52 protein-coding genes (2 of these 52 running past the window's edge) are annotated in these 55,789 nt (G+C 73.2%); 16 read left to right on the top strand and 36 right to left on the bottom strand.

Going from position 1 to position 55,789, the window contains the following annotated elements:
* Nucleotides 1-380, top strand: the 3' portion of a protein-coding gene (locus tag ABTZ54_RS22655) for an inorganic diphosphatase (protein WP_351666002.1). The gene continues 112 nt to the left of window position 1, outside the view; the window shows 380 of its 492 coding nt (coding positions 113-492); the start codon falls outside the window, past its left edge; its stop codon occupies nt 378-380.
* A gap of 158 nt (nt 381-538) precedes the next feature.
* Nucleotides 539-2,197 (top strand): threonine/serine exporter family protein, encoded by a 1,659-nt coding sequence (locus ABTZ54_RS22650; protein ID WP_351666170.1) that lies wholly within the window; start codon nt 539-541, stop codon nt 2,195-2,197.
* 45 nt (nt 2,198-2,242) lie between these two features.
* On the opposite strand, the gene ABTZ54_RS22645 is transcribed toward ABTZ54_RS22650, so the two are convergent.
* Nucleotides 2,243-2,950 (bottom strand): DedA family protein, encoded by a 708-nt coding sequence (locus ABTZ54_RS22645; RefSeq protein ID WP_351666000.1) that lies wholly within the window; start codon nt 2,948-2,950, stop codon nt 2,243-2,245.
* 223 nt (nt 2,951-3,173) lie between these two features.
* On the opposite strand from ABTZ54_RS22645, the gene ABTZ54_RS22640 reads away from it, so the two are divergent.
* Nucleotides 3,174-3,542 carry a YbjQ family protein gene (locus tag ABTZ54_RS22640; RefSeq protein ID WP_351665998.1) on the top strand — a complete coding sequence of 123 codons (369 nt, stop codon included), beginning with the start codon at nt 3,174-3,176 and terminating at the stop codon, nt 3,540-3,542.
* 47 nt (nt 3,543-3,589) lie between these two features.
* Here ABTZ54_RS22640 and ABTZ54_RS22635 read toward each other — a convergent pair whose 3' ends face one another.
* Nucleotides 3,590-4,351 carry a MerR family transcriptional regulator gene (locus ABTZ54_RS22635; protein ID WP_351665996.1) on the bottom strand — a complete coding sequence of 254 codons (762 nt, stop codon included), beginning with the start codon at nt 4,349-4,351 and terminating at the stop codon, nt 3,590-3,592.
* 137 nt (nt 4,352-4,488) lie between these two features.
* Here ABTZ54_RS22635 and ABTZ54_RS22630 point away from each other — a divergent pair, with 137 nt between their 5' ends.
* Nucleotides 4,489-5,757, top strand: a complete 1,269-nt coding sequence (locus ABTZ54_RS22630; protein WP_351665994.1) for an ion channel protein — start codon at nt 4,489-4,491, stop codon at nt 5,755-5,757.
* A gap of 40 nt (nt 5,758-5,797) precedes the next feature.
* The gene (gene gad, locus ABTZ54_RS22625) at nt 5,798-7,216 is read left to right on the top strand and encodes a glutamate decarboxylase (RefSeq protein WP_351665992.1); all 1,419 of its coding nucleotides are present in this window, start codon (nt 5,798-5,800) and stop codon (nt 7,214-7,216) included.
* Between the two features lie 25 nt (nt 7,217-7,241).
* Here the strand turns inward: gad and ABTZ54_RS22620 are convergent, their stop codons facing one another.
* From ABTZ54_RS22620 to ABTZ54_RS22595, 6 genes are all read right to left on the bottom strand, one after another.
* The gene (locus tag ABTZ54_RS22620) at nt 7,242-8,006 is read right to left on the bottom strand and encodes an ABC transporter permease (RefSeq protein WP_351665991.1); all 765 of its coding nucleotides are present in this window, start codon (nt 8,004-8,006) and stop codon (nt 7,242-7,244) included.
* Nucleotides 8,003-8,962, bottom strand: coding sequence for an ATP-binding cassette domain-containing protein (locus ABTZ54_RS22615; RefSeq protein ID WP_351665989.1), 960 nt, complete (start codon nt 8,960-8,962; stop codon nt 8,003-8,005). The genes ABTZ54_RS22620 and ABTZ54_RS22615 overlap by 4 nt, the downstream gene beginning before the upstream one ends.
* Nucleotides 8,963-9,103: 141 nt before the next feature.
* Nucleotides 9,104-9,715 (bottom strand): PadR family transcriptional regulator, encoded by a 612-nt coding sequence (locus tag ABTZ54_RS22610; protein ID WP_351665987.1) that lies wholly within the window; start codon nt 9,713-9,715, stop codon nt 9,104-9,106.
* A 10-nt stretch (nt 9,716-9,725) separates the two neighbouring features.
* On the bottom strand, nt 9,726-10,268 hold the full coding sequence (locus ABTZ54_RS22605; protein WP_351665985.1) for a DinB family protein: 543 nt from the start codon (nt 10,266-10,268) through the stop codon (nt 9,726-9,728).
* An 80-nt stretch (nt 10,269-10,348) separates the two neighbouring features.
* Nucleotides 10,349-11,827 (bottom strand): aldehyde dehydrogenase family protein, encoded by a 1,479-nt coding sequence (locus ABTZ54_RS22600; RefSeq protein WP_351665983.1) that lies wholly within the window; start codon nt 11,825-11,827, stop codon nt 10,349-10,351.
* A gap of 50 nt (nt 11,828-11,877) precedes the next feature.
* Nucleotides 11,878-12,750, bottom strand: a complete 873-nt coding sequence (locus ABTZ54_RS22595) for a Sco1979 family transcriptional regulator (protein WP_351665981.1) — start codon at nt 12,748-12,750, stop codon at nt 11,878-11,880.
* Between the two features lie 349 nt (nt 12,751-13,099).
* Here ABTZ54_RS22595 and ABTZ54_RS22590 point away from each other — a divergent pair, with 349 nt between their 5' ends.
* Nucleotides 13,100-13,603 carry an ATP-binding protein gene (locus ABTZ54_RS22590; RefSeq protein ID WP_351665979.1) on the top strand — a complete coding sequence of 168 codons (504 nt, stop codon included), beginning with the start codon at nt 13,100-13,102 and terminating at the stop codon, nt 13,601-13,603.
* Nucleotides 13,604-13,679: 76 nt separating this feature from the next.
* Here the strand turns inward: ABTZ54_RS22590 and ABTZ54_RS22585 are convergent, their stop codons facing one another.
* The 4 genes from ABTZ54_RS22585 to rpmG all read right to left on the bottom strand — a co-directional run bounded on the left by ABTZ54_RS22585 (nt 13,680) and on the right by rpmG (nt 15,669).
* Nucleotides 13,680-13,892 (bottom strand): DUF397 domain-containing protein, encoded by a 213-nt coding sequence (locus tag ABTZ54_RS22585; protein ID WP_041129870.1) that lies wholly within the window; start codon nt 13,890-13,892, stop codon nt 13,680-13,682.
* A 173-nt stretch (nt 13,893-14,065) separates the two neighbouring features.
* Entirely contained in the window at nt 14,066-15,226 is a 1,161-nt protein-coding gene (locus ABTZ54_RS22580) for a GTP-binding protein (protein WP_351665977.1), read from the bottom strand.
* Nucleotides 15,226-15,498 (bottom strand): type B 50S ribosomal protein L31, encoded by a 273-nt coding sequence (locus ABTZ54_RS22575; RefSeq protein WP_351665975.1) that lies wholly within the window; start codon nt 15,496-15,498, stop codon nt 15,226-15,228. The genes ABTZ54_RS22580 and ABTZ54_RS22575 overlap by 1 nt, the downstream gene beginning before the upstream one ends.
* A 6-nt stretch (nt 15,499-15,504) precedes the next feature.
* The gene (rpmG, locus tag ABTZ54_RS22570; protein ID WP_351665973.1) at nt 15,505-15,669 is read right to left on the bottom strand and encodes a 50S ribosomal protein L33; all 165 of its coding nucleotides are present in this window, start codon (nt 15,667-15,669) and stop codon (nt 15,505-15,507) included.
* Nucleotides 15,670-15,718: 49 nt separating this feature from the next.
* Between rpmG and rpmB the strand changes: the two genes are divergently transcribed.
* Together rpmB and rpsN are read left to right on the top strand one after the other, a co-directional pair.
* Nucleotides 15,719-15,940, top strand: a complete 222-nt coding sequence (rpmB, locus tag ABTZ54_RS22565; protein WP_351665971.1) for a 50S ribosomal protein L28 — start codon at nt 15,719-15,721, stop codon at nt 15,938-15,940.
* Complete coding sequence (rpsN, locus tag ABTZ54_RS22560) at nt 15,940-16,245, top strand: 30S ribosomal protein S14 (protein WP_351665969.1); 306 nt, start codon at nt 15,940-15,942, stop codon at nt 16,243-16,245. Before rpmB ends, rpsN begins: the two co-directional genes overlap by 1 nt.
* 27 nt (nt 16,246-16,272) lie before the next feature.
* On the opposite strand, the gene ABTZ54_RS22555 is transcribed toward rpsN, so the two are convergent.
* The 3 genes from ABTZ54_RS22555 to ABTZ54_RS22545 all read right to left on the bottom strand — a co-directional run bounded on the left by ABTZ54_RS22555 (nt 16,273) and on the right by ABTZ54_RS22545 (nt 20,833).
* Nucleotides 16,273-18,330: an FUSC family protein gene (locus tag ABTZ54_RS22555; RefSeq protein ID WP_351665967.1), complete on the bottom strand. Its 2,058-nt coding sequence runs from the start codon at nt 18,328-18,330 to the stop codon at nt 16,273-16,275.
* A 96-nt stretch (nt 18,331-18,426) separates the two neighbouring features.
* Nucleotides 18,427-19,530 (bottom strand): SGNH/GDSL hydrolase family protein, encoded by a 1,104-nt coding sequence (locus ABTZ54_RS22550; RefSeq protein ID WP_351665965.1) that lies wholly within the window; start codon nt 19,528-19,530, stop codon nt 18,427-18,429.
* 109 nt (nt 19,531-19,639) lie between these two features.
* Entirely contained in the window at nt 19,640-20,833 is a 1,194-nt protein-coding gene (locus ABTZ54_RS22545) for a DUF2786 domain-containing protein (RefSeq protein WP_351665963.1), read from the bottom strand.
* Nucleotides 20,834-20,996: 163 nt separating this feature from the next.
* On the opposite strand from ABTZ54_RS22545, the gene ABTZ54_RS22540 reads away from it, so the two are divergent.
* From ABTZ54_RS22540 to ABTZ54_RS22530, 3 genes are all read left to right on the top strand, one after another.
* Entirely contained in the window at nt 20,997-21,755 is a 759-nt protein-coding gene (locus ABTZ54_RS22540) for an ABC transporter ATP-binding protein (protein WP_351665961.1), read from the top strand.
* The gene (locus ABTZ54_RS22535) at nt 21,749-23,836 is read left to right on the top strand and encodes an ABC transporter permease (protein ID WP_351665960.1); all 2,088 of its coding nucleotides are present in this window, start codon (nt 21,749-21,751) and stop codon (nt 23,834-23,836) included. The genes ABTZ54_RS22540 and ABTZ54_RS22535 overlap by 7 nt, the downstream gene beginning before the upstream one ends.
* Before the next feature lie 241 nt (nt 23,837-24,077).
* Nucleotides 24,078-24,560 carry a DUF1877 family protein gene (locus tag ABTZ54_RS22530; protein ID WP_351665958.1) on the top strand — a complete coding sequence of 161 codons (483 nt, stop codon included), beginning with the start codon at nt 24,078-24,080 and terminating at the stop codon, nt 24,558-24,560.
* A gap of 12 nt (nt 24,561-24,572) precedes the next feature.
* Here ABTZ54_RS22530 and ABTZ54_RS22525 read toward each other — a convergent pair whose 3' ends face one another.
* The gene (locus tag ABTZ54_RS22525) at nt 24,573-25,490 is read right to left on the bottom strand and encodes an NADP-dependent oxidoreductase (protein ID WP_351665956.1); all 918 of its coding nucleotides are present in this window, start codon (nt 25,488-25,490) and stop codon (nt 24,573-24,575) included.
* A gap of 161 nt (nt 25,491-25,651) precedes the next feature.
* On the opposite strand from ABTZ54_RS22525, the gene ABTZ54_RS22520 reads away from it, so the two are divergent.
* The gene (locus ABTZ54_RS22520; protein ID WP_351665954.1) at nt 25,652-26,908 is read left to right on the top strand and encodes a helix-turn-helix transcriptional regulator; all 1,257 of its coding nucleotides are present in this window, start codon (nt 25,652-25,654) and stop codon (nt 26,906-26,908) included.
* Nucleotides 26,909-26,955: 47 nt separating this feature from the next.
* Nucleotides 26,956-28,647, top strand: coding sequence for a bifunctional 3'-5' exonuclease/DNA polymerase (locus tag ABTZ54_RS22515; protein ID WP_351665952.1), 1,692 nt, complete (start codon nt 26,956-26,958; stop codon nt 28,645-28,647).
* Nucleotides 28,648-28,705: 58 nt separating this feature from the next.
* On the opposite strand, the gene ABTZ54_RS22510 is transcribed toward ABTZ54_RS22515, so the two are convergent.
* Nucleotides 28,706-30,010, bottom strand: coding sequence for a hypothetical protein (locus ABTZ54_RS22510; RefSeq protein WP_351665950.1), 1,305 nt, complete (start codon nt 30,008-30,010; stop codon nt 28,706-28,708).
* A gap of 52 nt (nt 30,011-30,062) precedes the next feature.
* Nucleotides 30,063-30,572 carry a SigE family RNA polymerase sigma factor gene (locus tag ABTZ54_RS22505; protein WP_351665948.1) on the bottom strand — a complete coding sequence of 170 codons (510 nt, stop codon included), beginning with the start codon at nt 30,570-30,572 and terminating at the stop codon, nt 30,063-30,065.
* Nucleotides 30,573-30,708: 136 nt separating this feature from the next.
* Between ABTZ54_RS22505 and ABTZ54_RS22500 the strand changes: the two genes are divergently transcribed.
* Together ABTZ54_RS22500 and ABTZ54_RS22495 are read left to right on the top strand one after the other, a co-directional pair.
* Entirely contained in the window at nt 30,709-31,098 is a 390-nt protein-coding gene (locus ABTZ54_RS22500) for a DUF6479 family protein (RefSeq protein WP_351665946.1), read from the top strand.
* A 2-nt stretch (nt 31,099-31,100) separates the two neighbouring features.
* The gene (locus tag ABTZ54_RS22495) at nt 31,101-31,523 is read left to right on the top strand and encodes a sigma factor-like helix-turn-helix DNA-binding protein (RefSeq protein WP_351665944.1); all 423 of its coding nucleotides are present in this window, start codon (nt 31,101-31,103) and stop codon (nt 31,521-31,523) included.
* 45 nt (nt 31,524-31,568) lie between these two features.
* On the opposite strand, the gene ABTZ54_RS22490 is transcribed toward ABTZ54_RS22495, so the two are convergent.
* From ABTZ54_RS22490 to ABTZ54_RS22405, 18 genes are all read right to left on the bottom strand, one after another.
* A complete protein-coding gene (locus ABTZ54_RS22490; RefSeq protein ID WP_351665942.1) occupies nt 31,569-31,769 on the bottom strand; it encodes a hypothetical protein in 201 nt (66 codons plus the stop codon).
* Nucleotides 31,769-33,064 (bottom strand): cation:proton antiporter, encoded by a 1,296-nt coding sequence (locus ABTZ54_RS22485; protein WP_351665940.1) that lies wholly within the window; start codon nt 33,062-33,064, stop codon nt 31,769-31,771. The genes ABTZ54_RS22490 and ABTZ54_RS22485 overlap by 1 nt, the downstream gene beginning before the upstream one ends.
* Nucleotides 33,065-33,094: 30 nt before the next feature.
* Nucleotides 33,095-34,117 carry a guanitoxin biosynthesis L-enduracididine beta-hydroxylase GntD gene (gene gntD / locus ABTZ54_RS22480; RefSeq protein ID WP_351665938.1) on the bottom strand — a complete coding sequence of 341 codons (1,023 nt, stop codon included), beginning with the start codon at nt 34,115-34,117 and terminating at the stop codon, nt 33,095-33,097.
* A gap of 51 nt (nt 34,118-34,168) precedes the next feature.
* On the bottom strand, nt 34,169-34,318 hold the full coding sequence (locus tag ABTZ54_RS22475) for a hypothetical protein (protein ID WP_165591009.1): 150 nt from the start codon (nt 34,316-34,318) through the stop codon (nt 34,169-34,171).
* Nucleotides 34,319-34,518: 200 nt separating this feature from the next.
* The gene (gene rsgA, locus ABTZ54_RS22470; protein WP_351665935.1) at nt 34,519-35,652 is read right to left on the bottom strand and encodes a ribosome small subunit-dependent GTPase A; all 1,134 of its coding nucleotides are present in this window, start codon (nt 35,650-35,652) and stop codon (nt 34,519-34,521) included.
* Nucleotides 35,649-36,356 (bottom strand): 4'-phosphopantetheinyl transferase family protein, encoded by a 708-nt coding sequence (locus tag ABTZ54_RS22465; protein WP_351665933.1) that lies wholly within the window; start codon nt 36,354-36,356, stop codon nt 35,649-35,651. Before ABTZ54_RS22465 ends, rsgA begins: the two co-directional genes overlap by 4 nt.
* A gap of 5 nt (nt 36,357-36,361) precedes the next feature.
* Complete coding sequence (locus ABTZ54_RS22460) at nt 36,362-37,048, bottom strand: hypothetical protein (protein WP_351665931.1); 687 nt, start codon at nt 37,046-37,048, stop codon at nt 36,362-36,364.
* Nucleotides 37,045-38,292, bottom strand: a complete 1,248-nt coding sequence (locus tag ABTZ54_RS22455; protein WP_351665929.1) for an MFS transporter — start codon at nt 38,290-38,292, stop codon at nt 37,045-37,047. Before ABTZ54_RS22455 ends, ABTZ54_RS22460 begins: the two co-directional genes overlap by 4 nt.
* Nucleotides 38,289-46,559: a non-ribosomal peptide synthetase gene (locus ABTZ54_RS22450; RefSeq protein WP_351665927.1), complete on the bottom strand. Its 8,271-nt coding sequence runs from the start codon at nt 46,557-46,559 to the stop codon at nt 38,289-38,291. The genes ABTZ54_RS22455 and ABTZ54_RS22450 overlap by 4 nt, the downstream gene beginning before the upstream one ends.
* Entirely contained in the window at nt 46,556-46,795 is a 240-nt protein-coding gene (locus ABTZ54_RS22445; RefSeq protein WP_351665925.1) for an MbtH family protein, read from the bottom strand. Before ABTZ54_RS22445 ends, ABTZ54_RS22450 begins: the two co-directional genes overlap by 4 nt.
* 4 nt (nt 46,796-46,799) lie before the next feature.
* Nucleotides 46,800-47,882, bottom strand: coding sequence for a thioesterase domain-containing protein (locus tag ABTZ54_RS22440; RefSeq protein WP_351665923.1), 1,083 nt, complete (start codon nt 47,880-47,882; stop codon nt 46,800-46,802).
* 53 nt (nt 47,883-47,935) lie between these two features.
* Nucleotides 47,936-48,718: an SDR family oxidoreductase gene (locus ABTZ54_RS22435; protein WP_351665921.1), complete on the bottom strand. Its 783-nt coding sequence runs from the start codon at nt 48,716-48,718 to the stop codon at nt 47,936-47,938.
* Nucleotides 48,715-49,893, bottom strand: a complete 1,179-nt coding sequence (locus tag ABTZ54_RS22430; RefSeq protein ID WP_351665919.1) for an alpha/beta fold hydrolase — start codon at nt 49,891-49,893, stop codon at nt 48,715-48,717. Before ABTZ54_RS22430 ends, ABTZ54_RS22435 begins: the two co-directional genes overlap by 4 nt.
* A gap of 1 nt (nt 49,894) precedes the next feature.
* Nucleotides 49,895-50,827, bottom strand: coding sequence for a chlorinating enzyme (locus ABTZ54_RS22425; RefSeq protein WP_351665917.1), 933 nt, complete (start codon nt 50,825-50,827; stop codon nt 49,895-49,897).
* Nucleotides 50,828-50,838: 11 nt separating this feature from the next.
* Nucleotides 50,839-52,662 (bottom strand): amino acid adenylation domain-containing protein, encoded by a 1,824-nt coding sequence (locus tag ABTZ54_RS22420; RefSeq protein ID WP_351665915.1) that lies wholly within the window; start codon nt 52,660-52,662, stop codon nt 50,839-50,841.
* Nucleotides 52,663-52,923: 261 nt separating this feature from the next.
* The gene (locus tag ABTZ54_RS22415) at nt 52,924-53,247 is read right to left on the bottom strand and encodes a hypothetical protein (RefSeq protein WP_351665913.1); all 324 of its coding nucleotides are present in this window, start codon (nt 53,245-53,247) and stop codon (nt 52,924-52,926) included.
* A gap of 157 nt (nt 53,248-53,404) precedes the next feature.
* A complete protein-coding gene (locus tag ABTZ54_RS22410; protein ID WP_351665911.1) occupies nt 53,405-54,442 on the bottom strand; it encodes a helix-turn-helix transcriptional regulator in 1,038 nt (345 codons plus the stop codon).
* A 242-nt stretch (nt 54,443-54,684) separates the two neighbouring features.
* Entirely contained in the window at nt 54,685-55,395 is a 711-nt protein-coding gene (locus tag ABTZ54_RS22405; protein WP_351665909.1) for a pyridoxamine 5'-phosphate oxidase family protein, read from the bottom strand.
* A gap of 96 nt (nt 55,396-55,491) precedes the next feature.
* Between ABTZ54_RS22405 and ABTZ54_RS22400 the strand changes: the two genes are divergently transcribed.
* A protein-coding gene (locus ABTZ54_RS22400; protein ID WP_351666168.1) for an SHOCT domain-containing protein crosses the window boundary here: on the top strand, nt 55,492-55,789 show its 5' portion. Its footprint extends 104 nt past the window's final position; only the first 298 of its 402 coding nucleotides appear in the window; it begins with the start codon at nt 55,492-55,494; its stop codon lies beyond the right edge, outside the window.

The following is a 55,789-nucleotide window of genomic DNA, read 5'->3' as shown; positions in this document are numbered from 1 at the left end:
ACCCGACGGACTACGGCTACGTCGAGAACACCCTCGGCGAGGACGGCGACCCGCTGGACGCGCTCGTCATCCTGGACGAGCCGACGTTCCCGGGCTGCCTCATCAAGTGCCGCGCCATCGGCATGTTCCGCATGACGGACGAGGCCGGCGGCGACGACAAGCTGCTGTGCGTCCCGGCGACGGACCCGCGCATGGAGCACCTGCGCGACATCCACCACGTGGCCGAGTTCGACCGCCTGGAGATCCAGCACTTCTTCGAGGTCTACAAGGACCTGGAGCCCGGCAAGTCCGTCGAGGGCGCCGACTGGGTCGGCCGCGCCGAGGCCGAGGCCGAGATCGAGAAGTCGTTCCAGCGTCTGAAGGACCAGGGCGGCCACTGAGCCCCTGTCCGGCTGATGTCCGGCTGAGCCTGTGAAGGGCGGCGCACCTGCTGAGGTGCGCCGCCCTTCGCACATTCATACTGGGCTCGACAGTGGCGTGATCAGTCGCCCCGTGGCGTGATCGCGCGGGTGCCCGGCCGGGAGTGAGGGCGGAGACAGTGGTGGCGAAGCCGGACGGCCCGGAGGGGGCCCCGGAGGACCGGAAGCCGCCCTCGGACGAGGCGCGCAGCGCGTTCGCCCCGCCGCCCGGGGTCGAGCAGCCCGCGCCGCCGGAGGAGGAGCACCCGACCTCCGAGTTCGCCCTGCCGGAGGGGTTCGCGCCGGAGCCGCCGGTGGAGCAGGAAGGTTCCGCCTTCGCCCCGCCCTCGACGTACTCCGCGAAGGACTCCCCGCCCGCGTTCACGCCCGCGTACGGGATACCGCTGGTCCGGATGGCGCAGGACGCGCCCTGGCAGGACCGGATGCGGACGATGCTGCGGCTGCCGGTCGGTGACCGGCCGGTGCCGGAGTCGCCGCGCAAGGAGGACGAGACCGGTCCGCCGGTGGCGCGCGTGCTCGACCTGACCCTGCGCATCGGCGAGCTGCTGCTCGCGGGCGGCGAGGGGGCGGAGGACGTCGAGGCGGCGATGTTCGCGATCTGCCGCGCCTACGGGCTCGACCGGTGCGAGCCGACGGTCACCTTCACGCTGCTGTCGATCACGTACCAGCCCTCGCTCGTGGAGGACCCGGTCACCGCGAACCGCACGGTGCGGCGCCGGGGCACCGACTACACCCGGCTCGCGGCCGTCTACCAGCTCCTCGCGGACATCGACTCGGGGACGCACGAGGTGTCGCCGGAGGAGGCGTACCGGCGGCTCGCGGAGATCCGGCGCAACCGGCACCCGTACCCCGGCTGGGTGCTCACGGCGGCGGCCGGGATGCTGGCCGGGGCGGCGTCGGTGCTGCTCGGCGGCGGGCCGACGGTGTTCTTCGTGGCGGCGCTCGGCGCGGTGCTCGGCGACCGGCTCGCGTGGCTGTGCGCGGGGCGCGGGCTGCCGGAGTTCTACCAGTTCCTGGTGGCGGCGATGCCGCCGGCCGCGATGGGGGTGGCGCTGACGCTGCTGCACGCGGATCTGCGGCCCTCGGCGGTCATCACGGGTGGCCTGTTCGCGCTGATCCCCGGGCGGGCCCTCGTGGCGGCCGTGCAGGACGGTCTGACCGGCTTCTACATCACGGCCTCGGCCCGGCTCCTGGAGGTCGGCTACTTCTTCGTGGCGATCGTGGTGGGCGTGCTCTCGGTGCTGTACCTGGCGGTGCAGTTCGGGGCGCAGCTGAACCCGGAGGGGGCGCTGCGGCCGGTGGAGCGGCCGGTGACGCAGATCGTGGCGTCGATGGTGCTGTGCGCGACCTTCGCGATCCTGTTGCAGCAGTCGCGGGCGACGGTGCTGTTCGCGACCCTGAACGGCGGGGTGGCCTGGGTGATCTACGCGTCGATCGCGGTGACCGCGGGCGGCTCGACGGTGATGGCGACGGCGGTCGCGGCCGGTCTGGTGGGTCTGTTCGGGCAGCTGATCGCCCGCTACCACCACACCTCGTCGCTGCCGTACGTGACGGCGGCGATCGGTCCGCTGCTGCCCGGCTCGGCGACGTACTTCGGTGTCCTCGCCATCGCCCAGAACAACCTGGACGGGGGCTTCGCCTCGCTGGCGAAGGCGGCGGCCCTGGCGCTGGCCATCGCGATCGGGGTGAACCTGGGCGGCGAGCTGGCCCGCCTCTTCATGCAGGCCCCGGCCGCGGCGGCGGCCCGCCGGGCGGCGAAACGCACCAGGGGCTTCTAAGGCGTACGGCCCTGGAAACCCCTGGTCAGTTTGGGTAGGTCCCGGTCAGCGCTTGGCGTGCCGGCCGCGCTCGGCCGGGGGGTTCGGGGTGCCGGGGGCGTCGTGGCCGGTGCCCTCGGCCTGCTTCTTCTTCTTCGACTGGGAGCGGGCCCGCAGGTACTCGATCACGATCGGGACGACCGAGATCAGCACGATGCCGACGAGGATCATCTCGATGTGCTTGTGCACGAAGTCGATCTTGCCGAGGGAGGCGCCGAGCAGGGTCACACCGGCGCCCCAGAGCACGCCGCCGATGATGTTGAAGGTGATGAAGGAGCGGTAGTTCATCCGGCTCACACCGGCGATGATCGGCGTGAACGTCCGCACGATCGGCACGAAGCGGGCCAGGATCAGCGACTTCGGGCCGTGCTTCTCGAAGAACTCGTGCGCCTTCTCCACGTTCTCCTGCTTGAACAGCTTGGAGTCCGGGCGGGTGAAGAGCGCCGGGCCGACCTTGCGGCCGAAGAGATAGCCCACCTGGTCGCCGATGATCGCGGCGGCGACGATCAGCGTGCACACCAGCCACAGCGGCGAGTCCAGCTTGCCCGTGGTGACGAGCAGGCCGGTGGTGAAGAGGAGCGAGTCGCCCGGCAGGAAGAAGCCGATGAGGAGTCCGGACTCGGCGAAGACGATGACGAGGACACCGATCAGGCCGAAGGTCTGGATCAGATAATCCGGGTCCAGCCAGCTCGGTCCGAGGGCAAGCGTGTTCACGGGTTCCGGGCTCCTGCGGTCTGTGGGGGCGAGAAGGACGACGGGGACGGGGCGGGAAGGACGCGTGGCGCGTCGAGGAGATTGTCGTACGGAACTGCCGCCCCAAGCTACCAACGCGGAGCGGACCCCTCGGGTTCCACCCGGGCCCCGCGACCGTACGACGCCCCTCCGGATGCGCCCCCGCGCCGCCGCCCCCAGGCTGAGGGCCAGGAGGTGGATGCGGATGAGCATCGACGAGTACGGCGGCGGCCAGGGTCCTCAGTCGGATGTGCTGGTGGTCACGACGAACGACGTGCCCGGGTACGAGGTGCGCCAGGTGATCGGCGAGGTCTTCGGCCTGACCGTGCGCTCCCGGCATCTGGGCAGCCAGATCGGCGCGGGTCTGAAGTCGATGATCGGCGGGGAGCTGAAGGGCCTGACGAAGACCCTGGTGCAGACCCGCAACCAGGCGATGGAGCGCCTGGTGGAGCAGGCGAAGGCGCGCGGCGCGAACGCGGTCCTGATGTTCCGCTTCGACGTCACGGAGGCGGCGGATGTCGGTACCGAGGTCTGCGCGTACGGCACCGCCGTGGTCATCGCGCCGCGCGCCTGAGGCTCCGGGAGGGGCGCGCGCCGGTCGCCGCGCGCCCCCGCCCCGTCTCAGCCGGCCAGGCGGCGCGCGTTCGCGTGGATCGCGCCCCGCAGGTGCTCGGCCAGGCCCTCGTGCAGGGAGTCGTAGAAGGCCCGGAAGTTCTCGTCGGAGACGTACATCTCGGCCAGACCCTGGTGGATCTTCGGGTGGCAGTCGAAGAACCAGGTGGTGATGTGGGCGCGGTGCGCCTCGGCGAGCTCCATGGCGGCCGGGGAGCCGGGGGCCTCACCGGCGTCCATGAGGGCGCCGTAGGCGGTGCCCCAGGCGTCGATCTCCTCCTTCATGCGCCGCCAGTCGTCCTTGGTGTACGTGGCGACCCGGGCCTGCGTCTCCTCGTGGGTGTGGGTGCCGCCCCAGCGGCGGGCGGACTCCTCCGCGTACCGCTCGGGGTCCTTGTGTCCGAAGACCTCGAACTTCTCCTCGGGCGTGAGGTTGATGCCCATGCGTCTCGCCTCCATGGCGCGCTCGACGGCCGCCGCCATCCTCCGCAGTTCCCCGATGCGCCCGGTCAGCAGCTCGTGCTGCCGCCGCAGGTGCTCCCGCGGGTCGGCGCCGGGGTCGTCGAGGAGGACGGCGACCTCTTCGAGGGGGAAGCCGAGCTCCCGGTAGAACAGGATCTGCTGGAGCCGGTCGAGGTCCGCGTCGGCGTAGCGGCGGTGGCCCGCCGGGCTGCGTCCGCCGGGCCTGAGCAGCCCGATCGCGTCGTAGTGGTGCAGGGTGCGCACCGTGACACCGGCGAAGCCGGCGACCTGTCCTACGGAGTAGCTCATCGGCTCCCCGCCCCTTCTCTGTGTCGGTTCGCGTGTCAGCCTCGGGCCTGACGTGGCGTGAGGTGCAAGCCCCGCTCCGCCCGACTCCGTGATCCGCTCGGGATGTTGTGCGGCATTTGTCCACTTATGGTGAGTCGGTGGCCACCGATACCTCCGCCCCCGAGGCGCCCCACCGGATCCTGTTGCCCCAGATCCTGCCCGCCCTCGTGGTCGGCGTGGGATCGGCCCTGCTCTTCCTCGGGATCAGCGCGATCGCCGAGCAGCTCCAGCACGTGCTGTGGAACACCCTCCCGGACGCACTCGGCATCGGGAACTACTCCTCGCTCTGGATGATCAGCACCCTGACCGCGACCGGCATCGCGGTCGGTCTCGTCGTGTGGAAGGTGTACGGGCACGCCGGCTCCGACCCGGCCGAGGGCGGGCTCGGCGGCCCGCCGATCGCCCCCTCGGTCGTGCCCGGCCTGCTCGTCGCCGCCACCTTCTCGCTGGCCGGCGGCGTCAGCCTCGGCCCGGAGAACCCGACGATCGTCGCGGCCATCGCCCTGACCTTCTGGCTGGGCGGCAAGGTCCTGCCCCGCGTGCCGGGCGTCCTGTGGGTGTCGCTGGCCACCGCCGCCACCTTCGGCGCCCTGTTCGGCACCCCCGTGGCCGCCGCCCTCGTCCTGTCCGAGGCGCTGACCACCCAGCCGGGCAAGGGCTCGCTCTGGGACCGGCTCTTCGCCCCGCTGGTCGCCGCCGGGGCCGGGGCCATGACCACCCAGCTCCTCTCGAACCCCAGCTTCGACATCGGGCTGCCGCCGCTGAACGACCCCGGCTTCGCCGACCTCGTCGCCGCGCTGGTCGTCGCCGCCCTCGCCGCCGTCTTCGGCCTGCTCTCCTGCTACGCCTTCCCGTACGTCCACACGGCCTTCCAGCGGCTGCGGCACCCCATGCTGATGCTTCCGGCCGGCGGACTCGTGCTGGGCCTGCTCGGCGCGCTGGGCGGGCATCTGACGCTCTTCAAGGGCCTGGCGGAGACCAGGGAGCTCGCCGAGAACGTCGGCGTCTTCGGCTCCGGCGAGCTGGCCAAGCTGGCCGTGGTCAAGACGGTCGCCCTGCTCGTCGCCGCGGCCTGCGGCTTCCGCGGCGGCCGGGTCTTCCCCGCCGTCTTCATCGGTGCCGCCTTCGGGCTGTGCGCCCAGGCCCTGGTCCCCGAGATCCACCCGGCGGTGGCCGTCTCCGCGGGTGTCCTCGGCGTCCTGCTCGCCACCACCCGGCAGGGCTGGGTGAGCCTCTTCGTCGCCGCCGTGCTCGCCTCCTCCCCGTCGATGGTCGCCGTGCTCTGCATCGCGATCCTGCCCGCCTGGCTGGTCGTCACCGGCCGCCCGATCCTGGAGCTCGACGAGCACGGCAAGTCCCTGCATTGAGCCCCCACCACCCCCTCAGAACGCCCCCGAAGGAGCCACCGTGGCACTGCACAAGGGACCCGCCGACCAGGAGAGCGACCTCCACCGCCGACTCGCCTTCAACCCCTTCTACGGGGAGGCCAACCCCGTCAGCGGCATGACCGAGGCCCCGCCCCGCCACCGGCTGCCCGACGGGCCGCTGCCGCCCATGAGCGCCTATCAGCTCGTCCACGACGAGCTGATGCTCGACGGCAACTCCCGCCTCAACCTCGCCACCTTCGTCACCACCTGGATGGAACCGCAGGCCGGGGTGCTGATGGCCGAGTGCCGCGACAAGAACATGATCGACAAGGACGAGTACCCGCGCACCGCCGAACTGGAGCGCCGCTGCGTCTCGATGCTCGCCCACCTGTGGAACGCGCCCGACCCCTCGACCGCCGTCGGGTGCTCCACCACCGGCTCCAGCGAGGCCTGCATGCTCGCCGGGATGGCCCTCAAGCGCCGCTGGACCCACCGCAACTCCGACCGCTACCGCGGCGGCGCCCGCCCCAACCTGGTGATGGGCGTCAACGTCCAGGTCTGCTGGGAGAAGTTCTGCAACTTCTGGGAGGTCGAGGCCCGGCTCGTACCGATGGAGGGCGGGCGCTTCCACCTCGACGCCGAGACCGCCGCCGCGCTCTGCGACGAGAACACCATCGGCGTCGTCGCCGTCCTCGGCTCCACCTTCGACGGCTCCTACGAGCCCGTCGCCGAGATCTGCGCCGCCCTCGACGCCCTCCAGGAGCGGACCGGGCTCGACATCCCCGTCCACGTGGACGGGGCCTCCGGCGCGATGGTCGCCCCCTTCGTCGACGAGGACCTGGTCTGGGACTTCCGGCTCCCCCGGGTCTCCTCGATCAACACCTCCGGCCACAAGTACGGGCTCGTCTACCCGGGCGTCGGCTGGGCGCTGTGGCGCTCCCCCGCCGAGCTCCCCGAGGAGCTGGTCTTCCGGGTCAACTACCTGGGCGGCGACATGCCCACCTTCGCCCTCAACTTCTCCCGGCCGGGCGCCCAGGTCGTCGCGCAGTACTACACGTTCCTGCGGCTGGGCCGGGAGGGCTTCCGGGCGGTCCAGCAGACCAGCCGGGACGTCGCCAGGGGCCTGTCCGAACGGATCGAGGCCATGGGCGACTTCCAGCTCCTGACCCGGGGCGACGAGCTGCCCGTCTTCGCCTTCACCACCGCGCCCGACGTCACCAACTTCGACGTCTTCGACGTCTCCCGGCGGCTGCGCGAGAGCGGCTGGCTGGTCCCCGCGTACACCTTCCCCGCCAACCGGGAGGACCTGTCCGTGCTGCGGATCGTCTGCCGCAACGGCTTCTCCGCCGACCTGGCCGGCCTCCTCGTCGAGGAGCTGGACCGGCTCCTGCCCGAACTGCGCCGCCAGCCGCACCCGTTCACCCAGGACCGGCAGGCGGCGACGTCCTTCCACCACTGAGGGGCCCGGCCCGGCCGGCCCGGCGCTATCTGCCGAGCCGGCCGAACCGGCGGACCGCCAGCGGGAAGAAGACGGCGAGCAGGGCCAGCGGCCACAGCACCGCGAGGCCGGTCCAGCCCGGTTCGCCGCCGGGGCCGCCGAGCAGCTCCCGTACCGCGGTCGCCGTCGCCGACATCGGGTTCCACTCCACGGCCGTGCCGAGCCAGCCCGGCATGGACTCCGGCGCGGCGAAGGCGTTGGAGAGGAAGCCGAACGGCCAGACCAGGATCTGCACCGCCTGCACCAGCTCCGCGCGGCCCGCGAGCAGGGCCAGGTGGATGCCGATCCACAGCATCGCGAAGCGCAGCAGGAGCAGCAGCCCCATCGCCCCGAGGAAGCCGCCGACGCCGCCGTGCGTCCGCCAGCCGATCGCGTAGCCGACGCCCGCCATCAGCAGCAGCCCCACCACGGACTGGAGCATGTCGGCGGCGGCCCGCCCCACGAGCACCGCGCCGTCGGCCATCGGCATCGAGCGGAAGCGGTCGATCACGCCCTTGTCCAGGTCGCGGGTGACCGCCGTCATCGTGCCTTCGAGGCCGAAGACCATGGTCAGGGTGAGCATCCCCGGGACGAGGAAGTCGACGTAGTCGCCCTCGACGGCCCGGCCGCCGCCGACCAGGTAGCCGAACATCAGCAGCATCATGACCGGGAAGACCAGGCCGACGATGACCTGGACCGGCTGCCGCGCCCAGTGCGCCAGCTCGCGCCGGGTCATGGTCCAGCAGTCGCTCACCGCGTACGCCGCGCTCATGCGGCCACCTCCGCCTCTTCCGTACGGTCTCCGGTCAGGTGCAGGAACACCTCGTCCAGCGTCGGGCGGCGCAGGGCGACGTCCTCCGCCTCGATCCCGGCCGCCTCCAGGGCCCGTACGGTCTCGGCGAGCGAGGCCATCCGGTCCCGTACGGGGGCGCTGATCCGCCGCCGGTCCCGGTCCACGTCCGCGTCCCGAGGACCGAACGGGAGCACCCGCAGGGCCTCGTCGAGCCGTGCCCCGTCCCGTACGACCACGTCGATCCTGTCCCGGCCCGCGCGGGACTTCAGCTCGTCCGGGGTGCCGTCGGCGACCACCCGGCCTCGGTCGACCACCGAGATCCGGTCGGCGAGACGGTCCGCCTCCTCCAGGTACTGGGTGGTCAGGAGCACCGTCGTGCCGCCGCCGACCAGGGAGCGCACCGAGTCCCAGACCTCGGCCCGGCCGCGCGGGTCGAGACCGGTGGTCGGCTCGTCCAGGAACAGCACCTCCGGCTCGGTGATCAGCGAGGCGGCCAGGTCGAGCCGCCGCCGCATGCCGCCGCTGTACTTCCGTACGGCCTTGGGGCCGGTGTCCGCGAGGCCGAAGCGCTCCAGGAGCTCGTCCGCCCGCTGCCCGGCGCGCCGGGCGCCCAGGTGGTGCAGGCGCGCGAACATCTCCAGGTTCTGCCGCCCGGACAGCTCCTCGTCGAGCGCCGCGTGCTGGCCGAGCAGCCCGATCCTGCGGCGCACCTCGCCGGCCTGCCGCCGCACGTCGAAGCCGGCCACCCGGACCTGGCCCTCGTCGTGGCGGAGCAGGGTGGCCAGGACCCGCACGGTGGTGGTCTTGCCCGCGCCGTTGGGGCCCAGCAGGCCGTGCACCGTGCCGCGCGGGACGGCCAGGTCGAGGCCGTCCAGGGCGGCCTTGTCGCCGTACCGCTTCCGTGCGCCCTCCACGAGGATCGCGTCGGTGTTCATCGACATCCCTTCCAGGTAGTCAAACTTGACCAGTCGCTCGCGGTGGAGGGTATGCCCTGCCGGGCGGCTAGTCAAACTTGATTAGCATGAGTGAGAAAGCGGGCCCGGCTCTCGCCCGCGGCCCGCCGCCTCACCGCCTCACTACGCGAACGGGTTCTCCTCGCCGTCCGCCAGCACGCCCACGAAGGGGTCGCCCTCCCCCGCGAACACGTACGCCCCGCCCTCGATCCGTTCGATCAGGCCGAGCGTCCACACCCGGCCCGCCTCGGCCGAGTGGATCCAGAGGTGCATGATCTCCCCGATGTGGCCGAGCTGCTCGGGCCCGCCCTCGGGGGTGTAGTACTCGGTGACCGCCGCCCGCCACGCGTCCAGGGCCCGCAGCCGGGCCCGCAGCAGCTCCACGGCCTCGGCGCGCGGCAGGTCCACGATGAAGCCGATGCCCGCCGACAGGATGTCCATGTCCTGGTCGTACGTGGAGATCGCGGCGCGCAGCAGCCGCAGGTACTCCTCGCGGCCGGCGTCCGTGATCTCGTACTCGACCCTCGGCGGGCCGCCCGCCGTGCTGGGCGCGACCTCGTCGGCGTGCAGCAGTCCCTGCTTCGCCATCTGCTTGAGCGCGTGGTAGATCGAGCCCGGCTTGGCGTTGGACCACTCGTGCGCGCCCCAGTACTCCAGGTCGTTGCGCACCTGGTAGCCGTGGGCGCGGCCGTGCTGCTTGACCGCGCCCAGGACGAGAAGGCGGATTGCTGACATGCCCCCGAGTCTAGGAACTCCGCTTCTCCAGGTCGATCAGCTCGAAGGAGCCCTTGCCGTCCAGGGACTCCCGGATGATGTCCGCGTGCCCGGCGTGCCGGCCCGTCTCCTGGACCAGGTGCAGCAGCATCCAGCGGACCGAGACCCGCCCGTCCTTCGGGAACCAGGGCGCGGGCGGCAGCGGGAAGGTGTCGTCGAGGCTCGGCACGGACCGGACGAACTCCTCGGTCTCCTCGGCCACGCCCTGCCAGAAGGCCACCACCTCCGGGATGGTCTCGCCGTCGACGAGCCGGAAGCCCTCGCCCCAGTTCTCCTCCGCGCGCTGGCGCTCGTTCGGGCGCTCCTGCGCCAGCCGCAGCCAGTTCAGCTCGGCCTCGGCGACGTGCTTGATCAGGCCCGAGAGGCTCAGTTCGCTGACGCTCGGGCGGCTCGCCGCCTGCTCCTCGGTGAGGCCGAAGGAGGCCCGGATCACCGCCTCGCGCTGCGCCCGGATGAAGTTCAGGAACGTGTCGCGCTCGCCGATGTGCTGCCCCGTGGGAACAAGAGCCACCATGGTGTCCACCTTCCGTAGGTCGGTCGGCCCGCCTTCTCCGACACCGACCAACCTACGGGTTGTCTAGGACGGATACCGTCCTAGAACGGGAAGCGGCTGCGCCCGTACTGGATCGAGATCCACTTCTGCGTGGTGAAGGCCTCGATCATCGCCTCGCCGTTGAGCCGGCCGATGCCCGAGTGCTTCTCGCCGCCGAAGGGGACGATCGGCTCGTCGTGCACGGTGCCGTCGTTGATGTGGATCATGCCGGTGTGGATGCGCTTGGCGACCCGTACACCCCGCTCGATGTCGCCGGTGTGGACGGCGCCGCTGAGCCCGTACGGGGTGTCGTTGGCGATCCGTACGGCCTCGTCCTCGCCGTCGAAGGCGACGATCAGGGCCACCGGGCCGAAGATCTCCTGGCCGAGGACCGGCGCGTCGGCGGGGATCCCGGCGAGGACGGACGGCGCGACGACATTGCCCTCGACCGGGCCGCGCAGCAGGGCGGTCGCGCCGGCCTCGACCGCCTGGTCGACGAGCGCGGAGACGGCCTCCGCCTGCTGGGAGTTGATGAGCGGGCCGATGTGGGTGCCGGGGTCGGCCGGGTCGCCGACCCGCAGGGTCCGCACCTTCGCCACGAACTTCTCGGTGAACTCCGCCTCCACCCGGCGGTCCACCAGGATCCGGTTGGCGGCCATGCAGACCTGGCCCTGGTGCACGAAGCGGCTGAAGACGGCCGCGTCCACCGCGTAGTCGAGGTCGGCGTCGTCGAGGACGATCAGGGCGCTGTTGCCGCCGAGTTCGAGCACGGCGTGCTTGAAGTGCTGGGCGCAGACGGTGGCGACGTGCTGACCCACCCGGTCGGAGCCGGTGAAGGAGATGACCTTCGGGACCGGGTGGGTCAGCAGGGCGTCGCCGATCTCGGCGATGTCGGTGACGACGACGTTGAGCAGGCCGGCCGGCAGGCCCGCCTCCTCCAGGACCCTGGCGACGAGGGTGCCGCCGCAGATCGGGGTGTTCTGGTGCGGCTTGAGGACGACGGCGTTGCCGAGCGCGAGGGCCGGGGCGACCGACTTGATCGACAGCAGGAAGGGGAAGTTGAACGGCGAGATGACGCCGACGACACCGACCGGCAGCCGGTAGACCCTGTTCTCCTTGCCGTCCACCGGCGAGGGCAGGATCCGGCCCTCGGGGCGCAGCGCCAGGTGGACCGCCTCGCGCAGGAACTCCTTGGCCAGGTGCAGCTCGAAGGCGGCCTTGAGCCGGGTGCCGCCGAGCTCGGCGACGATCGCCGCGGCGATGTCGTCCTCGCGGTCCTCGACGATCCGCAGCGCGCGCTCGAAGACGAGCCGGCGGGTGTACGGGTTGGTCTCCGCCCACTCCGCCTGGGCGCGCTCGGCGGCCCGGTAGGCCTGGTCGACCTCGGCCGCGCTGGCGACCGTGATCGAGGCCAGCTTCTCCCCCGTGTAGGGGTTGAAGTCGATGATGTCCCACGAGCCGCTGCCGGGCTTCCATTCGCCGTCGATGTACTGGTGGGCCAGTTCGGTGAAGTAGGAAACAGACGATGACGACGGCGACATGGACGAGACCCCTCACTGGCGTACTGATGTCACGTCATCGTACTGACGTATCAGGAGAGTTGAAGGAGTCCCCGCAGAACGTCGCGGCTTTCGGCCGGGTCCGGGCTGTCCGCGCGCAGCTTCTCCATCACCCGGGCGTACTGGGCGACCTCCTCGCGCTTGTCGAGATAGAGGGCGCTGGTCAGCTGCTCCAGGTAGACGACGTCGGAGAGGTCGGACTCGGGGAAGCTGAGCATGGTGAAGGCGCCGCTCTCGCCCGCGTGGCCGCCGAAGCTGAAGGGCATGACCTGGAGCGTGACGTTGGGGTGCTCGGAGATCTCGATGAGATGCCGCAACTGCCCCTGCATGACGGACCGGTCGCCGTACGGGCGGCGCAGCGCGGCCTCGTCGAGCACGGCGTGGAACTGCGGGGCGCGCTCGGAGACCAGGACCTTCTGGCGCTCCAGGCGCAGCGCGACCCGGCGCTCGATCTCGGCGCGCGGGGCGCCGGGCATGCCGCGGGTGACGACGGCGTGGGCGTAGGCCTCGGTCTGGAGCAGGCCGTGGATGAACTGCACCTCGTAGATACGGATGAGGGAGGCGGCGCCTTCGAGACCGATGTAGGTCTGGAACCAGCCGGGCAGGACGTCGCCGAAGCTGTGCCACCAGCCGGCCACGTTGGCCTCGCGGGCCAGGCCGAGGAGCGAGCCGCGCTCGGTCTCGTCGCCGACTCCGTAGAGGGTGAGCAGATCCTCGACGTCCCTGGCCTTGAAGCTCACCCTTCCCAACTCCATACGGCTGATCTTGGATTCGGACGCGCGGATCGAATACCCGGCGGCTTCCCGGGTGATGCCACGCGATTCACGCAGCCGCCTCAGCTGGGAGCCCAGCAGGATGCGGCGCACCACACTCCCGCTCGCCCCGCTCGATTCGCCCGCCGTCACGGCTCCAGCCTCCCCATCACGGTGCTCCCGCCCCTCAAGATCAATCTGGATCAATCCGATGCCGAGCCCCCGTCGAGCCCCGGATTCTGCCACTAAACGCTTCAGCGCGTACACATTCGATTACGGATAGGGGGCGGGTTCCGGGCAGCGGGGTCACTCGTACGGGGCGACTTATGCACAGATTCGGCACGGGGGCGGACAGGTCCGGCGCGTGCACGTGCATCTGCCCTTGCATCCCTCCTCCGCATTCGGAACCATGGAGCCCGCACAGCCGTGTACTCGCGCGTGCTGCCGCACCGTTGTCGCACCAGTTGTCGCACCACAGTCGCGATTCCCGGGAGTGCCTCGCATGGGACCGAATGGATCGACCATGCTCGAGCCGTTACGGCAGGGTCTTCCGCCGATCGATCCCGCGGCCGTCTCCAACTCCGCCTCCTGCGCCCTGCCGCCCCGCTACGAAGCGGTGCGCGGCGCGCGGAAGTTCACCAGTCGGACGCTGACCAACTGGGATCTCGCGGACCGGTTCGACGACGTGGCCCTGGTCGTCTCGGAGCTCGTCACCAACGCGCTGCGGCACGCGGTGCCGGGCGAGTCGGCCCCGGCGTACGAGGAAGGCCTGAATCCGCCCGTCCGCCTGCATCTGATGCGCTGGGCCTCGCGCCTGGTGTGCGCCGTGCGCGACCCCAGTCAGGAGAGCCCGGAGGCGCGCGAGGCCGGCGAGGACTTCGCCGCCGAGTCGGGCCGGGGGCTGTTCCTGGTGGAGTCCTTCAGCGACAGCTGGGGCTGGCATCCGCTGGCGGGCACGCTGCACGGCAAGGTGGTGTGGGCGCTGTTCCGGCTGGGGCCGGAGTAGTCCCGAGGGGACGGACAGGACGTACGAGAGGGCCCCGGTGGCAGTCGCCGCCGGGGCCCTCTCGTACGTCCGCGTCTCACACCAGGTGGTCGAACTCCCCGTCCTTGACGCCCAGCAGCAGGGCCTCTATCTCGGCGGGCGTGTAGACGAGCGCGGGGCCCTCCGGGTGACGCGAGTTGCGGACGGCGACGTCACCCCCGGGCAGCTTGGCGAACTCCACGCAGGAGCCCTGGGAGTTGCTGTGCCGGCTCTTCTGCCACACGACACCACGAAGCTCCGTGGCCGCCATGCCGTTGTACGCGTGGTGCGCGTGGTGCACTGGTAGCTCCCCGAGGTTTCTGGTGCATGTGTCAACTTCCTCGGATCATAGCTGTGTTCATATGCCGATGCATGAGCAGATGCACGTGCACGAGGGGTGGCGTAGCGACTACGCGACTGTGCGTGGGGCGACTTGACCGCTGGTCAGACCTCCAGGAAGGCGTCGAAGGAGGACGGCAGCCGCCGCCAGGCGGCGCGCCCCGCGGCGTACTCGGCGTCCGTGAGCAGACAGGACCCGAGGAGCTCGGCGAGCCCCTCGCGGTCGAGGCCGGGCGAGGTGAAGACCAGGCGCTGGCAGCGGTCCCCGTGCTCGGGGTGCCAGTCCAGGGCGGCGGCGGCCCGGCGCAGCGGCGGGGTCCGGTCCCAGGCGGCGTCGGGCAGCGAGGCCAGCCACGGACCCGCGCTCTCCACGCAGAGCGCGCCGCCCGCCGCGTCCCAGGCCAGCAGGGTGTCGGGCCGGTCGGCCAGGTAGAAGCGCCCCCGGCTGCGGGCGGCGGCGCAGGTCAGCTCCTCCAGGGCCGCGTAGAGCCGCCCCGGGTGGAAGGGCCGCCGGTGCTGCCACACATAGGTGCCGACCCCGTGGGCGTCGGCGTCTTGCGGCAGCAGCGCGCAGGCCGGGTGCTGGGCGGCGGCCGCGGCCTCGACGTCGAATCCGGCGAAGACGGCGGCGGCGAGCTCCCCGCCGAGGGGAGCGGGGCGCTCCGCCGGTGCCGCGACCGCGACCGCGACCCGGCGGGCGGTGGGGTGGAGCTGGGCCAGGAGGGCGTGGTCCTCCTCGTCGGCCTCGGGGCTGTCGAGGACGGCGAGCACCGGCGCGTACTCCAGCTGGCGGGCCCAGGTGTCGGCGACGGTCCGCCGGTCGGTGGCGGCCGCGGCGAGCCCGGCGTCGGCGAGGTCGTCGCCGTTGCCGAGGTACGGCAGGAGCAGGGCCGGGTCGACGGCGGTGACGACCCCGCCGATCCGCAGCCCCGCCGCGGCGATCACCTCGGCCATCGTCCTCGGCTCGACGGAGTCCCAGAGCTCGACGACCGCGAGCCGGGTGAGCCCGGACTCCGCGAGCCGCCGCAGCTCGGGGACGAGGTCCTCGCGCAGGGCGCAGCAGGCGCAGTCGTCGACGAGCGGCGTCTCGCCGGCGGACAGCGGGCCGTCGGCGTCGCGGACGGTACGGGTGACGGTGCCGGTCCGCGCGGCGGCCGCGAGGTCGTGGTGGAGCGCCACGCTGGCGGGGACGGCCGCGAGCAGGTGGTCGACCGCGGCGCGGCGGGCGTCGGCGTGGAGCCCTCCGACGAGGGCGACGGTGAACATCAACGCCCCTCCCTACGCGCGCCGCCGCGGGACGACCCGTACCGCTTCTCGAAGCGCTCGACGCGGCCCGCGGTGTCGAGGACCCGGGCCGTGCCCGTATAGAAGGGGTGGCTCGCCGAGGAGATCTCGACGTCGACGACGGGGTAGGAGCGCCCGTCCTCCCACTCGACCGTGCGGTCGGAGGTGAGGGTGGAGCGGGTGAGGAAGGCGAAGCCGCCGGCCTTGTCGCGGAAGACGACGGGGCGGTACGCGGGGTGGATTCCGGGCTTCATCGGGGCTCAGCGCTCCTCTCGGAAGTCGACGTGCCGGCGGACGACCGGGTCGTACTTCCGCAGGGTCAGACGTTCGGGATCGTTCCGGCGGTTCTTGCGGGTGACGTAGGTGTGTCCGGTGCCTGCGGTGGACCGGAGCTTCACGATCGGGCGGAGTTCGTTGCGGGCCATGGTGTGTAGAGTAAATGAAAACGATTCCCATTACCAAAGGCAGGTCACCTTGTCCGCCCACTGCCAGCTGACCGGGGCGCGTCCCGGCTTCGGCAACCGCGTCTCGCACTCCCACCGCTTCGACCCCAACATCCAGCGCAAGCGCTACTGGCTCCCGAGCGAGGGCCGCCATGTGCGCCTCACGCTGAGCGTCCGCGCCATCAGGACCGTCGACGCGATCGGCGTGGAGGCGGCCGTGGCCCGCATCCGGGCCCGCGGGGTGCGGGTCTGATGGCCAAGGCGAGCAAGATCGCGCGCGACGGGCACCGGCGGCGCGTCGTGGCCCGGTACGCCGAGCGGCGCGCCGCGCTGAAGGAGCTGATCCGCCGCCCGGGCACGCCCGAGGCCGAGCGGACGGCGGCGCTGCGCGCCCTGCGCCGCCAGCCGCGCGACGCGAGCCCCACCCGGCTCCGCAACCGCGACGCCGTCGACGGGCGCCCCCGCGGCCACCTGCGGAAGTTCGGCCTCTCCCGGATCCGGACCCGGGAGCTGGCCCACGCGGGGATGCTGCCGGGGGTGCGCACGGCGTCCTGGTGACGCCACCGGGGCCCCGGGCCCCGGCGCCTACCGCCGCGACGACTCCGTCAGTGCCAGCGACAGGTCGTCCAGGGCCTCCAGGAGCAGGGGCGCGCCCTTGCGCAGCAGGAAGTGGTCCGGTGCGCCCTCCCCCGCCGCCCACGCCGCGACCAGTGTGCGCAGCTCGTCCCAGCGCGGGGTCTTGCGCTCCCGGACCGCCTTCGCGCCCCGCTCCGTCGCCCGCCGCAGCGCCTCCGCGAGCGCGGCGGCCTCCGGGACGGGCGGGGCGTCGCGCTCGGGCAGGTGGGCCTCCAGGAGCATGGCGACGCGGCCGAGCTGGGCCAGCGCGTCCTCGGCCGCGTCCGCCGCCGCGTGCGACAGGCCCCGGTGGCGGACCGGCTCGTGGGTGGCCCTGGTCAGCCCGTCCTGCCAGGCGATCCGGGCGGCGCGGGTGCCGAGCAGCGCCTCGCGCACATCGGGGCAGGAGGGCCCGGCCGGGTCCGCGTAACGGGCGACGACGGCCGCCGCGTACCGCCCGTCGGCCACCAGCCAGTCCGCCAGCCTGCCGCGCAGCCTCGGCGTCTCCCAGGCCGGGTAGACCGCGTACGCGAGCATCGCGAGGACGCCGCCGAGCAGGGTCAGCAGCACCCGGTCCCGGATGGTCTGGGAGAGGCCCTCGCCGGCCATGCCGAGCAGGAAGACGACGTACGCGGCGACGAAGACCTGGCTCATCGCGTACCCCGTGCGCATCAGTAGGTACATCCCGAAGGCGCACAGCACCGCGAGCGCCGCCGAGGCGTACGTCCCCGGGTGCGCGGCCTGCACGATCCCCGACGCGAGGGTGACGCCGACGAGGGTGCCGCCGAAGCGGGCGACGGAGCGCGCGTACGTCTGCGTGAAGTCCGGGCGCATCACCATCACCGAGGCCATCGGCGCCCAGTAGCCGTGCCCGAGCGGGAGGGCGGTGCCGATCAGATAGCCGGTGGAGGCGACCGCCGTGACCCGGACCGCGTGCCGCAGGATCGGCGACTCGTGGCGCAGCTCGGCGCGCATCTTCGCGAGCGCCACCGGGGCGAGCCGGACCAGGGTCGGGCGGCTGCGGGCCTCGGCCGCCGTCTCCGTGCGGGGCTCGGCGGTCTCCACGACGTCGCCGAGCAGCGCGGCGAGCCGGGTCGCCGCCCGGCGGGGCGCGCCGGTCAGGATCGCGCCGGTGTCCGGCGTGCGCAGCGCGGCGGCGGCCGCGGGCGGCAGCTCGACCGGTTCGCCGTGCCGGATCGCGTGCGCGGCCGCGTCCAGCACCTCACCCGCCGCCGCCAGCAGCTCCCGCACCCGGTCCCGCTGCGGGCCCTCGGCGGGCGCGCCGACGGCCGGGTCCGCGAGGGAGGCGAGCACCGGCCGGATCCGCTCGGCCAGACCGCGCGCCCCGTGCAGTTCGGCGGGGCGGTGGCGGGCCTGGCGCGGGGTGACGGCGGCGGCGCTGCGGGCCGTCATCAGCGGTACGGGGTCGAAGGAGGCGATCGGGTCGTGGCGCAGCCGCCGGGCGTAGTCGGCCTCCGCCGCGAGGGCGTCGGCGAGCGCGTCGCGCTGGGCGCCCCAGCGGCGTACCGGCAGGACGACGATCAGCGCGGCCTGCACGAGACCACCGACGGCGATCATCGCGGCGTGCCCGGCGGCGGTGAGCGCCGAGGTGGGCAGGGTGACCGTGACCAGCATGATCGCCACGTTGGACCCGGCGATGATGCCGACGGTGGGCCCCACGGCCCAGGCCAGGCCCGCGAGGAAGGTCCACACCGCGAGCAGGACCAGGAAGAGGACCTCGTGGGAGGCGGTCAGATAGCCGAGGAAGGTCGAGACGGCGAGGCTCGCGCCGGAGGCCATCGCGAGGGTCGGGCGGGGCCGGTACGAGCGCTGGAAGGTCGCGATGGCCGCCTGGAACGCGCCGAACGCGGACGACGCCGCCACCACGGGCCCGAACAGCGCGAGCGAGAACCCGACGACGAGCGCGAGCCCCAGCGCGCCGCGCGCCGCCACGGCGGGTTCGAGCCGCCGCCGCTCGACGGAGAGCCCCGAGCGCGCGGTCTCCTTCAGCGCCCGGAGCCAGCTCATGGGGGGAGCCTAGCCGCGATCTGGGGCGAAGCGGGCATTCGGCCGCGCGGGGGGGGCGAGGGGAGGCCGACCGGGGGCCGACGGGAGCCCGACCGGTCAGGTCAGCGCGGCGCGGATCGCCGCTTCGACCCGGGCGGCGGTGTCGGCATGCCCGGCGGCGTTGGGGTGTACGACGGTGGCGCGGTGGCCGGCGGAGCATGTCAGGCGGAAGGTGCCGACGGCGACCCGGTCGGGCCAGTACGGGGCCGCTTCGCCACAGACGCCCTCCACCCACTTCACGGCAGGGGGCCGGCACACGTCGTGGCCCGTACTGGAGGCGGCGGTGTCGACGTACGTGCCGCCGTTCCACTCCGTCAGGGCCCGGATGATCGCGTCGAGCCGGGCGGCCACGCCGTGCAGCCAGGCGATGTCCCCGTGGGTGGCGGAGATCCGGCCGAGGCCCTCGACGTCCGCCGCCAGTTCGGTGGTGTCCCGGCGGTCGCAGCCGGTGGGGTCCGCGGGGAAGATCGTGGGGTAGCCGACCGTGACGACCTCGGCGTGCGGCGCCTTCCGGCGTACGTCGCGCAGCATGCGCGCGTACTCCCGGGCGACCCGCGCGTACTTGTCGCCGATCGGCTCGGGGTCGAGGGACGTGCCGCCGGTCTCGTAGGAGTCCCGGCAGGGGGTGGCGTCGTCCGGCTGCCCCACGCCGGCGAGCAGGCAGGACGTGAACAGCTTCCCGAAGGACAGGCTGTTGCCGCCGATGCCGATCGTGACCACGTCGATGCCCGCGTCCAGCCCGGCCCTCTCGGCCTGGGGGGCCACGTCCGGCCAGCCGCCCTCGGGGGGCTCCACCGGGCTGATCGGGGTCTGCCGGTCCGTGGCGATGTCGGCGAGGGTCGCGGCGCCGCAGCTGACGTCGGTCAGGACCACCTTCCGGCCCCCCGGCGGGGCCGCCGCGAGACCGGCCGCGACGAGGGCCGGGTACGCGCCCGTGGTGCGGTCGCAGCCGTCCCGGTCCGCGCTGCCGAGCGCCGGGACGGGGTCCCCGACGAACACGCCGGACGTGTACGAGTCGCCGAGCGCCGCCCACCGCACCGGCTCGGGCGCCACCGTCGCCGCCCTCGCCGCCGCGCCGCCGGGCGCGGCGGCGGCGAGGGTCAGCGCGACGGCCGCGCCGAGCGCGGTCCTGCGGGCGAGGGAGGGGACGAGAGGGGACACGTGGCTCTCCTGGGAGCGGGGAACGGACCCGACGAGGGGTGACGTCGCGCACTCAATCAGTGACGCTCCGGGGTCGTCCAGCGCGCTCGGCGCTCCTTCACCCCACCGCTCAGCGGATCTCGCCCCTCGGCGGCGCCCCCAGGCCCGCCCGGTCCGCCGCCGTCGTGCCGTGCGTCCAGCCCTCCTCGTCCCAGGCGGCCCGCACCCTGCTGGTGCGGGTCTCCGGGAAGAGCTCGTCCGTGCGGGCGGTGACCGCGACCTCGCGGGTGGCGAGGGCCGGGAGGAGGGTCGGGGCCTCGGCGGCGACCCGGCGGGAGGTGGCGGAGAGGCGGGCGCCGAGCCGGTTCGCGTAGGCGAGGAGGAAGGACTGGCGGAAGGACTTGGTGCGCTTGCGGCCGCCGGCCCGCTGCTCGGCCTCCGCCCGGGTCATCGCGGCCGTGCCCTGCACGAGGAGCGAGGTGTGGAGCAGCTCCACCGGGTCCAGGTCCGCCTCGAAGCCGACCACCGTCGAGAAGCCGAGGCCCTCGTTCCAGACGGCCCGGCAGTGGTTCGCCGTCGCCACGGCGTCCAGCAGGATCGCCTTCGCCTGCTCGTACGGCGCGTCGACGCCGATCCGGATCGCCCCCGGCGTCTCGGGCGAGGGCGCGCCCGCCGCGAGGGTCGCCTCGTCGAGGCTGTGGCGGGCCATCAGCTCCTGGGCCTTGGCGGTCAGCGCCTCGGCCTCCTCGGCGTACGTCGTCGCCTCGGCCTTCGCGAGCAGCGCCCGGATCCGGGACAGCGTCTTCGGCTCGCCCGCGACGGGCGGCGGCAGCGGTTCGCCCGGCACGGGCCCGACGGCGTCGAGGCGGGGCAGCCGGACGAGGAGCCGGTACAGCTCCAGGACGCCCGTCGCGTACGAGAAGCGGTCGGTGGTCCGGCCGACCGGTTCGAGCGCGTCAAGCTGGGCCCGCCAGCGGTGCGGGAGGCGCTCGTAGCGGGCGGTCTCCGCGAGGATCAGGCCGGTCAGGAGCCCGACGTGCTCCTCGGCCAGCTCGCGGCGGGCCATCCGGGCGAGGTCGGCGGGCTGCCAGCCGCGCGTCCACAGGGACCGGACGAACTCCTCGCCGCGCCGCGCCAGTTCGGCGTCGGCGCCGGGGGCGGCGGCGAGCAGGGAGGCGGCGGTGTCGAGCGCCCTGTCGTCGTTCCCGTACAGCGCCTTGAGTGCCTCCTCGACGGTACGGACCGCCTCGGCGGCGCGGTCGCCGGCGGGGGCGCCGTCCGCGCCCCTGCCCGTACCCGTACCCCTGCCCGTACCCCTGCTCATCCCGGGTGCCTCCTCGACCGCACTGCCGCCTCGCTCGTCCACACCCTGTGTGTACCGTCCCCGCCATCGTCCCAGGTCGCCCGCCCGGGGTAGGGCCTGCCCTACCCCGGGGACGCCCTCCAGTGGTCGTGATCGGGGGCGGCGCCGACGGTTGGCTTGGGGCATGACCTCCTACGCCGTCCGGCTTCGCGGCCTGCGCCGCCAGCATCGAGACGTCCGCGCCCTCGACGGCGTCGACCTCGACTTCCCCACCGGGAGCTTCACCGCCGTCATGGGGCCCTCCGGCTCCGGCAAGTCCACGCTGCTCCAGTGCGCGGCCGGTCTCGACCGGCCGACGGCCGGCACGGTCGAGGTCGGCGGGGTCGCTCTGGAGGGCCTGAGCGAGCGGCGGCGCACGCTGCTGCGGCGGGACCGGATCGGTTTCGTCTTCCAGTCGTTCAATCTGCTGCCCTCGCTGACCGCCGCCCAGAACGTGGCCCTGCCCCTGCTGCTGGCCGGGCGCCGGCCGTCCCGGGCCCGGGTGCGCGAGGCCCTCGCCCGGGTCGGCCTCGCGGGGCGGGAGCGGCACCGGCCGGGCGAGCTGTCCGGCGGGCAGCAGCAGCGGGTCGCGCTGGCCCGTGCGCTGATCACCGCCCCCGCGGTGCTCTTCGGCGACGAACCGACCGGCGCCCTCGACTCCACGACCGGCCGCGAGGTCCTGGACATGCTGCGCGCGCTCGTCGACCGCGACGGGCAGACGCTGGTCATGGTCACCCATGACCCGGTGGCCGCGGCCCGCGCGGACCGGGTGGTCTTCCTGGTCGACGGGCGCGTGCGGGGCGAACTGCGCGGCCCCACCGTGGAGTCGGTCGCCGCGCGGATGGCGGGCCTGGAGACGGCGACCGGCGCCGCCGGAACCGTCGAAGGCGGTCGCCCGTGCTGACCGTCCTCCTCGCCGGGCTGCGGGCCCGCTGGGCGTCCTTCCTCGGCGGGTTCACCGCCCTCGCGCTCGGGACCGGACTGCTCGTCGTCATGGGGCTCGGGCTCTCCGCCACCGCGCACGCCCCCGAGCGGGCCCCGCAGCGGTTCGCGTCCTCGCCCGTCGTGGTGCAGGGTCAGGACCGGCTCTCCGCCGAGGTGCGGCGCGGGCCGGGGACGGCCGTCGTCGGCGTGCCGCTCGACCGTCCACAGCCTGTGGACACCGAACTCCTGCGCGAGCTGCGGGCCCGCTGGACCGTCACCCCGGCCGGTGGCCCCGACGCCGTCGGGGTCGACGCCCCCGCCGAGGAGGTCCGGGCCCTGGCCGCCGGGCGGGCCCGGGTGCTCACCGGCGCCGACCGCCGGCTCGCCGACCCCGACGCGGGCCGCGACGCACAGGCCCTGGTCACCCTGAACGCCCTGCTCGGCACCGCCGGAGGCGTCACCGCCTTCGTCTCCGTCTTCGTCGTCGCCTCGACCTTCGCCTTCGCCGTCGCCCTGCGCGGACGCGAGTACGGGCTGCTGCGCACCGCCGGGGCCACCCCCGGGCAGGTGCGGCGGACGCTGCTCGCCGAGGCGGCCTGCGTCGGCCTCCTCGCCTCGGCCGCCGGGTGCCTGCTCGGGGCCCTGGGCGCGCCCTGGCTCGGCCGGGTCCTGGTGGACGGCGGGGTGGCGCCCGAGTGGTTCGCCATCGGGGGCGGCGGCGTCGGCTGGCCCTACCCCGCCGCCTTCGGGACGGGCGTCGCGGTCGCCCTCGCCGGTGCCTTCGCCGCCTCCCGCCGGGCCGGGCGGACCGGTCCCGCCGCCGCGCTCCGCGAGGCGGACGTCGACGCGGACGTCCTCCCGCTCGGCCGGGCGCTGCTCGGCGCGGGCCTGCTGCTCGGCGGGCTCGGGCTGCTGGTGTGGACCTGCGCGACGGATCCGGCCGCGCTCCTGAAGCGGAAGACGTACGTCACCCAGCCCATGCTCCTGATCACCGGCGCCGCCCTGCTCGCCCCGCTCCTCGTCCGCCCCGCCGCCCGCGCGGTGCGGCTGCCGGGGGCGGTCGGGACGCTCGTACGGGAGAACGGCGCGGCGGCCGTGCGCAGGACCGCCGCGGTCGCCGCCCCGGTCCTGGTGACGGTCGCCCTCGCCGGCACCCTGCTCGGCTCGGCGGCGACGGTGGCCGGGGCGAAGGCGGCGGAGGCGCGGGAGCAGACCGGCGCCGCGTACGTCACGACGGGGACCGGCCTGCCCCGGTCCGGGCCCGGGTCCGCCACCGGGGCGACCTCCGTCGTCGTACGGGACGGGGCGGAGGCCCTGGTCCGGTACGGGGCGCGGGCGGTGGCCGACCCCGCCGCCTGGGCCTCGTACGCCCGGCTGCCCGTCGTCGCGGGCGACCTCCGGAGGCTGGACGACCGGTCGATCGTGGTCAACGAGGAGTTCGAGCGGCACACGGTCGGCGAGCCGGTCGACGTGTGGACGGCGGACGGGCGCGGGCCGGTGCGGCTGCGGATCGCGGCGGTGCTCGCGCGCGGGACCGGCTCCAACGGGCCGTACGTGACCTGGGCGAACGCCCCGGGCGCGACCGTGGACCGGATCGAGTCCGACCGGCCCGTGCCCGTGCCCGGCGGCACCGTCCGCACCGCGGACGCCTGGGCGGCGGCCGCCTTCCCCGCCGCCGCGAGCACCCCGCAGACCCGCCTCGGCCTGCTCCTGGTCCTCGGCATCGCCCTCGTCTACACGGTGATCGCCCTCGCCAACACCCTGCTGATGGCCACCTCCGTACGCGGCCCCGAACTGGCCTCGCTGCGGCTCGCCGGTGCCACCCGGGCGCAGGTCCTGCGGGTGGTCGCGGGCGAGACGCTGCTGGCCGTCGGCATCGGCGCGGTCCTGGGCCTGGCCGTCGCCGCGGTCTGCCTGGCCGGTCTGGGGGCCGGGCTCGCGGCGCTCTCCGCGCCGGTCGCGCTCTCTGTGCCGTGGGGGCCGGCGGGGGCGGTGGCCGGGGTGTGCGCGGTGGTCGCGACGGCCGCCGCCGCGCTCCCCGCGTGGCGGCTCGCGCGCTGACGGGAGAGGGTGGGAAGTCGGGACGGGACAGGGACCGGGGTCGGAGCCGGGTCCCTGCCCCGTGCCGTCCGGCGGGGCCGCACCCCCGTGTCGCCCCCTCCGGTTCCTGACGGCCCCGTGGCGCCCCCCGGGATTCCTGGCCGCCCCCTGCCGACGGAGCCGGTTCCTGGGCCGGCTGTCCGTACGGGCCGGTAGGTTTCGCACGTCGGTCCGAATGTGCGGACCGTCGAACGGGGGAACCATGCACATGCATCTGCGGGCCGCGACCACGGCCGAGATCCTGGACGACCACGCCTGGCTCGAAGCCTTCATGGCCACGGCCTGGGAGCACCACGAGGTGGAGTACGCGGCGGGCGTCGCCGACTCGATCGAGAAGGACTTCGGCCTGGTCCACGCGTTGTACGAGGCGAGCGGCGACGCCGCCGGGTGGCTGCCGGTCTTCGGCGGGCGGCAGCCGGCCGGGGCCCCCGCCGACCACCTCCCGCACCCGCCGCTGCTCCTGCTCGAACCGGCCGAGGTCCGCACCGCCGCCGCCTTCCTGGCGGACGTCTCCTTCGACGCGCTGTGGGAGGCGGCGGGCGCCAAGATCCTCGCCTCCTTCGGCCCGGGCTGGGCCGAGGCCCTGGTCCTGGAGATACTCGGCGGGCATCACCGGGACCTGCGGGCGTTCTACGGGCGGGCGGCGGCGGCCGGGCACACGGTGGTGAAGGCGGGCTGGTTCTAGGCGCCGAAGGGCCTAGAGAAGGATGACCAGCTTGCCGCGCACGTGGCCCGACTCGCTGAGCTCCTGGGCGCGGGCGGCCTCCTTCAGGGGGAAGGTCTCCGCGAGGTCCAGGCGCAGCCGGTCCTCGGCCACCAGGGCCGCCAGGTCGGCGAGCAGTTCGCGCGCGGCGGACTGCTCGACGGTGACGCCGGAGAAGACGATGCCGTGCTCGTGGGCGTCCGGGGCGGCGATGGTCACGATGCGGGACTTCTCGCCGCCGAGGAGCTCGACCGAGACCGGCAGGGTGTCGTGGCCCGCCGCGTCGAAGACCGCGTCGACGCCCTGCGGGGCGGCCGCGCGGACCCGGTCGGCGAGGCCCTCGCCGTAGGTGACGGGGTGCGCGCCGAGCTCCCGCAGGAAGGCGTGGTTCCGCTCCGACGCCGTGCCGATCACCGTCGCGCCCGCCGCGACGGCCAGCTGGACGGCCACGGCGCCCACGGCACCGGCGGCGCCGTGCAGGAGCAGCGTCTCGCCCGGGCCGACGCCCAGCAGGTCCAGGACCCGCCGGGCGGTCTCGCCCGCCACGGGGATGCTCGCGGCCTGCTCCCAGGAGAGGGCGGCGGGCTTGGCGGCGAAGGTGTCGGCGAGGGCGTACTCGGCGTAGGCGCCGGTCTTCGTCCAGCCGAACACCTCGTCGCCGACGGCCACCCCGGTCACGCCCTCGCCGAGCGCGTCGACCGTGCCCGCGAACTCCAGGCCGGGGACGGCCGGGAAGGTCGTCGGGTAGAACTCCTCCACCCAGCCGTAACGGCGCTTCCAGTCCACCGGGTTGACGCCGACCGCCGCCACCTTGACCCGTACCTCGCCCGCGCCGGGCTCGGGCACGTCCACCGCCGACTCGTGGCGCAGGACCTCGTGGCCGCCGAACTCCTCGTACACGATCGCTTCCATGACTCCCCGTCTCCCCGCCGCGGATCCGTCTTCGGTGATCCGCTGCCGCAGTGCGTTGTGATCCGTCTCGATGGATCAAGCATCCGTCCCGGGCCACCCCCGCCCCGCCGTCCGAACGGACAGTCCCACCTGACCGAAAGGACGGCCGTAGGCTGGGCCCCATGGAACTCACCGCCACCAGCGCCCTGTTGGCCGCCCACGACGTCATCCGGCAGCCGCTGGGCGAGATCCTGCCCCGCCTCTCCGAGGTCCTTGAGCCGCTGATCCCGCACCACGCGGCGGTCGAACTCTCCACGCACTGCGCGCACTCGCCGTTCAAGCGGACCGGCGGCCCGGAGCTGCCGTTCACCGCGGCCGAGCTCACCCCGCTGCTTGCCGCCGGGGTGCCCGGCGAGCCCTGGCAGGGGCGCGCGTGGGTCGGCGGCGCCGAGCGGGAGATCGTCGCGGTACGGTCCGACGCCACACCCCGCGGCTCGGTCCTCGTCCTCGTACGCGAGGAGGACGCCGATCCGGCGGGCGCGCCCCAACTCGCCCTGGCGCAGGCCCTGTGGGACCTGGTGACCGGCCACTTCGAACGCTTCGCCAGCGAGGCCGTGCCGGACGCCCTGGCGCGGTCGCGGACAGCGGCCGACACCCGGGCGCGGGTGACCGCCGAGCTCACCACCGCGCACGCCGCCGCGCTCTCCGGGCTGCTCGGGGTGCTGCGCAGCCGCGCCCTGGACGACGCCGCCGCCCGGGCGACCGCCACCGACCTGGCCGTGTCCTCCCTGATCGAGCTGCGGGCCGAGTCGCAGCGGGACAGGTCGGTCGCCGAGGAACCGGCCCTGGAGGCCTTCGCCCGGCTCGCGGACGCGCTGCGCCCGATGCTGCGGCACAGCCCCGTCCGCCTCGAACTCGGCCCGCCGGACTCCGTCCGCACCCTGCCCGCCGACGTGGCGCACGGCGCCCGGGCGATCGTCCGGGCGCTGCTCCTGATCGTCCTGGAGCAGGAGGCGGTCTCCCGGGTGCACGTCGGCTGGACGCTCACCGAGCACGAGCTGCGGGCCACCGTGCGGGACGACGGGCCGGGCCTGCTCGACTCCTGCCCGCTCGGCGCGGGCAGCGTCACCGACCGGCTCGAAGTGCTCGGCGGGCGCCTGGAGCTGGACGCCGTGCCCGGCTGGGGCACCACGCTCACGGCCACCGTGCCGCTCGCCACGCCGGACGCGCCGGCCGCCGCGATGAGCCCGCTGACCGGGCTCGGCGAGCGCGAGGTGGAGGTCCTGACCCATCTGGCGCTCGGGCACCGCAACCGGCAGATCGCGCAGGAGCTGCACATCAGCGAGTCCACGGTGAAGTTCCATGTCGCCAACATCCTGAACAAGCTGGGCGTCGGCTCCCGTGGCGAGGCGGCGGCGCTCTTCCACAAGGCGGCCTGAGCGCGGGCTCCCGCCCGTTGTCAGTGGCGGGTGCCAGACTCGTACTCGTGACCGAAAGGTGGGCAGTCGCGCCCGAGCCGGAGGGGGACGGAGCACTGCTCGCGCCCCTCGGGCCCGACGGGCTGCCCGTCGGCGAGGTGCGGCGCGAGCCGGACCTCGTGGCGGCCGTCCGCGCCCGCCCGGACGTCGCCCGCTGGGTCTGGCGCGCCACCTCCGAGGTCTATCCACGGCTGCTCGCCGCCGGTGTCCGGGTCGAGCGGTGCTACGACGTCGAGGACGCCGAGCAGCTCCTGCTCGGCCACGAGGGGCGGCTCGGCGAGCCCCGCTCGGCCGCCGCCGCCTGGGCCCGGCTGCGGAACGCGCCGGTGCCGCCCGACCCGCCGCAGCGCGCCGCCGAACCGGGCTCGCAGGACTCCCTCTTCGAGCCGGTGGCCTCCGCCGGCGTCCCCTTCGAGGGGCTGCTCGCCGTGTACGCGGAGCAGCAGCGGCGCCATGAGAGGACCGCGCACCCGGGGCGGATGCGGCTGCTCACCGCCGCCGAGTCCGCGGGCATGCTGGTCGCCGCCGAGATGCACCGGGCCGGGCTGCCCTGGCGGGCCGACGTGCACCGGGAGGTGCTGCACGGCCTCCTCGGCGAGCGGTACGCGGGCGGCGGCGAGCCGCGCCGCCTCGCGGAGCTGGCCGACGAGGTGTCCGCCGCCTTCGGGCACCGGGTGCGGCCCGACCTTCCCGCCGACGTGGTGAAGGCCTTCGCGCGGGCCGGGATCCGGGTGCGGTCCACCCGGCGCTGGGAGCTGGAGGAGCTCGACCACCCGGCGGTCGCGCCGCTCGTCGCGTACAAGAAGCTCTACCGGATCTGGACGGCGCACGGCTGGTCCTGGCTGGCCGACTGGGTGCGCGACGGGCGCTTCCGCCCGGAGTATCTGCCGGGCGGCACGGTCAGCGGGCGCTGGACCACCAACGGCGGCGGGGCGCTCCAGATCCCCAAGGTGATCCGGCAGGCCGTGGTCGCCGACGAGGGCTGGCGGCTCGTGGTCGCCGACGCCGACCAGATGGAGCCGCGGGTGCTGGCCGCGATCTCCCGCGACCCCGGCCTGATGGAGGTCGCGGGCCACCCCGACGACCTGTACACCCGGCTCTCCGACCGGGCCTTCTCCGGCGACCGCGACCACGCCAAGCTGGCGCTGCTCGGCGCGGTCTACGGGCAGACCAGCGGCGACGGCCTGAAGAACCTGGCGGCCCTGCGCCGCCGCTTCCCGCGCGCCGTGGCGTACGTGGACGACGCGGCGAAGGCGGGCGAGGAGGGCCGCCTGGTGCGCACCTGGCTGGGCCGCACCAGCCCGAAGGCGGCGGGCGCCGACGAGGACGAGGAGGCGGGCCTGCCGCAGGCCGCCGCCGGGGAGGACGGCGGCTCCGAGCAGTACGTCCCGGGGTACGCGTCGACCGACGCCCGCGCCCGGGGCCGCTTCACGCGGAACTTCGTGGTCCAGGGCAGCGCCGCCGACTGGGCGCTGCTGATGCTGGCGGCCCTGCGCCGCGCCACCGCCGGAATGCGGGCCGAGCTGGTCTTCTTCCAGCACGACGAGGTGATCGTGCACTGCCCGGCCGAGGAGGCGGCGGCGGTCACGGAGGCGATCCGGGCGGCGGGCGACGAGGCGGGGCGGATCGCGTTCGGCGAGACGCCGGTGCGCTTCCCGTTCACGACGGCGACGGTGGAGCGGTACTCAGAGGCGAAGTGAGGCGACGTGAGACGGGCCGGTCCTCCGCCGAGGACCGGCCCGCCGTCCAGGGAGGGGGCTACTTCCCGGCCAGCGCCCGCCACTTGGGGCTCAGCGCGATGGCCTTCAGCTGCTCCGTCGTCAGCGCCGGCTTGGCGCGGGTCGCCCCGTCGTAGTGGGTGGCGGCGTTGTACGAGGAGACGATGACCCGGAAGTCGTCGAGGGCCAGGGTGTCGGCGCTCCACCAGAGGACGCCCTCGCCGCCCTTCTCGCCCGGCTTCTTCTCCAGCTTGACCCGGGTGCCGTCCGGCTCGGTGGTGACGTCGGAGCCGCCGAAGACGTCATTCCGGATGCCGGTCATGGCGGGCTGCACGTCGATCTCGACCAGGCTCTTGCCCTTGCCGTCGTCGACGACCACGTAGCTGAACCCGCCCTTGCCCTTGTCGACCACCCGCGCGTCCCGGGGCAGCAGGGAGATCAGGGTCGCCTGGATCTCGGCCCGCGAGGGCCCGTCGGCGGGCCGCCCCGGGGTGCCCGGGAAGGGCTTCCGCGGTCCCGGCAGCCGCTTGAGGAGCGGCTTCCAGCCCTTCGCCGTGACCAGGGCCTTCATCTGGGCCGGGCTGAACGGCGGGTTCTCGCGGCTGACCGGGGCGCCCTTCTCGGCCGCCGCGTTGTACTCGCTCGCGTCGACGAGGAAGCCGTCCTTGGTGAGCAGCACCGCCCGCCAGTTCTTGGTCTCCTCGCGCCGGTCGGCGTACTCGTACCCCTGGAGGACCATGAGCCGGGAGCCGTCGGCCAGCTTCTCCTCGGTGCAGTCGTCGAAGCGGCTGCCCACCTTGTCCGGGCAGGTCACCTGGCCCGTACCGGCCTCCCCGTCACCGCCCGCGCGGAAGAGGCCGACGGTGACGGCCGCCTGGCCCTTGCCGTCCTCGTACACGGCGGAGACGGCCTGGCCCCGGCCCTCGGGGTTCTGGATCTCCCACTGGCCCGCCGGGGTGTTGGCCTTGAGGACGGCGGCGAGGTCGGCGACGGGGATGTCCGGCTCGCCGCCCGGCTTCCCGGCCGCCTGCTCGGCCTGGCCGCTGCCGCCGGGCTTGGGGCCCGCGGCGACCGAGACCCCTGCCGGGCCTTCGGCGCCGGTGCCGAGCAGGGAGCCGCCGTACACCCCGCCGACGCCGATCGCGGCGAGGGCGAGGGCGCCGCCCGCGGTGGCGACGCGGCGGCGCAGGAGCCTGCGGCGGCCCCGGGCGAGGCCGCCGGTCGCCAGCTCGCGCCGGTCGTGGGCGGCGAAGCCGTCGCCGGTGGCGCGCAGGACCGCGCCGAGCTCCTCCTCGAAGCGTCCGTCCGTCACGTCGTGCGGGTCGTGCTCGTCGTGCTGGGGCATGGCGAAATCACCGTCTCCGGTTCGTGGGTTGGGGAAAGGCTGTGGGGCGGGGTCAGTGGGCGGCGAACTCCGTGATGCTGCCGCCGAGCCGCCGGCGCAGGGTGGCGAGGGCGCGGGTGCAGCGGGTGCGGACCGCCGCCGAGCTGACGTGCAGGGCGTCGGCGGTCTCCTCGACGCTGCGGTCCTCCCAGTAGCGCAGGACGACCACCGCCCGGTCCTTGGGCGCGAGCTGGGCCAGGGCGTCGAGCAGGGCGATCCGCAGGGCCGGGTCCTCGCCGTCGTCGGGGGCCCGGTCGGGCAGCTCGCCGAGCGGGCGCTCGGTGGCCGAGCGGCGCCGCCGGTGGCTGAGGAAGCCGCGTACGAGCACCGTCTGCGCGTATCCCGCCGGGTTGCCGACCCGGTTCATGCGCCCCCAGTGGACGTACATCCGGCCGAGGGTGTCCTGCACCAGGTCCTCGGCGAGATGGGTGTCCCCGCTGGTCAGCAGGCATGCCGAGCGGAACAGGTGGCCCGAACGGGCGGCGGCGAACTCCAGGAACTCGTCCGCGCGGGACTGTCTCATGTCCCCCCTTCCGTCGCTGTGACGTGTTCGCTGTGTGTGCGCTTACACCTCACCTACGCGATGGGCTCCGGGAAATGTTTCAGAACCGGATTCCGCTCGCAGGACCAAACGGTCCAAAACGGGGTAATCCTGGAGTATGAACACTTTCCTCGTGGACTCGGCCCCGGTCACCACGGTGGCCGGTGTCTGGCAGAACGGTCTCGCCCAGGTCCTCGGCGGACTGATCGTCGTCCTCGTCCTCATCGGCGCCGTCTGGCTCGGCTTCTACCTGAAGGACCGCGAATCGAAGCCACCCGCTCCCGACGAGCAGCCGCACCGGCCGGACACCGACGTCCTGCCCGGCGAGATGTCCGAGTACCGCAGGCCCGCGGAGATGCCGCGGACCGACGGTGAGCACCGGCTCATGCCGTACCAGCTCAAGGACGGCGGCGAGACCTCGCCCGACCCGCCGAGCGAGGAGAAGCGCAAGTGGGGCGGCATCTCCAGCGGCGGCTTCGGCAGCGGCGGGACGGGCCACGGCGACTGACCGTGGACGTCGAATCCGCGGGCCTCACCGGTACGCGGCCGTCCGCGGTCGCGTACCGCCTGCTCGGCTCACGGGCCGAGGCCGACGCGGCCCTTCGGGAGGCGGAGCGCGGCGCCGGGCCCGGCGCGCCCGCCTCCACCGCGCTCGTCCGGCTGGCCCGGGTCTGCCTGGCCCGGCTGCGCGAGCGTGAGGCCGCCCTGTCCGGTCCCGAGCCGGGTCCCCTGGGCGCGGGCCCGGGCGAGGAGGCCGTCCTGGACGCGCTTCCGCCGGCCGAGCGGGTCGCGTATGTGCTGCACGACGACTTCGGCGTCCCCTTCGACGAGATCGCCCCGGCCATGGATCTCACCCCGGCGGCCGTCCGGCAGCTGGCCGCCCGGGCCGGACGCCGGGTGGCGGAGACGGACGAGATGCCACGACCGGGCTGACGCGGGAAAGGGTCCGCCCCTGTGGGGGCGGACCCTTTCCCTGGTTCACGCGGCCGGTACGGCGCCGGTCACCCAGCGGGCGAGCACCTGCTGTCTGCCGCCGCCCGCGGTGGCCGCGGCCACTTCGGTCAGGAAGCGGCCGACCTCGCCGTCGCCCCGGACGACGGAGACGATGCGACAGGCCCGGGTGATCACGACGGTGCCGTTGGGGCGGTGTTCGTAGCCGAAGAGGCGGGAGGGGTGCATCAGACGGCTCCGATCTTTTCCTTGGCCGGGGGCGCGGCCAGCGGGGCGGGATCCGGGCCGGAGGACGGGCCGCCCACCCCGAGCCAGCGGAGGATCGGGCCCGCCATGGCCGTGGTGACCAGGGCCATCAGGACCATCATGGTGAACAGCTCGGGCCCGATCAGGCCCAGTTCGCGGCCGATGCCGAGGATGACGATCTCGGTGAGGCCGCGGGTGTTCATCAGCGTGCCGAAGGCCCCCGCGTCCCGCCAGCTCATCCCGGAGAACCGGGCCGGCAGCGCGGCGCCCGCGAACTTGCCGACGACGGCCGCGACCAGCACCAGCAGCAGGGCCGCCAGGCCGGACCAGCCGAGCCCTCCGATGTCGACGGAGAGGCCGGTGACCACGAAGAAGACCGGCAGGAGCAGCGAGGACGCCTTCTCCAGGGGAAGCTCGATCTGCCGGTGCAGGGCCTCCCGCTCGTCCCCCGTCCCCTGCCTCGGCATGATCAGGCCGAAGGCGAAGGCGCCGAAGATGGCGTGGATGCCGACCCACGAGGTGGCGTAGGCGGAGAGCAGCACCCCGGCGGCCACGACGGCGAGCCGGCCGCTGCCGGACCAGCGCAGCACCTTGTGCAGCAGCGGGCGGACGACGAAGAGCATCGCCGCGGCGTACGCCGCCGTCCAGGCCAGGACCTGGAAGAACCCGCCGGTGCCGCCGGAGCCGGCCATCGCGACCACCAGGACGAGCACGCACCAGGCGACCACGTCACCGGCGGCGGCGCAGGCCATGGCGGTGGTGCCGACCCGGGTGGTGCCGAGGCCCTGGTCCCGGATGATCCGGGCGAGCACCGGGAAGGCGGTGATGGAGAAGGCGGTGGCCAGGTAGAGCACGAACATGTCGTGGCCCACCCCGGCGGGCGCCAGCGAGTCGTACAGCAGCGCCGCCGCCCCGGCGCCCACAGCGAACGGCACCGCCATGGCGAGGACCGCCGTGGAGCCGACCGAGGCGGTGCGGCCGCGCAGCTTGCCCAGGTCGAGCTCCCAGCCGGCCAGGAACATGAAGAGCGCCAGGCCCACCTGCGAGACGGCCGACAGCATCGGCCGGGCCTCGGGCGGGAAGAGCAGCGCGGGCAGGTTCCCCGGTAGGAGCCCCAGCAGACTGGGCCCGAGCATCAGACCCGCGGCGATCTCCGCCACCACCGGCGGCTGGTGGATCCGCCGCGCGAGCCGGACCATGACGGCCCCGACCAGCAGGACGATCGCCACGTCGGCCAGGACGACCGCCTCGATCGGTACAGCGTGGGACGCTGCCATCGCGCCTCTCCCCCTTCTGCTCCTGAGTGATCAGATCAGGACGCGGCCGGACGCCGTGTCCCGGGTCTCCCGCGACTTGCGCAGGTCACGGGTGATGATCGCCTTCTGGAGCCAGCGGTCCGTACCGTCGTAGCGGGCCGTGAAGGCCTTGCGGCCGTGCACGGCGAGGTAGTTGTCGACGACGAGGAGCGTGCCGGCCTCGACGACCACGTCCCTGGTGGCCCGCTCCAGCTCGGCGACGAGCTCCTTCAGCGCCTGCTCGGCACCCGCGTCACCCTCGACGCACCGCATGAAGAAGGGGTCGATGCGCAGATACGGGGAGTCGGGGTCGCCGAAGAGGACCGCGACCGGCTCCGGGGTCTCGCGCATGGCCCGCATCCGCAGCAGCCCCGGGTGGTCCGGCTGCTGGACGGCAAGCTGACGCAGGTGCTCGTCATCCGGAAGGATGTAGAAGCGAGGCTCCGACAGCGTCTTCCGGGTCTCCGCGCCGAGCGTCACGTCACGGATGGAGGCGACGGTGGTCGGCACCCGGTCGTGGTTGCGGATGCCGAAGAGGGCCAGGTAGTCACAGCGGTACGGGTGGAATCCGTCCTCGGTGTGCCATTCCAGGAGCACATCACTGCCGTGACCGCTCTGTTCGTTCTCCTCGCCGGCGATCGGCAGCACATTCTGGATCATGCGGCCGGACTGGAGGGTGGGCCAGCTGAATATCTCTCCAAGGCATTTGCCGATGAGCGAGAGAAAGATTTCCTCGCGCCGGGTGTTCAACGAGGCCGCGGCATCGGCCCAGTTCCCGGGGGTGGGACCCACGCCCTTGTCGTCGACGTCGAATCCCCGGATCTTGAAAGCGGCGGCCGGGTCGTCGCGGCGGAACTCCGCGAGGAACTTCCGCAGCCCGACGGGCAGCCGGCCGGTCAGCTCCCAGGCCTCGTCGTGGAAGCGCGGCCGGCCCGGGTCGCAGTCCGCCTGCTTCAGTTCGGCGATCAGCGCGTCCAGCTGGGCGACTTCGTCGGTGGACAAGTCGTAGTGGAGTACGCCCTGGTCAATGGTCACGGGAATTCGCCCTCTCTGGCATGGTGGGTAGGGGCCGAGAGCGGCCGTGGGCTAGTCCCAGCCCCAGCTGTCGCCGCTGTCGGTCACGCTCGTCTTGCTCGTGTGCAGGGTGTCCGCGGCCTGCGCCGCGGAGGCGCCCATCACCGTCGCCGAGAGGGCCACGGCGCACGAGACCAGGTAGACAAAAGCCTTGCGTCGCATTTCTTTTACCGTCCGATTCCCTCGAAGTGGCTTGTGGCTTACTCGATTTACCCGGCAGTTGCTTTTGACCTGCTGCCGTTGAGTAATCTGCCAGGGGGCGAACGGGCGCTACAAGAAGTTCGGTTGGCACCAAGGTGCACTGGCTGCAAGTGGCCACATCCGCCGCCCTTGGCCGAGAAGCGGGTGTGGCCGGACCACCATCAGAACGCCTTACGGTGTTTCCCGCCGCGCTTGCGCTCGTACATCTCGCGCCCCGCGGCCTCGCGGCGGCGCCATTCACGGCCGAGTTCGGCGCGCAGCCGGGCGTCGGTGCGCGAGGCGATCCAGGCGCTCTCGCGCAGCAGCTTGCGGTAGCTCTCGAACCGGCGGTGCGAGAGGGTGCCGTCCTCGACGGCGGCGAGGACCGCGCAGCCGGGTTCGGCGTGGTGCTCGCAGTTGTGGAAGCGGCAGCGGGTGGCCAGCTCCTCGATCTCGGCGAAGACCTGGGTGAGCCCGTCGTTCGCCTCCCACAGGCCGACGCCGCGCAGCCCCGGGGTGTCGATCAGCAGCCCGCCGGTGGGCAGCGGCAGCAGATCGCGGGCGGTGGTGGTGTGCCGGCCCTTGCCGTCACTGCCGCGCACCTCGCCCGACTCCTGCTCCTCGCTCCCCAACAGGGCGTTGACCAGCGTGGACTTGCCGACGCCCGACTGGCCGAGCAGCGCGGAGGTCCGGCCGGCCAGGGCCCCGGCGAGGGCGTCGAGGCCGTACCCGTCGAAGGCGCTGACGGGGAAGACCTCCGCCCCCGGGCCGGCCTCGGCGACATCGTCCACGAGGTGGGTGATGTCGGGGACGAGGTCGGTCTTGGTCAGCACCACCAGCGGCTGGGCGCCGCTGGACCAGGCGAGCGAGAGGAAGCGTTCGAGGCGCCCGAGGTCCAGCTCGACGGCGAGCGAGACCGCGATGACGGCCAGGTCGATGTTGGCGGCGAGCACCTGGCCCTCGGAGCGGGCCGAGGAGGTCGAGCGGGTGAAGCGGGTACGCCGGGGCAGCAGCGCCCGGACGACCGGGCCGCCGCCGGCGGCGGGGGCGGTCTCGACGGCCGCCCAGTCCCCGGTGCAGGGCGCGGTGGTGGGGTCGGCGCCGAGCACGGGCCCGGTGTCGGCCCGTAACGTCGCCACGGGCGCGTCGGCGTCGGCGGTCCCGGCGGCGACCACCTCGCAGCGGCCGCGGTCGACCCGCACCACCCGGGCCGGGACGAGCCCGGCGGCGGTGTGCGGGGCGAACGCGTCCGCCCAGTCGGAGTCCCAGCCATAGGAGGCGAGTGTGGCGGTGAAGGATTCAAAGGCGCTGGTCACAGCGGTCCCCTCGATCGGTGGTGCGGATCGGGGCCATTGTCGGGCCGCCGTACGGTCGTGGCCGTGAGGACCAGACCGTCCTTGACGAGAAACCCTCCTTCGAACCCGGTCAGCGGTACGCCGTCCACCACCGGCCCCTCGACCAGCAGCCGGGCGGTGAAGGTCGAGGTGCGCGGCTGGAAGGCGACCGTGGCCTCCTTGAAGTCCAGCCACCGGCCGGTCAGCGGCGACCAGGCCTTGAAGACGCTCTCCTTCGCGCTGAACAGCGCCCGGTCCCAGTGGATCTCGGGCCGGGCCGCGGCCAGGTCGGCGAGGTGGGCCCGCTCCTCCTCGCCGGTGACCAGGTGGAGCACGCCCGTGTGGTCGAGCGCGGCGTGCGGTTCGGCGTCGAAGCCGAGCGCCGCCAGGTCGGTGGCGCGGGCCACGGCCGCCGCCCGGTAGCCGGTGCAGTGGGTGATGCTCCCGACGATCCCGGCGGGCCAGCGGGGCGCCCGGGAGGTCTCGTACGGGATGGCGACGGGGGCCATGCCGAGCCCGCCGAGGGCCCGCCGGGCGCAGGCCCGCGCGGTGGTGAACTCGCGGCGCCGCGCGGGGACGGCGCGGGCGAGGAGGTGCTCCTCGCCCGGGAAGGGGACCGGCGCCCCGGCCGGGTCGCCGAACGCTTCCGCGGTAGCGACCGGCCGGGGCAGCAGTTCCTCGATCATCGTGCCTAGCCGGCCTTCCGCAGCTCGACCTTCGGCCGCTCCGCCACCTGGGTCAGCGCCGTCACCTGGGTCAGCGCCGTCACGGTCGCCTGGTCCTCCCACCACCGGACCGGGCGGTCGATCGGGTCGATCGGCATGACGGACTTGAACATGTCGTTCTCCAGGTTCGCCAGCTCCGCGTCGTACGGCCGGCCGGTCGCCTTGAAGGCCCGCTGGATGCGGACCCGGCGGCGGTCGATCAGCTCGGCGTTCCGCTCGAAGGTGGAGGCCGGCTGGAGCAGGAAGTACGTCTGCGGGCTGCCGAAGTTGTACCGCGGCGAGTGCTCCGGGTAGCAGGGCGCGAAGGAGACGACGAAGAAGCGCTCGCCGCCGATCATCGCGTACCAGGTCTCGTCGGGCTCGGGGTCGTCCTGGATGTACACCGACGGGTAGATCTCGCACAGCGCCTCGAAGAAGCGCCGGGTGAGCCGGGTCAGCGCGGGCAGGGTGGCGCCGAGCTCCGGGTCCTCGAAGGTGAGCAGCATGCCGTCGAGCTCCCGCTCGCGCGCCGAGGCGAAGAACTCCTCGATGGTGTCGCGGTGTTCGCGCAGCCCGGCCTCGACGTCGGTGCCGGTGACGCTGATCGCGGTGCCCATGCGGGACGGCTTGGCGAAGGGACAGTGGGTCGTCTGGACGATCTGGTCGAAACTCATGCTGACCTCACGGCTTCACTTTCTGCGGTGCGGACGGGTGCGGACGCGCGGCAGCCGAGGACGTAGAACCACCAGCCGAGGACGACCAGGGCGATCAGCGCGGCGAACATCGCGGCCGGGGAGGCGTGCACGAGGAGGAAGCCACAGATGATCGGACCGATCGCGACCCCGATGTGGACGAGGTTCTGCGCGCCGAAGTAGCTGCCGCGGAGGTTCGCGGGAGCGATGTTGTCGATGAACATGTACTCGGCCGGGACCACGATGACCTCGCCGATCGTGAAGACCACGATCGCGGCGACGATGATCCAGACCTCGGTGGACAGCGCCATGCCGACCAGGCCGAGGACGAAGGCCCCGGTGCCCCAGGTGAGCCAGCGCAGCAGCGTCTTCTCCTTGAGCCGGCTGCCGATGACGTACTGGGTGGAGATCACGACGATCGCGTTGGCGGCCGAGATGTACGCGACGAGCCGGTAGGCGCTGTCACGGGACTCGACCAGGACCAGGTACTGGGACATGTAGGTCAGCAGCGGCCCGTAGACCACGATGCTGAGGATGCCGCCGAGGGTGAACAGACCGAGCCTGCGGTCGGCCTTCATGACCCGCAGGACCTCGCGGAAGTTCATCGACTCGTCGTCGGAGGAGCCCTCCACCGCCTCCGCCGGTCCTCCGGTGAACAGCCGCCGGAAGATCACCAGCGGCAGCAGCGCCGCGAAGATGACGCCGGCGGCCAGCCAGAACGGGCCGCCGGTGCCCGCCTTGACCGTCCACACGCCCAGGAAGGGGCCGACGGCCGCGCCGATGTTCTGCAGCGAGTAGCGCAGCGAGAACACCTTGGCGCGGTTCTCCGAGGGCAGCAGGTCGGCGAGGAGCGCGTTGGCCGTGACGCTCATCGAGGAGGAGGCGGTGTTCGCCACCAGGAGCAGGCAGATGACCAGGACCGGGGAGTCCAGGAAGGGCAGCGCCCCGTAGAGCAGGGTGAGCAGCACATCCAGGACGATCATGAAGTCGACCTTGACGAAGCGGTCGGCGAGGTAGCCGCCGTAGACGCTCACCATGGTGCCGACCAGCAGGCAGACGCCCAGGACGTAGCCGATGGTGGCGCCGTTCATGCCGAGCGAGTCGCTCAGGTAGATCGGCAGATAGGCGAGGATGCCGAAGAAGCTGATCGCGCGTGCCATCGCGCAGAGCAGCATGATCCTTACGGCGACGGGCAGTTCACGGATCAGCTGGACGAAGTTCTTCATGCCCGAGCCTCCCCCGCGATGGTCTCGATGATCTCGATGAGTGTTTCCTTGACGAAGTCGATCTTCTTCTCGTCGAAGAGATCGGGATGGTGGCCGAAGAGCAGTTCCAGGCGCTCCCCGGGGATCACGGTGATGCCGAGCGGGTAGTGCGAGACGCCCTTGGCGCCGTCGGTGCGCTCGCTCGCGCGCAGCCCGCCGAGCTCGGCGGCGTCCTCCTCCTGGTCGGGGTAGTTCTGGAAAACGTAGTACGAGTCGAACAGTTCGCCCGTACCGGCAAGGCGCTGGATCTCGGTGAGCCCGAGGTGGCGGTGGGGGAAGACGTCGAACTGGGCGGACTGCACCCGGGTCAGCGTGGTCCGCAGCGGCTCGCCGGCCTCGGCCCGCACCCGCAGCGGCACGGTGTTGATGAGCAGGCCGACGACGGACTCGATGCCGTCGATCTCGGCCGGCCGCTCGGAGACGGTGGTGCCGAAGACGACGTCCTCCGTGCCGGTGAGCCGCCCGAGCAGCAGGCCCCAGGCGGTCTGCACGGCCGTGTTGAGGGTGATCCCGAGGCGGGCGCAGGCCCGTTCCAGGTCCCGGGTCAGCTCGGCCGGCAGGACCGCGGTCGTCGTCCGGGGCAGCACGTGCGAGGCGAGCCCCGGCGTGCCGACCCTGGTCGGACCGGCGAGCCCGTCGAGGTAGCCCTGCCAGGCCGTGACGGCCTCCGTCCGGTCCTGCCCGGCCAGCCAGGCCAGGTAGGAGCGGTACGGGGTGACCGGCGGCAGCGCGTCGCCGCGGCCCGCGTACAGCTCGAACAGGTCGTGCCAGACGACCGGCATGGACCAGCCGTCGAGCAGGATGTGGTGGTCGGCGACGAGGAGTTCGTGCCGGGTGGCGGCGTAGCGGATCAGGCTGAAGCGGAGCATCGGGCCGCTCGCCAGGTCGAAGCGCAGCCGCGCGTCCTCGGCGACGATCCGCTCCCGCTCGGCCCGCTGGTCGGCGGGCGGCAGACCGGTCAGGTCGTGCAGCCGCCAGGGCACCTCGACGGTGGACCGGATCACCTGGACCGGGTTCTCCAGGCCGCGCACGGCGAAGGAGGCCCGCAGGTTGGCGTGGCGCATCAGCAGCCCGTGGGCGGCCTCGCGCAGCCGCTCGGCGTCGAGCGGGCCCTCCAGGTCGAAGACGGTCTGCCCCTGGTAGGGGTCGTCGTCGTGCTCGGGGTCGGCGGAGGCGGCGACATGGAGCAGCAGGCCCTGCTGGAGCGGGGCGAGCGGCAGCACGTCGTCGAGGCCGGGGTAGGAGCGCTCCAGCTCGGTGAGCGTGGACTGCTTGAGCGGGAGCAGGGTGATGTCGGAGGGGGTGAGCCCGCCGAGCCCGGGGTGGCCGGTGAGGCCCGCGAGGGCTTCGAGGAGCCGCTCGAAGCGGTCGGCGAGGGCGCCGGCCTCCTCCGCGCCGAACAGACCGGTGTCCCAGCGCCAGCGGACCGCCGCCGAAGCGCCGTCGCCGCCGGGCCGCAGCTCCACGAGGAGGGCGTACGGTTCCGCCGTGCCGCCCGGCTCGCCGGAGCCGTACCGGAAGGCGACCCGCGAGGGGCCGAACTCCGGGTTCGCCGCCGCGAGTTCCGCGTAGTTGCGGCCCTCGGCCGGGGTCTGGCGGACCTGCTCCTTGACCCGCTTGAGGGCGCGGGCCAGGCCCTTCGGGTCGGTCAGCGCCCGGTCGATGCCGGCCAGGCCCGGGGTCAGCTTGACCGGGTACGGGGCCGGGACCGGGTCCATCGCCAGGTCGACGCGGAGCGCGGACTGGGCGGCGGGCAGCCGCCGGGCACGCCACTCGATGAGCGCGGGGGCGAACGCGGCGAGCGCGATGTGCTCGGGCGCCGCGTGGAAGAGACCGGGCAGCGCGCCGAGCAGCGCGCCGGCCGCCTCGGCCGAGAGCTCCCGCGCCGACTCGGCGTACTCCAGGGCCGGTTCGCCGTAGGACGGGTCGGGGGTCTCCAGGGTCTTCAGCCAGTGCGGCAGCTCGGTCGCGGCGGCCGCGGCCGGGTCGACCGTGTCGGCGGCCTGCGCGGCGCACGCGATCAGCGCCTCCACCGTCTGGTGCTGGAAGACGTCGCGCGGGGTGATGACGAAGCCCTCCGCGCGGGCCCTGCTGACCAGCTGGATCGAGCGGATGGAGTCGCCGCCCAGGTCGAAGAACTGGTCGTCGACGCCGACCGTCTCCAGGCCGAGGACCTCCGCGAACAACCGGGCGAGGGTGATCTCCCGCTCGGTGCGCGGCGGCCGGACGGCCCGCGAGGTGAAGTCGGGCGCGGGCAGCTTCCGGGTGTCCAGCTTGCCGTTCGGGGTGAGCGGCAGCCGGTCCAGGAGGACGACGGCGGCGGGCACCATGTGCTCGGGCAGCTGCCTCGCCGCGTGCCGGCGCACCTCCAGGGCCAGCTTGCGGGTGTGCTCCTCGGCGCGCGGGTCGTTGCCGTGCGCGTACAGGCTCGTGCCCTCCTCGGCGGTGTGCCGGAAGACATCGGTGAGCCAGGGCGCGCCGGACCGCCCGGGCCCGAGCAGGACCGCGTCGAACAGGTCCCCTTCGGCGGCGTCGGTCCAGGTGAGCCGGGCCTCGTAGCCGAGCTCGGCGGCCAGCGCGTGCAGGGCCTCCGGGTCGGTGCCGGGGCGCTCGGCCGGAACCAGGGTCCGGACGGCGGCCGTGTTCCCGGTGCGGACGCGGCGGGCGGTGAGCACCTCGGCGGCGACCCGCCGGTTGGGGATGCCGGTGACGCGCAGCAGACCGGGCCGGGCGTCCGTCAGGTGCGCCCGCAGCGCCTCGGGGTTCTCCCAGGCCAGCTCGGCCGCGTCGGCGACGGAGACCAGCTCGGCGCCCCGCTTGTGCAGCACGACCTCGTAGCGGAAGTCGGTCAGCTCGTTGCTGTGGTGGCCGCGCTTGAGCTGGATGTCGACGCCCGCGACCTCCGGGACCTCCTCGCCGATCCGGCTGAAGAAGGCCGGGTCCAGGAGGAGTTCGCTCTCCAGGGCCATGGTGTGCTCGACCAGCTCGCGCACCACGCCGGCCTGCTCGTCGGCGTGCGCCCCGTCGTGCAGGGCGATGGCGGTGAGGAAGGGGTGGAGCAGTCCCAGGTGGCGGATGTCGCCGAGGAAGATCCGGCCGCCGGGCTCCAGGAGCGCCATGGCCTGCCGGATCACGTCGATCAGGTAGGGGACGCTCGGGAAGTACTGGGCGACGGAGTTGATGACGACGGTGTCGTACGTGTGGCCCGCCAGGTCGCCGATCTCGTGCCCGGCGAGGCTGCGCAGCATGATCCGGTCGCGCAGCTCGGACGCGGCGGCCCGGTTGCCGAGGGTCTGGATCAGCGAGGGCGAGAAGTCGACGCCGGTGTAGTGGTCGACGTGCGGGGCGACCTTCCACAGGATGAGGCCGGAGCCGACGCCCACCTCCAGGACCCGGCGCGGCTTCAGGTCGAGGATGCGGGTGATGGTGGCGTCCTGCCACTCGCGCATCTGGTCCAGCGGGATGGGCGCGTTGTCGTAGCTGCTGTTCCAGCCGGTGAAGTCCTGCTCGACGCCCAGGTCCTCCTGCTCGCTGTAGCCCTGCTCGTGGATCTCCTGCCACTTGTCGACGTGCTCGATGTCCTCGGCCAGGTCGTGCGCCCGCTCCTCGCCGCTCTTCGGCACGACGTAGCCGATGAGCTGCTTGTGGTCGGGGGTGTCCTCGCGGACCACGACCACGGACTGGGCGACGCCGTCGTGGGTGTCGAGGACGGCCTCGATCTCGCCGAGCTCGATCCGCATGCCGCGGATCTTGACCTGGTCGTCGGCGCGGCCGACGAAGTCCACCACGCCCTCGCCGGACGGCAGGGTGCGCCACTTGGCGAGGTCACCGGTGCGGTACATCCGGCCGCCGGGCTCCCCGTACGGGCAGGCCACGAAGCGCTCGGAGGTGAGGCCGGGGCGGTTGAGGTAGCCGCGGGCCAGGCCGTGGCCCGCGATGTACAGCTCGCCCACGACACCCGGCGGCACGGGCCGCAGCGCGGCGTCGAGCACGTACACCCGGGTGTTGTGCAGCGGGCGGCCGACCGGCACCGAGTCGGCCTCGAAGGCGCTCCCGGCGTCGCCGACCCGCCAGTACAGCGTGTCGACGGTCGCCTCGGTCGGGCCGTACGCGTTGATCATCGTCCGGCCGCGCGACCAGGTCGCGGCGAGCCCCGGCGGGCAGGCCTCGCCGGCCACCATGATGTTCCGGACCTCGGCCAGCGCGTCCTGGGCCATCGAGCCGAGGATCGTCGGCGAGAAGGTGATGTGCGTCGGCCGGTGGCGGGCGGTCAGCGCGCGCTGGCGGTCCGGCGACAGCAGCTCCTCCGGCGAGCTGAGGATGACGGCAGCGCCCGACAGCAGGGTGCAGCACATCTCGCAGAAGGTCGGGTCGAAGTTGATCGACGAGAACTGGAGGAAGCGCGAGTCCGCGTCGAGGCCGAAGCGTTCGATGTAGCTGCGGGCCAGGTTGGGGATGCCGAGGTGGGTGACGGCCACGCCCTTGGGGCGGCCCGTCGAGCCCGAGGTGTAGATGACGTACGCCAGGTCGCCGGCGCGCAGCGGGGCGCGCCGCTCGGCGTCGGTGGGCGCGTGCTCCGGGCGCGCGTCGAGCTCCGCCCGTACGGCCGCGTCGTCGAGTTCGAGCCGGAGCACCTCGCGGGCCTCGGCGGGCAGCTTGGCGAGGACGTCGCCGGTGGTGATCAGGACCCGGGGGCGGGTGTCCTCGACCATGAACGCCAGGCGCTCCGGCGGGTAGTCGGGGTCGAGCGGCAGATAGACGCCGCCCGCCTTGAGGATGCCGAGCAGGCTCGCGAGCAGGTCCGGCGAGCGGCGCAGCGACAGGCCCACGACGTCGTCGCGGCCGACGCCCCGCTCGATCAGCCAGTGCGCGACCTGGTTGGCGCGCCGGTCGAGCTCGGCGTAGGACAGCTCGGTGTCCTCGTGGACGAGGGCGAGGGCGTCGGGGGTCTGCGCGACCCGCGCCTCGAAGAGCGCGGGGAAGGTGTCGCCGGGCAGGTCGAGCGCGGTGGCGTTCCAGCCGTCGAGGACGGTGGCCCGCTCCTCGCCGTCGAGCAGGTCGATGGAGTCCAGGCTGCGGCCCGGGTCGGCGACGACCAGGTCGAGGACGCGCAGGAGGTAGCGGGAGAAGCGCTCGACGGTGGCCCGGTCGAACAGGTCGGTGGCGTACTCGATCTCGCCGCGCAGCCCGTCCGGGCGGCCCTCCCGGTCGAAGCGCTCGGTGAGCTCGACCGTCAGGTCGAACTTGGCGGTCCGGGTCGGCACCGTCTCGTGGACGGCGTCCAGTCCGGGCAGCCGCCAGTCGGGCTCCACGTTGTTCTGGAGCACCAGCATCACCTGGAACAGCGGGTGGTGGCTGGTGGTGCGGGCCGGGTTGAGGACCTCCACCAGGTACTCGAAGGGCAGGTCCTGGTGGTCGTAGGCGGCCAGGTTCGACTCGTTCACGCGGGCCAGGAGCTCGGTGAAGGCCGGGTTGCCGGAGGTGTCGGTGCGCAGCACCAGCGTGTTGACGAAGAAGCCGACCAGCTCGTCGAGGGCGCTGTCGGCGCGGCCCGCGAGCGGCGAGCCGAGCGGGATGTCGGTGCCCGCGCCCAGCTTGCTCAGCAGGGTCGCGGCGGCGGCCTGGAGCACCATGAAGAGGCTGGCCCGCTCGCGCTGGGCGAGCGCCTGGAGCCGCTCGGTCAGCTCGGCGCCGACCTCGAAGGGCACGACGTCGCCGCGGAAGGTGGCGAGCGCCGGGCGCGGCCGGTCGGTGGGCAGGTCGAGCAGCTCGGGCGCGCCGGCGAGCCGCTCGCGCCAGTAGCCGAGCTGCCGGGACATGGCCGAGGCCGGGTCGTCGGTGGAGCCGAGCAGCTCGCGCTGCCAGAGCGTGTAGTCGCCGTACTGGACGCCGAGCGGGGCGGCCGCGGGGTCGGCGCCGCCGAGGGCCGCCTCGTACGCCGCGCACAGGTCCTGGACCAGCGGGGCGAGCGACCAGCCGTCGGAGGCGATGTGGTGGATGCAGAGCAGCAGGACGTGCGCGTCGGGGCCGGTGCGGAACAGGTCGACGCGGGTCGGGATCTCCGCCGACAGGTCGAAGAGGTATCCGGCGGCCTTGTCGACGGCGGCCTGGACGTCGGCCGCGTCGATGTCGTGGCGGGCGATCTCCACCCGGGCCTCGGCGGCCGGGACCACGATCTGCTCGGCGCCCTCGGGGCCCTCGCCGAAGTAGGTGCGCAGGCTCTCGTGCCGGGCGACCAGGTGGTCCACGGCCTTCTGGAGCGCGGCCGGGTCGAGCGCGCCGGTGAGGCGGACCGCGATCGGCAGGTTGTAGGTGGTGCTGGGGCCCTCCAGGCGGTGCAGGAACCACAGGCGTCCCTGCGCGTACGAGACGGGCAGACGCACACCGCGCTCCCGCACGGTGGGCGCGGGCCGGGCCGGGGCGCCCGCGTCGAGGCGGAGCGCGAGGGCGGCCGGGGTGCGCTCCTCGAAGACGGTACGGATGGGGAGTTCGACGGCGAGCTCGGCGCGGACCCGGGCCACCAGGCGGGTGGCGAGCAGCGAGTTGCCGCCCAGGTCGAAGAAGCTGTCGTCGGCGCCGACCCGGTCGACGCGCAGCACCTCGACGAAGAGCGCGGCCAGCGCCCGCTCGCCGTCGGTGGCGGGCGCGCGGTACGGGGTGTCGGTGCCGAACTCCAGCGGCGGCAGGGCCTTGCGGTCGACCTTGCCGGCCGGGGTGAGCGGGAAGCGGTCGAGGACGGCGACTCCGGCCGGGACCATGTGCTCGGGCAGCCAGGCGGCGAGCGCGGCGCGCAGGGCGCCCGGCTCGGGGGTGTGCCCGGCGGCGGGCACCACGTAGCCGGCCAGGTGGGTGGCGCCGGGGCCGCCGTCCTCGCGGACCACGACCCGGGCCTGCGCGACCTCGGGCAGGCGGCGCAGCGCCTCCTCGATCTCGCCGAGCTCGATGCGGTAGCCGCGGATCTTGACCTGCTCGTCGACGCGGCCGAGGAAGTCCAGGGCGCCGTCCGGGCGGCGGCGCACGACGTCGCCGGTGCGGTACATGCGGGCGCCGGGGGTGCCGGGGGCGCCGGGGGTGTCGCCGAACGGGCAGGCGACGAAGCGCTCGGCGGTGAGGCCGGGGCGCCCGTGGTAGCCGCGGGCCAGGCCGTCGCCGGACAGGTACAGCTCGCCGGGCTCGCCGTCCGCGACCGGCCGGAGCCGCTCGTCGAGGACATGGACGCCGGTGTTCCACATCGGTGTGCCGATGGTGACGGGCGCGCCCTCGCGGACGGGGGCGACCAGCGACCAGATGGTGGTCTCGGTCGGGCCGTACAGGTTCCACACCTCGGCGTGCCCGTCGGCCGCGAGGAAGTCGGCGAGGTCCTGCGGCAGCGCCTCGCCGCCGCACAGCAGGCGGATGCCCGCCGGGAGTTCGGACGGGGACCAGCCCGCCTCGCGCAGCAGCTGCCACAGCGCCGGGGTGCCCTGGACCAGGGTCGGCCGGGCCTCCGCGAGCCGGCGGCGCAGCGCGGCGCCGTCCACGGCGGTCTCGCGGGGCACCAGGTGCAGGGTGGCGCCGTTGACCAGCGGCAGGTAGAGCTCAAGTCCCGCGATGTCGAAGGAGATCGGGGTGGTCGACAGGATCGTGTCGGCCTCGCCCACCGCGTACCGGTCGGTCATGAAGGCGAGGAAGTTGGCCAGCGAGCGGTGGGTGACCACCACGCCCTTGGGGCGGCCGGTCGAGCCCGAGGTGTAGATCGTGTACGCGCCCCGGCCGGGCCCGGTCGAGCGGCCCACCGGGTCGGTGCCGGGCTCGGCGGCCTCGTCGCCCGGGTAAAGGCGGGCGGTGCCGTCGGCCACCGGGCCGAGGCCGGGCTCGACGTCCCGCGTGGTGATCAGGGCCCGGGGGCGGGCGTCGGCCGTCATGTAGGCCAGGCGCTCGCTCGGGTAACCCGGGTCCAGCGGCAGGTACATGGCGCCGGACTTGAGCGTGCCGAGCAGGGCGGCGACCAGCTCGGGCGAGGACGGCAGCGCGACCGCGACCGTGTCGCCGGGGCCGATGCCGAGGGCGGCGAGCCGGTGCGCGATCCGGTTGGCGCGGGCGTTGAGCCGCTCGTACGTGAGCTCGGTGGTGCTGTCGGTGAGGGCGACGGCACCCGGGACGCGGGCGGCCGTCGCCTCGAAGCGGCCGACGAGACCGTCGGCCCACGGGGCGGCCGCGGCCGCGGCGTGCTCCAGTTGTGCGGTCATGAGTGCAGGTCCCGTCCCGTGGTCGCGGCCGGCGCGAGCGCCGTCCAGTGCTCCTCGACGTACTCCAGGCAGGCCGTGCGCGTCCCGGGGCCGAAGGCGGCCTCCCAGCCGGCCGGCACCTCGGCGAAGTCCGGCCACAGCGAGTGCTCGCCGGCGGCGTTGGTCAGGACGCGGTAGACGCCCGACTCGTTCTCGAACGGGTTGGTGGCCTCGTCCGTCTGCTGTCCCTTGCCCATGTCCTCAGCCCTCGCCCACGTAGTCGTCGATGCGCGCGGCGACGTCGACCGCGTCGGTCATGCAGAGGCCCACGCCGTACGAGTCGGAGTCCATGACCTCGGTGGTCAGCTCCCCGGTGATCGCCGAACGCCACTGCCCGACGGTCTCGTTGTCCTTGGCGAGCAGCATCAGCGCGTCCACGTCGAGCGGCTCCGGGCGGTACGTCTCCAGGGCCCGCGCGTTGGTGCGGAAGGCCCGGTAGACGCGCTCGGCGAAGCGGGTGGCGCCCGGGGCCGCCGCGGCCTCGGCGCCGAACAGCACCGCGGCCACCTCCTCGTACACCTTCTCGTGCTCGGCGTCGGCCGGGTCGAGCGAGGCGTGCTCGGTGTGCGGGGCGATCAGCCGCAGCATGTCGTAGCGGTACTCGACCAGCCTGGCCTGCTCGGTGCCGGGCTCCTCGTCGCCGGTGCGGGAGCCGTCCAGGTAGCCGTCGACGATGACCAGCTTCTGGAGGCCCAGGCCGCGCTCCTCCGCGAGGCGGGCGATCTCGTAGCCGATCACCCCGCCCGCGCAGGCGCCGACCAGGTGGAAGTCGTCCTCGCCGAACTCGTCCTCGATGAGGTCCGCGTACTGCCGGGCCAGCTCCCGCAGGTCGTCGGAGACGGCCACGTCGCTGATGTGCGGGGACTGGATGCCGTAGCAGGCGCGGTCGGAGCCGAGCAGCCGCACCACGTGCCCGTAGCCGTCGACCAGGCCCATGCCGGGGTGGATGAAGACCAGCGGGGTGCGCGCGCCCTGGTTGCTCATGCGGATCACGGACCGCTCGGTGGGCGCGGTCTGGAGCAGCGCCTTGGCGGCGCACAGCTTGCGGATGGTGCGGTGGCGCAGCAGGTCGCCCATGTTGAGGGACCAGCCGAGCCGCTGGTTGATCTGCTCGATGGTGACCAGGGCCAGCAGGGAGTCGCCGCCGGTCGCGAAGAAGTCGTCGTCGAGCGTGACCGTCTCCCGGTCGAGCGTGGTCTTCCAGATCTCGACGAGGCTCTGTTCCACCAGGCTCTGACCCGGCGTGACCTCGGACTCCTCGATGGTTGTCTGCCGAGCACTCACAGCGGAACTCTCACTTTCGTCGACAAGTACGGCTGGGTGGGGGGTGGGCGGTGCTACGCCCAGCCGCCCGTGAAGGGGATGACGTCGCCGGTCAGGAAGTCGGCGGAGCCGCTGGTCAGGAAGACCACCAGGTCGCCGATCTCGCGGGCGGTGCCGAGGCGGCCGGCCGGCAGCAGGCCGCGCAGCTTCTCCCGGCCCTCGTCCGTCGCCCACGCCTCCGGCGGGTAATAGGTCTCGCTCTCCAGGAAGTTGGGGGCGATCGCGTGCACGACGACCCCGTGCGGGGCGAGCTCGCGGGCGGCGGCCTGCGCGTACACGGAGGCGGCGGCCCGCAGCGAGCTGTAGACCGCGAAGCCGTGCTCGGGCCGCTGCGGGGCGGCCGAGGTCAGCACCACGATGTGGCCGCGCCCCGCCCGCTTCATGTGCGCGGCGGCCTTGCCGAGGACGGCCGCCGGGGTGACGATCAGCGCCTCGGCGGCCCGCCGCAGCTCGGCCGCGTCGGGCTGGTCGACGGGCTGGAAGCGGGCCGGGTAGACGTCGTTGCTGACCAGCACGTCGAGCCGCTCGAAGCGCTTGACGGCCTGGCCGACCGCGCCGGCCGGGGTCCTGGCGTCACTGGCGACGGCGCCGTCCCGGCCCTCCTCGAAGGCGGCGCGGGCCGCCTCGTCGAGGAAGTCGTCGTCCTGGCAGAACACCGTGTACCCGGCCTTGCGCAGCGCCTCGACCGCGCCGGGCCCGGCGTAGCGCGTCGCCTGCGTGACCAGGGCGACGCGCTCCGCCGGGGCGGCCGTGCGGGAGCCGGGTGAACCGGCGGCGGAAGGGGTGTCCGCGCTCACGCGGCACCGCCGATGAACTCCCGCAGCATCGTGTAGACCTCGGGGTCCGGGATCAGGATGTCGTGGTGGGTGCCCGACTCCCGCTCCTCGACCCGGGCCTCGCCCAACACCAGGTCGCCGAAGTGGCGCGCGGTGTCGGGGTGGGTCATCCGGTCCGTGCTGCTCGTGGCGATGAGCACCCGCTGGGTGATCGCCCGGGCCGCCTCGTTCGCGTCGTACGCCATGAGCGCGTAGTTCTGCTTCGCGTACCGGTGGAACAGCTCCACGTCCCCGTACGGGTAGAGGATGAACGGCGCGAGCCGCGGCTCCACACCGAACAGCATGTTGGGGTCGAGGAAGAGGGTCAGCGTGCCCCGGGCCTTCTCGACCCCGGCCGCGGCCGTGGCGAGCACGCTCATGAACTGCTTCTGGAACGGGGTGCGCATGACCCCCGCGCCGAAGTTCAGGTCGGGGTGGAGCACCGTGAGGGTCTCCACCCGGTCGCCGAACTCGGCGGCCGCCGCGACGCCGACCGGCGCCCCGCCGCAGATCCCGACCAGATGGGCGCGGGTGATCCCGTACTCCGTGAGCAGCGCGCCCATCAGGGCGGTCTCCTCCGCGAAGTCGCCCACCGGGGTGTCCAGTTCACGCCAGCCGCCGAACAGATACGGATTCTCGTACGTGACGACGAGCCGGCCGTCCGGGCCCGAGGACAGCTCCTCCAGCCAGGGCCGGAACAGCGAGGCCGGCACACCGGAGGGCAGGATCAGGACGATCGCCTCCTCACCGGCCGGACCCGCGGAGAAGGCCTCGAAGGCGGGCACGCCCGGGGCCTCGATCCGGCGCCGGCCCGGGAGGGCGGCGAGCCCGGACGGGCCCGCCGCGAGGTCCTCCGGCTGCCCCGAGCTCTCGGCGACGGGACGCCAGCTGCCCAGCTCCAGGTCGACATAGGTGCTGAGGGCGACCTCCAGGGCGGACGGCTGCTGGGGGGCGGTCGCCTCGAACCAGGGGACGACCAGGCCGTACGCGTCGCCGACGGCGGCCAGGACCTCGTTGCAGCGGGCCGCCTCGGCCGCGGAGTACTCCTCCGCGGCCCGCTCGCCGGCCGGGAAGACCCGCAGGGTCTTCGACGACGCGGCGAGCAGCGGCTGGCACAGTTCGAGGACCTCGACCACGCTCAGGGTCTTGGTGGTCATGTCAGAACTTCTTCCCCCGGGTGGTCTCCGTGACCATGCGGTTGGCGGCGTTGTTGTTCTCGCCGCTGACCAGGACGGAGCCGTAGCGGTCCAGGCTGATCCGGCCGCCGTACTCCTCGATGTGCTCGCTGTCCGGGTAGACCGTGACCGTGGACGGCACGTAGCGGGAGGCGAAGCCCATCCGCATCTCGTTGGTCTTGCCCTCGTGCGGGTGCGAGGCGTGCATCAGCGTCGACCAGAAGATGATGAACTGGCCCGGCCGCATGACCTGCGAGACGGCCGCGTCCTCGTCCGGCGTCCAGTTCGGGTCCTTCTGGAGCTGGCGGTAGTCGTAGCCGAAGAAGCCGCGGCGGACGCCGTCCTTGTCGACCGAGTTGATCGAGTTGGGGTCGTAGTGCATCCGCTTGGTCTCGTCGTAGTTCATCGACTCGTGCGTGCCGGGGATGAACTGCAGGCAGCCGTTCTCCACGGCGGCCTCGGTGAACGCCGACCAGACGGTGATGGTGCCGCCGAAGTCGGAGTTGTCCGGCCACAGGATCTGCGGGGTGCCCGAGGCGTTGGCGAAGGTGTCCGCCTGGTGCCAGTCGGTGCCCTCGTCGCCCGGGTGCTTCGGGAAGAACTCGGTGCGCCAGCAGATGACGTCCGGGCCCAGGATGGAGTTCACCCGGTCGACGATCTCGGCGCGCCCGATGTGGGAGGCGAGGAAGTCGTTGTCGAGGTGACGGTCGTAGTTGGAGATGTTGGTGGCGCCGGCCAGCGCGTCGTCCGGGTAGACGGCGTCGCTGCGGTCGAGCAGCTGGAGGCGCGTCTTGCGCCACTGCGCCTTCATCTCCTCCGGCGTGTAGAGCGTGAACGGGCCGATGAAGCCCTGCCGGTGGAACTGCTCGATCTCCTCCGGGGAGAGCGCGAAGGTCTTCTTGGCTTCGGTGGTCATGTCCGTGTCTCCTAGCGGGAGGTGAGGGCGAGCTGGTTCTGGACGGCGGCGGCGAGAGCGGCGATGTTCGCGCCCTCGGCGAGCGTCCCGACGTTGAGGCTCAGCCGGTACCGGTCGTTGACGACGCTGAGCATGTGGATCAGGGAGAACGAGGTGCCGCCGAGGTCGAAGAACTCGTCGGTGTCCGCGATGGCGGCGGCGTCGCCGGTGCCGAGGACCTCGGCCCAGATGCCGCGCAGGGCGTCCTCGACGGAGCCGCCGGCCGCGCTCTGCTCGCGGGCGCTGTCGGCGGCCTCGGCGAGCTGGAGCTCCAGCCGCTTGCGCAGGACGCTCTCGTCCAGCTTGCCGTTGACGGTGACCGGGAGTTCGTCGATGGCGAGGTACGTGGAGGGCGCCATGTACGCGGGCAGCGCGGCGGCCACGGCCTCCTTCAGCGCGGCGGTGAGCGCCTCGGCGTCGGTGCCGGCCTCGACGACCGGGTAGGCCACCAGGCGCGGGTCGCCGGAGCCGAAGTCGGCGACGAGGACGACGGCGTCGCGGACGGCGGGGTGCTGCTGGAGCACGGCCTCGATCTCGCCCGGCTCGACGCGGTAGCCGCGGATCTTGACCTGGCGGTCGGCGCGGCCGGCGTAGGCGAAGTGGCCCTTGGCGATCTGCACACCGCGGTCGCCGGAGTCGTACCAGCGCTCGGTGGTGCCGTCGGCGAGGGTGCGCTCGACGAAGCGGGCGGCGGTCAGCTCCGGGTGGCCCAGGTAGCCGCGGGCGACACCGGCGCCGGCCACGTGCAGCCCGCCCTCGGTGCCGAGCGGCAGCTCCGCGCCCTGCTCGTCGAGGACGGCGAGCCGCAGGTCGGCGATGGGGCGGCCGATCAGGCTGTCGCCCTCGCCGGACAGGTCGGCCTCGGAGATGACCTTCCACGTGACGTGGACCGTGGTCTCGGTGATGCCGTACATGTTGACCAGCGCGGGCGTCTCGATGCCGTGGCGCTCCACCCAGGGCTTCAGCGAGCGGTAGTCCAGCTTCTCGCCGCCGAAGATCACGTACCGCAGGTCGAGCGGCTGACCCTCGGCGGCGCTCTCGACGGACATCAGGTTCCGGAAGGCCGACGGCGTCTGGTTGAGCACCGTGACGCGCTCGCGGCGCAGCAGCGTGAGGAAGGCCTGCGGGTCGCGGGCGGTGTCGCGGTCGACGATCACCAGGCGGCCGCCGAAGAACAGCGCGCCCCAGATCTCCCACACGGAGAAGTCGAAGGCGGTGGAGTGGAAGTTGGTCCACACGTCGGTCTCGTCGAAGGCGAAGACCGGCGCGGTGGCGGTGAACAGCCGGACCGCGTTGCGGTGTTCGATCTCGACGCCCTTCGGCTCGCCCGTCGAGCCGGAGGTGAAGATGACGTACGCGAGGCTCTCGGCGTCCGCGCCCTGGTGCCCGGCGGGCGCCTCGGCGATCGTCTCCGGCAGCGCGTCCACCCGGACGACCTGACGGCCCTCGACGAGGGAGGCGGTCGCGGCGTGGGCGACGACCAGACCGGAGTCGCAGTGGCCGAGAACGAACTCACGGCGCTCGGCCGGGTAGGCGGGGTCGACCGGCACGTAACCGGCCCCGGCCTTCAGGATGCCGAGCAGGCCGACGACGAGCTCCGCACCCCGCTCGACGCAGAGCCCGACCCGCTGGTCCCGCCCCGCACCGGCGGCCCGCAGCGCCCCGGCGAGCCGCTCGGCCCGCTCGTCCAGCTCGCGGTAGGTGAGCCGGGTGCGCCCGTCCGTGACGGCGACGGATTCCGGGAATCGGGAGGCGGTCCGCTCGAAATTCTCGTGGAGGGTGACACCGGATTTCATTGGACGGAATACCTTTCCCAGAAATGAACGAGACAGGAGGGGAGGAGAACGGAATACGCAGGTGGAATACGCACCTGGGCTGCGCGGGTGGAATTCGGCGGGACTCGCTGGCCTTCTCGAATGTGTCAGGAGCCGCAGGGCCCTACAAGGGATGCGCGGTGGCACCAAGGTGCAGTGGCTGCAAGTGGCCAGGAGGCGCCGGGGGGCGCCGGGGCGGGCGCCAGGGGGTGCCGGGGTGGGCGCCCGGGCGGGCCCGCGTGCTCAGAGCGGCCGCCCGGCGTCCTCGACGACGGAGACGACGGAGACGACGCCATGGCAGAGCCCGAGATCCCGCCCCTCGCGGGGAACCCGCAGCTCGACCCGTACCCGGTCGCCGGGCGGCGGGCGCAGGAGCAGGTGCTGTACCGCGGCGAGAACCCCGGTACCGGCCTCGGGGGCGGAGCCGGCGGAGACGTAGAAGACCGTCCGGTAGACGTGCTCCACGTGGCATCTGGAGACCTGGGGGACCACCCGGGCGAGATCGTCGAGATCGATCCGCGCCTGCCCGAATTCACCGGGCGGGAGGTCGAGATGGATGGCGTACATGGCAGAGAGAATCCCAGTCGCATACCGGACTTCGGCCCGATGTACGGGGCAGCTTGATGCCATGGCAGCAAAGGGCCCACCGATATCCGGTGAGCCCTTTGTAATGTTCGGACCGTATACGAGAACGAGCGCGCGGCCGACCGTATTCGGCCAGGAGTCAGAGCCAGCCGGCCCGTTCGGCCAGCACGCCGGTCTCGAACCGGCTGCGGGCGCCGAGGCGTTGGGAGATCGTGGACATCATCCGGCGGGTGGTGCGCAGCGAGAGGCCCAGCTTGCGGGCGGCCACCTCGTCGGTGTGCCCCTTCTGGAGCAGCCGGAGCAACTCGATCTCCTGCTGGGTGGGTTCGTCGGCCGCGGGCTGCTGCTTGCCGTGCAGCGGGACCGCGCTCTCCCAGACCATCTCGAAGAGCGCGAGCAGGGCCGTGACGACCCCGGGGGCGCGCAGGATGACCGCCCCGGCCCGGGTGTCCTCCGGGCTGACCGGGAGGAGCGCCACGGACCGGTCGGCGATCAGCATGCGCAGCGGCAGCGAGGGCGTGGTCCTGATCTCGCCGCCCAGTTCGGAGAGCCAGCGGGCGTACTCGGTGGTGGCCCGGTCGTTGCGGACGCTGTCGAGGTAGATGGTGCGCAGCTTCACCCCGGCGGCCAGGCTCTGCTCGTCGAGCGGCCGGCTGGCCTCCAGCGCCTCGGGGCTCTGGGCGCCGCCGGGCATGAAGGCGAGGATCTCGGTGTCGGCGTGCCTGGCGAGTTCGGACAGCCGGGCGCGCACCTCGTTGACGCCCTCCAGCTGTTCGAGACCGGCGTTCCCGTGCCGGGCGCGCTGCGAGGCGTAGATCGCGGTGAGCTCGGCGGTGGCGGCCCGTACGGCGGCCAACTCCAGTTGCTGTGAGTGGATTTCGGTTTCGCGCCGGTGAATATAGGCGGCGAGGCCGACCTCCGGACTTATCGGGGCGACGTCCGTGGCGTCCTTGGCGGGATAGAGCATGGACAATTCCGCCAGTTTGTCCAGACAGCCGCGGACGGTCGTTTCGTCCGCCCCCAGCTCCGCGGCGATCTCCGTGATCCCCCACCGCGGCTGGGTGATCACGAGCCGGTAGACGTCGACACAGGTCTCGTCCTGCCCGATCAGCGACGCGAGCGACGAGAGCCCGGCGCCCTGGCGCGTCCCTCCGCACGGGTCGGTGAAGCCCCCCATTTTCTCACCTTCAGTCATCGGGTCGATCATTCGAACCATTCGATCGCCCCGAATCAATCGGCCCCGGAGTGGTCATTTCCGGCGAGGAGATCAGGGCACCCTTTTGGGTGAGTGACATTACAGGATGGGGCCTGTACTGGATACTGCGTAAAAACGAGGTTTAGAAACCGGGACCATGGGAACCGATCGGCGAATGATGAAAAATAAATGAACGTCAGACGGAACGGGATCCGTCCGTCTCTCTACGCCTCGCCGAGGACCTGTCCCGCGCGGTCGGCGAGGTGGGCGGGTGGCTCGATCCCGGCGGGCAGGGCGGGATCGGCGACGAGCGCGCCGAAGCGCGTGACGACGGGCAGCACGCCCGCCCAGAGCCCCAGCTCGGCGTCGGGCGAGTCCCCGTCGTCCGGCGGCCCGCTCGCGATCTTGACGGAGGCCTCGGTGAGGTCGAGGGCGACGAGCGAGGTCGCGGCGAGCTCCTTGCGGCTGGGCTGCCGGGCGTACTCCCACTGCCCCGGCGTCGACCGCTCGGTGAGCACCCGCAGCCCGCGCAGCTTCTCGTCGGGGTCGGTGACGATCCGCGGGACGCCGTAGATCATCGCGCAGCGGTAGTTGACCCCGTGCTCGAAGACGGAGCGCGCGAGCACGAGCCCGTCCACATGGGTCACGGTCAGACAGACGACCCCGTCGGGCGCCTGCGCGAGACTGCGGCTGGCGACGGACCCGTGCACGTAGATCACGTCGCCGTCGACCCCGTACACGGTGGGCACGACCATGGGACTGCCGTCGACGACGACCCCGAGATGACAGAGGAACCCGGCCCCGAGCACGGCGTCCAGATCCTCCCGCCGATGGCTCCCGTTCTCCCGCATCCGCCGCAGCCGAGTCCGCTCGGTGATCTCCACGCCGTTCCCCTCCCCTGGCCGGCCCAGGGGCCGGCTCCCGTTCGCGATCATGTCCGCGAGTGCGATCAAACCCCGCCGGGACGAGAATGAAAAGTGCGGACATCACACGTCCCGGCGGCCTCCGACGCCGTCGGCGAGGAGGACGCCATGGACTACCCCCTCCTGAACACGTTCTGGACGATCATGTGGGTGTTCCTCTGGGTCCTCTGGTTCATGCTGCTCTTCCGCATCATCGGCGACATCTTCCGCGACGACGGGATGAGCGGCTGGGGCAAGGCCGGCTGGACCGCCTTCGTGGTCCTCCTCCCGTTCCTGGGCTGCTTCGTGTACCTCATCGCCCGCGGCAAGGAGATGGGGATGCGCGAGACGCAGCGGGCCCGCAGCAACGAGCGGGAGTTCCAGGAGTACATCCGCGCGGCGGCCACGGCGAACGAACAGCCGCCCA

The organism is Streptomyces sp. NPDC094032, assembly GCF_040303965.1.
In the GTDB taxonomy this organism is placed as follows: Bacteria; Actinomycetota; Actinomycetes; order Streptomycetales; family Streptomycetaceae; genus Streptomyces.
Note: the sequence above shows the minus strand (reverse complement) of the source record. Positions and strands in the feature narration are given on the sequence as shown.

Coding starts and splice junctions, on each gene's coding strand:
- ABTZ54_RS22475 (WP_165591009.1), bottom strand. CDS start 34,318: ATGCGACGCAAGGCTTTTGTCTACCTGGTCTCGTGCGCCGTGGCCCTC.
- rpmG (WP_351665973.1), bottom strand. CDS start 15,669: ATGGCCCGCAACGAACTCCGCCCGATCGTGAAGCTCCGGTCCACCGCA.
- ABTZ54_RS22610 (WP_351665987.1), bottom strand. CDS start 9,715: ATGTCAGCAATCCGCCTTCTCGTCCTGGGCGCGGTCAAGCAGCACGGC.
- ABTZ54_RS22615 (WP_351665989.1), bottom strand. CDS start 8,962: ATGAACACCGACGCGATCCTCGTGGAGGGCGCACGGAAGCGGTACGGC.
- ABTZ54_RS22485 (WP_351665940.1), bottom strand. CDS start 33,064: ATGGCAGCGTCCCACGCTGTACCGATCGAGGCGGTCGTCCTGGCCGAC.
- ABTZ54_RS22620 (WP_351665991.1), bottom strand. CDS start 8,006: ATGAGCGCGGCGTACGCGGTGAGCGACTGCTGGACCATGACCCGGCGC.
- ABTZ54_RS22530 (WP_351665958.1), top strand. CDS start 24,078: ATGCACATGCATCTGCGGGCCGCGACCACGGCCGAGATCCTGGACGAC.
- ABTZ54_RS22425 (WP_351665917.1), bottom strand. CDS start 50,827: ATGACCACCGAAGCCAAGAAGACCTTCGCGCTCTCCCCGGAGGAGATC.
- ABTZ54_RS22410 (WP_351665911.1), bottom strand. CDS start 54,442: ATGGGGGGCTTCACCGACCCGTGCGGAGGGACGCGCCAGGGCGCCGGG.
- ABTZ54_RS22520 (WP_351665954.1), top strand. CDS start 25,652: ATGGAACTCACCGCCACCAGCGCCCTGTTGGCCGCCCACGACGTCATC.
- ABTZ54_RS22415 (WP_351665913.1), bottom strand. CDS start 53,247: ATGTACGCCATCCATCTCGACCTCCCGCCCGGTGAATTCGGGCAGGCG.
- rpsN (WP_351665969.1), top strand. CDS start 15,940: ATGGCCAAGGCGAGCAAGATCGCGCGCGACGGGCACCGGCGGCGCGTC.
- ABTZ54_RS22635 (WP_351665996.1), bottom strand. CDS start 4,351: ATGAGCTACTCCGTAGGACAGGTCGCCGGCTTCGCCGGTGTCACGGTG.
- ABTZ54_RS22465 (WP_351665933.1), bottom strand. CDS start 36,356: ATGATCGAGGAACTGCTGCCCCGGCCGGTCGCTACCGCGGAAGCGTTC.
- ABTZ54_RS22420 (WP_351665915.1), bottom strand. CDS start 52,662: ATGAAATCCGGTGTCACCCTCCACGAGAATTTCGAGCGGACCGCCTCC.
- ABTZ54_RS22580 (WP_351665977.1), bottom strand. CDS start 15,226: ATGTTCACCGTCGCCCTCGTCGGAGGGCTCCACGCCGACGCCCGCCGC.
- ABTZ54_RS22460 (WP_351665931.1), bottom strand. CDS start 37,048: ATGAGTTTCGACCAGATCGTCCAGACGACCCACTGTCCCTTCGCCAAG.
- ABTZ54_RS22545 (WP_351665963.1), bottom strand. CDS start 20,833: ATGAGCAGGGGTACGGGCAGGGGTACGGGTACGGGCAGGGGCGCGGAC.
- ABTZ54_RS22605 (WP_351665985.1), bottom strand. CDS start 10,268: ATGGTGGCTCTTGTTCCCACGGGGCAGCACATCGGCGAGCGCGACACG.
- ABTZ54_RS22525 (WP_351665956.1), bottom strand. CDS start 25,490: ATGGAAGCGATCGTGTACGAGGAGTTCGGCGGCCACGAGGTCCTGCGC.
- ABTZ54_RS22585 (WP_041129870.1), bottom strand. CDS start 13,892: ATGGCGGCCACGGAGCTTCGTGGTGTCGTGTGGCAGAAGAGCCGGCAC.
- ABTZ54_RS22540 (WP_351665961.1), top strand. CDS start 20,997: ATGACCTCCTACGCCGTCCGGCTTCGCGGCCTGCGCCGCCAGCATCGA.
- ABTZ54_RS22490 (WP_351665942.1), bottom strand. CDS start 31,769: ATGCACCCCTCCCGCCTCTTCGGCTACGAACACCGCCCCAACGGCACC.
- ABTZ54_RS22405 (WP_351665909.1), bottom strand. CDS start 55,395: ATGATCGCGAACGGGAGCCGGCCCCTGGGCCGGCCAGGGGAGGGGAAC.
- ABTZ54_RS22450 (WP_351665927.1), bottom strand. CDS start 46,559: ATGACCGCACAACTGGAGCACGCCGCGGCCGCGGCCGCCCCGTGGGCC.
- ABTZ54_RS22575 (WP_351665975.1), bottom strand. CDS start 15,498: ATGAAGCCCGGAATCCACCCCGCGTACCGCCCCGTCGTCTTCCGCGAC.
- ABTZ54_RS22505 (WP_351665948.1), bottom strand. CDS start 30,572: ATGAGACAGTCCCGCGCGGACGAGTTCCTGGAGTTCGCCGCCGCCCGT.
- ABTZ54_RS22590 (WP_351665979.1), top strand. CDS start 13,100: ATGGGACCGAATGGATCGACCATGCTCGAGCCGTTACGGCAGGGTCTT.
- ABTZ54_RS22640 (WP_351665998.1), top strand. CDS start 3,174: ATGAGCATCGACGAGTACGGCGGCGGCCAGGGTCCTCAGTCGGATGTG.
- ABTZ54_RS22510 (WP_351665950.1), bottom strand. CDS start 30,010: ATGCCCCAGCACGACGAGCACGACCCGCACGACGTGACGGACGGACGC.
- ABTZ54_RS22430 (WP_351665919.1), bottom strand. CDS start 49,893: ATGACCACCAAGACCCTGAGCGTGGTCGAGGTCCTCGAACTGTGCCAG.
- ABTZ54_RS22555 (WP_351665967.1), bottom strand. CDS start 18,330: ATGAGCTGGCTCCGGGCGCTGAAGGAGACCGCGCGCTCGGGGCTCTCC.
- ABTZ54_RS22600 (WP_351665983.1), bottom strand. CDS start 11,827: ATGTCGCCGTCGTCATCGTCTGTTTCCTACTTCACCGAACTGGCCCAC.
- ABTZ54_RS22455 (WP_351665929.1), bottom strand. CDS start 38,292: ATGAAGAACTTCGTCCAGCTGATCCGTGAACTGCCCGTCGCCGTAAGG.
- ABTZ54_RS22500 (WP_351665946.1), top strand. CDS start 30,709: ATGAACACTTTCCTCGTGGACTCGGCCCCGGTCACCACGGTGGCCGGT.
- ABTZ54_RS22445 (WP_351665925.1), bottom strand. CDS start 46,795: ATGGGCAAGGGACAGCAGACGGACGAGGCCACCAACCCGTTCGAGAAC.